Consider the following 57,671-nt stretch of genomic DNA (forward strand, 5'->3'; position numbering starts at 1 on the left):
AGGAAGTGAATGAGACCGCCTTCCGGGATTTTCAGCATATCAGGTGTTTGCATCTTGAACACACGTGTACGAATGCAGCGGATGTAGTCCGATGCAGGCGAACGCGTGTTGTGAGAGCAAGCAAACAACGATATGTGAAAACAGAGGAAGGCGGTCTCGTTCACTTCCGGACCTTTATTCGTTCCGTCCTATAATTGCAATTTACAGTCTTACGATCATTGCCTCACGGCCGGCACCGGTTCCGATAAACTTAACCGGGGTCTTGGTATACTCTTCGATGAAGTTGATATATGCCTTTGCGTTCTCCGGGAGATCCTCGAAGGTCTTGCAGCCGGACAGGTCACCGAAGTTTCCGTCGAACTCTTTGTATACCGGCTTGCAGCTCTGCAGGAACTTTAAGTTGGTTGAGAAGTCCTCGGTCTGCACGCCGTTGCAATCGTATGCTACGCAGACTTTGATCTTGTCAAATTTGCCGATGGTGTCTAAGTGGTTTACGGAAATTCCGGTCAGGCCATTCAGACGCTTTGCGTATTTCAAGGTTACGAGATCCAGCCAGCCGCAGCGTCTCGGTCTGCCGCTTACAGTACCGTACTCATGACCAAGATCACGGATGCGGTCGCCGGTCTCATCTAACAGCTCGGTTACGAACGGGCCCTCGCCGACACGGCTGGAATAAGCTTTAATAATACCGTATACATTACCGATATCAGATGCGCTTAAACCGGTACCGGTGATGATTCCGCCGATGGTCGGGTTAGAAGAGGTTACATACGGGTAGGAACCAAAGTCGATATCAAGCAGGGTTGCCTGAGCACCTTCTACAATGACTCTCTTATCCTCCTCCAGTGCCTTGTGCAGATAGGTTACGGTATCGCACACATACGGCTTTAACTGCTCTGCGTACTCACAGTAGGTCTTGTATACATCCTCAAAGTTCAGTTTTTCGTCGATGGTGGTGTCTTCCGGATCGTAGAACTTTAAGAGTGCTTTTCTGGACTCGACCAGCTCCTCGAGATGGCTCTTGAAATTATCTGCATACAGATCCTCGACTCTTAAGCCAGCACGCTCGTACTTATCACAGTAGGTAGGTCCGATACCTCTGCAGGTGGTGCCGATCTTGGATGCCTTTCTTGCTTTCTCTAATGCGCGGTCCAGCATCGGATGGTACGGCAGGATCACATGGGTCTTATCACTGATTTTTAAATGGTTGTCAATATCATAGCCGTGTGCCTTTAAGTTTTCAATTTCTCCCAACAGCACCTGCGGATTCATAACAACTCCGTTGCCGATTACGCCAATGGTATGACCGGACAGGATTCCGGACGGAATCAGACGCATTGCATATTTTACTCCGTTAGCCTCGATCGTATGACCTGCGTTATCACCGCCGGTTGCGCGGACAGCGATATCTGCATTCGCTGCAAGATAATCGATTACTTTACCCTTACCTTCGTCGCCATAAAAACATCCAATAACTACATCTACCTTTGACATAATCAGTCTCCTTCGTTATAACTGCTGCCGTAACTGTTCCTTACTTTTCCAGTTACCTGCTATCTTCAAATTCAGGCAGAGCCTTCTGCTCTGCAAACATTAACAGTATATAAGATTCCTGCACTAAAATCAATACGCAAACACAAAAAGGCAGACAGATTTTCTAATCTGCCCACCTCTTGTTATTAATGAAACTTATTGGTATTTATCAGTGCAGCGCCCTTACACATTAATTTCAGCTGTCATGCCGAGATCTTCTTTATTTGATTCCAGGATCGGATTCACTACTTCGGTCAGGAACTCGTCTACCTGCTTCGGTGCGCGGCCCACATAGCGGGACGGCTCCATACATGCCTTCAGCTCATCCAGAGAAAGTCCGAATGCCGGATCTGCGGCAATGAGCTCTAACAGATTATTGTCCAGCCCCTTCTCCTTCACGTTTCTGCCTGCCTCCATGGAAAGCTGGCGGATACGCTCATGCAGCTCCTGACGGTCACCGCCGGCCTTTACCGCATCCATCATGATGTTCTCGGTTGCCATGAACGGCAGCTCTGCCATGAAATGCTTCTCGATAACCTTCGGATATACAACCAGGCCATCTACAACATTTAAGTACAGATCCAGGATACCGTCGATTGCCAGGAAGCCCTCCGGAATGCTCAGACGCTTATTTGCGGAGTCATCCAGAGTACGCTCAAACCACTGAGTGGAAGCCACCATCATCGGGTTCATCACGTCACTCATCACATAATTGGAAAGAGATGCAATACGCTCGCTGCGCATTGGGTTTCTCTTGTAGGCCATGGCGGAGGAACCGATCTGATTTTTCTCAAACGGCTCTTCCACTTCCTTTAAGTGCTGCAGCAGACGGATATCGTTGCTGAACTTGTGAGCACTCTGGGCAATACCTGCCAGAATATTTAACACACGAGTATCTACCTTGCGGGAGTAGGTCTGTCCGGATACCGGATAGCATGCAGAAAAGCCCATCTTCTCTGCGATCATCTGGTCTGCCTTGCGGCATTTCTCATGGTCGCCCTCAAACAGCTCTAAAAAGCTTGCCTGAGTACCGGTAGTTCCCTTGGAACCAAGCAGCTTCATGCTAGAAAGCACATGATCCAGATCCTCAAGATCCAGACAGAGCTCGTTTAACCACAGGGTTGCACGTTTGCCGACTGTCGTCGGCTGAGCCGGCTGGAAATGAGTGAACGCCAGGGTCGGCTGGTTTTTGTATTTGTCAGCAAATTTTGCCAGCTCTGCCATCACGTTAATGAGTTTTTTGCGGACCAGTCTCAAGCCTTCGGTCATGATGATCAGATCGGTGTTATCACCAACATAGCAGGAGGTTGCTCCCAGATGGATGATGCCCTTTGCCTTCGGGCACTGCTGTCCATAGGCATATACGTGGGACATGACATCATGGCGCACCAGACGCTCGCGCTCCTTTGCTACTTCATAGTTGATGTCCTCCGCATGCTCCTTTAACTCGTCAATCTGCTCCTGGGTGATCGGCAGTCCAAGCTCTTTTTCGGTCTCTGCCAGTGCGATCCACAGTTTTCTCCAGGTTTTGAATTTCTTGTCCGGGGAGAAGATATACTGCATCTCCCTGCTTGCATAGCGCTCAGACAACGGACTTTGGTATCTGTCGTTCATAAGGACCCTCCAATTTCGTGATTAATGATTTATTTGGTATATTCGCCGCGGATGTCTTCCTGCGGCGGGTCTAACGGATAATCTCCGCTAAAACACGCGGTACAGATCGGAAGTCCCTCGGACAGCTCTGAAAGACGCTCCATCTTTAAATAAGATAAGGAATCTGCCCCGATGATCTGGCGGATTTCCTCTATGGTGCGTCCGCTGGCGATCAGCTGATCTTCCGATGGAATATCTGTTCCGAAATAACACGGATGCAGAAACGGCGGTGCGCTGACCTTCACATGAACCTCCTTTGCCCCGGCATCCCGCAGCATCTTCACAATGAGATGACTGGTGGTACCACGGACAATGGAGTCATCGATCATGATGACGCGTTTTCCTGCCACTGCTTCCTTTAACACATTCAGTTTAACTTTTACCGCAGACACACGGCTGCTCTGCTTCGGCTTGATGAAGGTACGCCCCACATAAGAGTTTTTCACAAATGCAGTTCCGTACGGAATGCCGGACTCCATAGAATAGCCCAGGGCTGCTGCATTGCCGGATTCCGGCACACCAACCACGATGTCGGCATCCACTGGGGAATCAATTGCCAGGCAACGGCCTGCATGAAGGCGGGAATGGTAAACACTCACACCGTCAAACACACTGTCCGGTCTTGCGAAATAAATATATTCGAACACACATCTGGCCTGCTTCTTTGCATCCGGCAGACACATACTCTTATCGGATCTGATGCCATCCTTTGTAATGGTAACGATCTCACCCGGCTCTACATCACGAACAAACTCCGCATCGATAGTAGCCAGAGCGCAGCTCTCGGATACCAGAATGTAGGCATTCTCTTTTTTACCGATACAGAGAGGCTTAAAGCCAAACGGATCTCTGGCACCGATTATTTTACGCGGGCTCATGATGACCAGGGAGTAAGCGCCCTTGATCTTTTTCATGGCATTGGCTACTGCTTCCTCAACGGAGGATGTGCGCACACGCTCACGCGCGATATGGTACGCGATCACTTCTGAGTCAATGGTAGTCTGGAAAATAGCGCCGTTGTATTCCAGCTCTCTTCTCAATTCCGGCGCATTGACCAGGTTTCCGTTGTGGGCCAGCGCCAGGGTACCTTTTACATAATTCAGTACCAGCGGCTGCGCGTTCTCACGGGTACTGCTTCCGGCAGTGGAGTAACGCACATGTCCCACACCAATGTTTCCGTGTAACCCCTCTAAGATGTCCGGTGTGAACACCTCATTACAAAGCCCCATCCCCTTATACGCATCTACCTTCCCCTTCGGTCCCTCTGTGTCACTGACCGCAATTCCGCAGCTTTCCTGCCCCCGGTGCTGCAATGCAAACAGTCCATAATAAATCTCGGATGCCACATCATTGCCGTCAAAATCGTACATTCCGAATACACCACACTCCTCGTGCAGCTCATCTGGATTCAGCAAGCGTTTTTCTTCCATCGGCTTTTGTATTCCTCTCTGTGCATTTATAAGTGTTATAAATAAAAGAAGTTAATTTCAGAAGAAATTATAATACATGGGCATTTGAATTGCAATACATTTTTTTATTCTGTATTTTGTGCACAGGCAACAGGCCTGATGCGGTCTCATGGCTTCTGTATTACATCCTTCCGGTGATAAAACTGAACCTCCAGGGCTTTCCAATCCATCCGGATACCATAAATATCCTGGTTTTTTGCAGCCTCATCCTTACCGGCAGCGCCGGATTCTCCGGTTTTCCCGGCATCGGCAACATCCTGTCTGTCCGCGACAGTCTTTGGGATCAGCTCCACCTCACAGAACTCTTCCCGGCGCATCAGGTTTAATTCCGGCCGATTCCTGTTCCAGAACATTCCTGCGCCAGTTAGAAGCTCCAAACAAAGCATTACTGCCAGACATGTCCGGAAACGCCGGATTTTCCGCACCCGCTGATACTTCCGCGCCAAACGACGAATGCATATTTTTCTCCAACGGCTGCACGCTCGATTCCATTTTCTGATCAAAATTCCTCCTATGAAAAAGCGAAGGACACCGCCTTACGCTTAGCCTAAGGCGGTGTCTTTCTGTTTGTTGCTCCACGGCATGCTTGCCTTTTTGCCGGCTGCTCAGCCGATCACATCCTGCATATCATACATTCCAGGCTCTTTTCCTGCCAGAAACAGCGCTGCCTGCAGTGCTCCTTTTCCGAAGATTGCCTTGGAGTAAGCGGTATGACTGAAGGTGATCACCTCATCGGTTCCTGCAAAGATCACATCGTGGTCACCCACAATGGTACCGCCGCGCACGGCAGAAATGCCGATTTCGTTCTCATCACGGCGTACACGCTCTGTGCTTCTGTCATATTTGTAATGATAGCGTTCATCCATAGCCTCGTTGATAGAATCAGCCAGGGCCAGTGCAGTGCCGCTCGGCGCATCCAGCTTCTTGTTGTGATGTTTCTCCACAATCTCGATGTCAAAGCCGGCATTTGCCAAAACCTTTGCAGCGTCCTGCACCAGCTTCATGAGGGTGTTGATACCCAGGGACATATTGGCAGAACGCAGAATTGCGGTCTTTTTACTGGTTTCCTTCACTTTCTCAATCTGCTCCGGAGAAAGTCCGGTGGTGCACAGTACTAACGGCATCTTATGTGCGCCGCAATAGTCTAACAGATGATCCACTGCCTTTGCGGATGCAAAATCTACGATCACATCTGCCTCTATATTGCATTCCTCTAAAGAGGCAAATACCGGATAGTCACTTAATACAACCGGATTTACATCAATTCCCGCTACAATCTCAATACCGTCCATCTCTTTGGCCAGGCCGGTGATGGTGCGTCCCATGGCGCCATTGCAGCCATGCATAATCATTTTAACCATTTGAATCATTCCTCCCGTGCAATTCTTATTCTTTACAGAATTCCATACTCCTGCATTGCTTTTTTCAGGCGTTCCTGATTCTGTGGCTCCATCTCAGTCAGCGGAAGTCTGAGCGGGCCTGCTTCCCTTCCCATCATGTTCAGCGCTGCTTTTACCGGAATCGGGTTAACCTCGCAGAACAGAGCATTGATTAACGGGATAGCGTCCAGCTGCATCTGACAGCTCTTCTGGATATCGCCCTTGAAGAAATTCTCACAGATCTCGTGAGTCTGTCTCGGTGCTACGTTGGACAGAACGGAAATAACGCCCTTTCCGCCCATAGCCAGCAGCGGAACGATCTGGTCATCGTTGCCGGAGTAGAGGTCTACGCAGCCGTTTGCCAGATGCATGATCTCAGCGATTGCGGAGAAGTTGCCGCTTGCCTCCTTTACACCGACAATGTTCGGAACCTCACGGCAGAGCTTTACGATGGTTTCCGGCTTCATGGTGAGACCGGTACGGGTCGGAACATGGTATAACAGACACGGAATACCTACCGACTCTGCGATAGCGGTATAATGTGCGATCAGGCCATTCTGGGTTGCCTTGTTGTAGTACGGAGTTACCAGCAGCAATCCGTCTGCTCCGACCTTTTCAGCCTCTTTTGAGAGATGGATGGCTTCTCTTGTGCAGTTAGAACCGGTACCTGCGATCACCGGGACACGCTTGTTTACTACCTTGCAGGTGAAACGGATGACATCCAGATGCTCCTCATGGCTCATGGTAGCAGACTCACCGGTAGTGCCGCATGCAATGATCGCGTCGGTACCGCCTGCGATCTGCTCCTCCAACAGTGTCTCAAGTTTCTCATAATTTACCTCTCCAGATTCTGTAAACGGGGTTACCAGTGCAACGCCTGCGCCCTCAAAAATAGCCATGATTTTTTCCTCCTTATGTGTTTGTAACGGCGTAAAAAAGGGACTGACAAATTTCGGTCAGCCCCTTAAAGTCGCTATGTGCTTTCTGCTTTAAGTAGCTCTCCATCCGGTCGGATGACAGTTACAGGATTGTTCACCCTGTACCCAGATAAACGACGTCCAGTCCGTCCTGTATCTTCGGCGCCCACCCTTTCAGGAATCTTCTTCTGCTTCTGGTGCATCAGATCCTTTACTCATGCTTCGCGCAACCTCTACTTGCCTGTTTATGTATAATACTAGCATCAACCTATTTAATTGTCAAGTTTACTGCGTCTTATTTGCAGCAATCCACTTTCTCAACTTTATCTGCAATTCGGCTGAGACCTTCCGGCAGTACCTTGCCGGTCACAATGACCTGAACCTGGTCACGGCAGCTTAAGATACCCGCCATCTCTTCTTCCGTCACAATATTCTGGTCCACCAGGCCAAGGGCCTCATCAAGCACCAGAAGATCGCATTCTTCTGTGGTCAGTACCTTCTTCGCATAGTTTAAACCATTGCGGATATTGATCTCTTCGTCTTTCTTTTCCGCGTCGCTCAGCTCCGCAAAATAACGGTCTGACTTTTCAAACCGGAATACTTTGAGTTCCGGCTCCATTCGCTTTAGCACTTCCAGATTTCCAGTTTTTTCACTGCCTTTCAAAAACTGGATCACGATCACGGTTTTCTGCTCTGTGAGCGCCTGAAGCGCCCTGCCAAGGGCCATCGCTGTCTTTCCTGAGCTGTCTTCGCCGCAGATGACCTCTAGTCTTCCTGTACTCATCGCTTTTGCACCTCTGTTTTTCTTAGCATTCAGGAACTTCCTGTTCACACAGACTGCTCCGTCAGAATCATTGATCTCTCTGATACAAGCGTCCTTATCCTACCACATTCCCACGCCGTTTGCAAGTAAATCCGTTACGCAGTTTCGTTTTCCGGTTCCCCCTCCTCCAGCTTGCTGATGGAAACTTCATAGGCCACACGCTTCTCACACTCTGTCTCACTGAGCTTTTTTGTGTATTCCCGGCTCTGGACACGGCCCCAGACCCTCACCCGGGTTCCAACCTCAAAGCCGGATGCAAACCGGGCATTTCTGCCCCAGGCAATACACGGAATATAATCAGATTTGCCGTAAGGACGGTTTACAGCCAGCAAAAGATCCGCGATTTCACGGCCAAGCGGCGTTTTCCGGTACACCGGCGCTTTACAGATATAACCATCCAGAAAGATCTGATTTGTCTTAGTGTAATCCGTAAACTTCTCCATGAAATGAATCTCGCGGACAAACACAGACAGCACCAGACGGTTTTTGATGCCCTCATGGCGGTTATAGGAACGGAACTGGCCAATGGCCTCCACCGTGCAGCCAATGTAATCTTCCTTTACATCTAAAAGCCGCTCGGAAATCATCAGCGGAATGATGTCAGCCTGCTCACTCAGACGGTTCACCGCCACATTCACCAGATAAAAGCCTTCTCCGAACACTTCATGACTGAAGGTAAATCCGGAAATGATTTCCCCGATCACACTGACTTTATTGTTTTCAATCACTTTTTCTGACATAGTATTTTCTCTCCTCTTCCCATTTCATTTAGCTTTCAGCTATTATCATATTTATGGGAAAATGAGAAAATTTATTCAGGGATTCGCTCGACAAATGGCGGCAAAACGTGCACAGCAAAAATGCCGCACAGCCGACTTCTCTGAAAAGAGAAGAGGCTGTGCGGCGAAAAAACAGCTTAACCGGAAACATTCGTATCAGATTTTAGGAAATCCGGCAGTATTTATTTTTTGAAGGATGCTCTCTTACGCATAGTCGGGTCCAGGATCTTCTTGCGGATACGCAGGTTCTCCGGAGTTACCTCAAGCAGCTCATCGGTATCGATGAACTCCAGGCACTGCTCCAGGCTCATGATCTTCTTCGGAACCAGCTTTAATGCCTCATCGGCACTGGAGGAACGGGTGTTGGTCAGCTTCTTGGTCTTGCAGACATTGACCTCGATATCCTCAGTCTTCGGGTTCTGGCCAATGACCATACCGGAGTAAACCTTCTCGCCCGGTCCTACAAAGAGGATGCCGCGCTCCTGTGCGTTGAACAGACCATAGGTGATGGTCTCACCGCTCTCGTAAGCGATCAGGGAACCAGTCTTGCGGTAGCTTAAGTCTCCCTTGTACGGACCGTAGCCATCGAAAATGGTATTGATGATACCATTACCCTTGGTATCGGTCATGAACTCACCGCGGTAGCCGATCAGACCTCTGGACGGGATGGAGAACTCCAGACGGGTATAACCGCCGTTTGCCGGGCTCATGCCCTGCAGCTCACCCTTTCTGGCGGTCAGTTTCTGGATAACTGCACCGGTAAACTCCTCCGGAACGTCCACGTAAGCCAGCTCCATCGGCTCTAACTTCTGATTGCGCTCGTTGTATTTGTAAAGAACCTCAGCCTTGCTGACTGCAAACTCAAAGCCCTCACGGCGCATGTTCTCAATGAGGACAGACAGATGCAGCTCACCACGGCCGGAAACCTTGAAGCAGTCCGGAGACTCGGTTTCCTCTACCCGCAGGCTGACATCGGTGTTCAGCTCGCGGAACAGACGCTCTCTGATGTGACGTGAGGTAACGAACTTACCTTCCTGTCCTGCTAACGGGCTGTCATTGACCATGAAGTTCATGGAGATAGTCGGCTCGGAAATCTTCTGGAACGGAATGGATTCCGGGTTTTCCGGGGAACAGATGGTATCACCGATATGCAGATCTGCAATGCCGGATACCGCAACGATATCACCGATGGTTGCTTCCTGGACCTCAACACGTTTTAAGCCGTCAAACTGGTACAGCTTACCGATCTTGACTCTGCGCATCTTATCCGGATCATGATGGTTTACAATGACGCAGTCCTGGTTTATCTTGAGACTGCCGTTGTCAATCTTGCCGACACCGATACGGCCAACAAACTCATTGTAATCGATGGTACTGATGAGCATCTGGGTCTCTGCATCCGGGTCTCCTTCCGGAGCCGGGATATAATTTACGATGGTCTCAAACAGCGGGCTCATATCAACTTCCGGATCATCCAGCTCTTTCTTTGCGAAGCCGGAGCGGGCAGATGCAAATACAAACGGGCAGTCTAACTGCTCATCAGAAGCGTCCAGATCCATGAACAGCTCTAAGACTTCGTCGATCACCTCAGTCGGTCTTGCCTCCGGACGGTCGATCTTGTTGATGCAGACGATAACGGACAGATCCAGTTCCAGAGCCTTCTGGAGAACGAATTTTGTCTGCGGCATCGGACCCTCGTAAGCGTCTACGACCAGGATAACGCCGTTTACCATCTTCAGAACTCGCTCAACCTCGCCACCAAAATCTGCATGTCCTGGGGTGTCGATGATATTGATCTTCTTATCTTTATAAAAAACAGCGGTATTCTTGGAAAGGATGGTGATTCCGCGCTCACGCTCGATATCATTGGAGTCCATGACACGCTCTTCCACTTCCTGATTCGCACGGAATACACCGCTCTGCTTTAACAGCTCATCCACCAGGGTCGTTTTACCGTGGTCAACGTGGGCAATGATCGCGATGTTACGGATGTCTTCTCTCTTCATTTTCATAATCGTAATCTTCCTCTTTCTTTTGGCGCAAATGTGCAGTGCACATTTGCATCAGCTTTACAAAAAAACTAAGGACTTGTTGCCAGGTCCTTAGTTCACGTCACTTATCACAATTTATAAATATAGCATTCTGTTCAACGGATTGCAAGCGTTTTTTCCGTATTGCATTGCATTTTTCTGTTTAAAATTTAAAACAGCACCAACTCGCCATCCGCAAAGCCATAATAGCACTCTTTTTCCCGTGTCATAACTGCTTTTCCGCCAGTCTTTTCGGTAATCTGGGCCACCAGGGAGCCCTCTTTTTCCAGCGGCACCATGCAGACCACATCCACCGCATCGGTATACTGGGTTTCCAGGACCGGGATCTCCATCTGGGCGGTGATGTACTGGATCTTGCCGATACCGTTGTAATCCGTATGGATCTTCAGCTCTGCACCCGGACATTTCTCCACAATGACGCTGTTTTTCAGCGCCTCCTGCACTGCGCCGGAATAGGCGCGGACCAGGCCTCCGGTGCCAAGAAGAGTTCCGCCAAAGTAACGTGTCACCACGACGCAGATATTCTTCACTTCCGCGCCAAGAAGCACATCCAGCATTGGACGGCCTGCAGTCTGTGCCGGTTCTCCGTCATCACTGCAGCGCTGCACCTGTCCCCGCTCGCCGATCACATAAGCAGAACAGTTATGTCTGGCATCCCAGTATTTCTTTTTCATTTCATCAATAAAGGCAACTGCCTCTTCCTCGCTCTCCACCGGTCTTGTGGTGGCAATGAAACGGGACTTTTTCTCGGTCAGTTCGCCCTCTCCGCCATCAAAAAGGATTTTATATCGTTCCATCATGGGTATACTTCCTATATAACACAAGTTGACTTATTCGTTGGTTTCGTTCTTTATCTTACCAATAAAAAACGGTTCTGGCAAGAAATATTACGGTTCATGTATTTCTCGGACCTGGGTGCATCGAATGCCGCAAACAGCGCTATGGTTGCATTGTAAGGGGCATTTTGATATAATGTAACGAGTACCAGAAAGCCGGAAACGTGCCTGCACGGTTACAGCAAACGGCAAAACAAGCAAGTGACTCAAATCACGTAAATTGGATTTTTATACGAAGAATTCCCACAACAAAGGAGGATTCCCATATGAATTATGGAAAAGATGCGACAGAAAAGCGTCTGCAGGCCGCAAACTCCCGAAGCGACAAATACCGCTCCCGGATTTTTCTTACCTTTATAAAGACCTGCTGCGTGCTCTGTCTGTTCTGCGTTCTGGTCATATCCAGCATCGGCATCGGTATTGTCATGGGTATCATCGACAATGCCCCGGAGCTCAATGTGGACAGCATCGTCCCCATCGGCTATGCCACAACGGTATATGACAGCACAGGCAACTTAACCGACACCCTGGTAACAGCAGGCTCAAACCGGGAAGAAGCAACCTTCGACGAGCTTCCCAGGGACCTGATCAACGCATTCGTTGCCATAGAGGACTCCCGCTTCTGGACCCACAACGGCATCGATCTACGCTCTATTTCCCGTGCAGCAGTCGGCGTACTGACCGGTGAAAACCGCGGAGGCGGAAGCACCATCACCCAGCAGCTCATCAAGAACAACATGTTCAACGGCGGAATGGAGACAAGCTTCGGAGCCAAATTAGAGAGAAAGCTGCAGGAGCAGTACCTTGCCCTGCAGCTCACCAAATCCATGGACCGCAAGCTGATCTTAACCAACTACTTAAACACCATCAACTTAGGCAATAACGCCCTGGGTGTCAAAGTCGCAGCCCGCCGCTACTTTAATAAGGATGTTTCTGACCTGACGCTCTCTGAGTGTGCAGTCATTGCAGGCATCACCCAGAACCCATCCCGTTTAAACCCGATCAGCGGTCAGGAAGCCAACGCGGAAAAGCGCAAGGTCATCCTGCAGTACATGTTTGAACAGGGCTATATCAGCAAAGATCAACAGGAAGAGGCATTGGCAGATGACGTCTATGACCGTATCCAGATGGTGGATAATGTCTCCAAAGAGAACTCTACTCCGTACAGCTACTTCACCGATGAGCTGACCCAGCAGGTAAAAGATACACTGATGGAAAAGCTTGGCTACACGGAAACCCAGGCTCATAACCTGCTCTACAGCGGAGGGCTTCAGATTTACACCACCCAGGATCCGGCTCTTCAGGCCATTGTAGATGAAGAGGTCAATGATCCTTCCAACTATTCCGCTGCCCGCTACAGCCTGGAATACCGTCTTTCCGTGACTCACGCAGACGGCACTACCGAGCATTTCTCTGAAAAGAACTTAAAATCCTGGCACGCCTCCACTCTGAACGCAGGCTGGGAGGGTCTTTACAACAGTGAAGCGGAGGCAGATACAGACATTGAGGCCTATAAGGCAGCCATTCTGCAGCAAGGCGACACCATCATCGGCGAACGCTCCAGCAAGGTGCTGCAGCCACAGGTATCTTTCGTCATCATGGACCAGAAGACCGGACAGGTCAAGGCCATAAGCGGCGGCCGTGGCACCAAGACAGCAAGTCTGACCTTAAACCGTGCGACCGATACCACCAGACAGCCTGGTTCCACCTTCAAGGTCATCACGGCATTTGCCCCGGCGCTCGATACCTGCGGTGCCACCCTGGGGAGCGTCTACTATGACGCGCCGTTCACCATCGGGAGAAAAACGTTTAAAAACTGGTACAAGCAGGGTTATCTCGGCTACTCCAGTATCCGCGATGGTATTATCTACTCCATGAACATCGTTGCAGTTCGCACCATGATGGAAACCGTAAGCCCTCAGCTGGGTGTGGAATACGCCAAAAACTTCGGCATCACCACCCTGACCGATACCGACATGAACGCGGCTACCGCGCTGGGCGGCATCACAAAAGGTGTGACCAACCTGGAGCTGACCGCGGCCTTCGCTTCCATTGCCAACGGCGGCCTTTACACCAAACCGGTATTCTTTACCAAAATCCTCGACCACGATGGAAAGCTGCTTATTGACAATGAGCCGGAAACCCACCGGGTTCTGAAGGATTCCACCGCATTCCTTCTGACCGATGCCATGGAAGATTCCATGCAGGCCAACCGTATTTTTGCAAGCTCCGGTATCAGTGTCAGCTCTACCAGCACCCGTGCAGCACTTCCAAATATGTCTGCAGCCGGCAAGAGCGGTACCACCAGCAACAATAACGATATCTGGTTTATCGGCTATACCCCTTATTACACCGCCGGCGTATGGGGCGGCTGCGATGAAAACCAGAAGCTCAGCGGCCAGAACGGCGGCACATCCTTCCACAAGGATATCTGGCGCAAGATCATGACCCGCGTTCACGAGGGCTTAAGTGATCCCGGCTTCACCGTTCCGGACAGCGTGGAGACCGCAGAGATCTGCCGCAAATCCGGTAAGCTTGCCATTCCGGGTGTCTGCTCCCACGATCCGCGCGGAAATGCGGTCTATACGGAATATTTCGCGAAAGGAACCGTCCCGACAGAAATGTGCAACACCCATGTGCTCACTACCGTATGCAGCGTCACCGGACTTCTTCCTGGTACTAACTGTCCGAAGACCTCCAGGGTACGCATTGCCCTACCTGCCGGAGAGGAAGGCGAGACTGATGATTCCAAATACGCAATGCCAACCGGTCACTGCCCCGGACACACCAGTGTGACCATTGATCCGTCTTACCTGGGGCCGGATGAAGATGATTCTGACAGTTCCAGCGGACCAGGCGTAGTTCCCGGTCTTGGACCGGGAGGCGCCAGCACCAGGCCATCTTCAGCTGTATCCAATGGGCCCGGACGGGATTAACTTAATCTGAAAAAATATTTGTCAGGAGGTATTCACATGCAAAAAAAATTTGAATCCGGCACCTTTCTCCCGGATAGTCTCATCTCCTGCCGCACCCTTTACAAGGCAAACGGCTTCTCCAACGATGACATGTCCCGTCCCATCATCGGTGTCTGCAATTCCTTCACGGACATTGTTCCCGGACACCGCCATTTGAAGGAACTGGCCGAACAGGTGAAATACGGTGTTTACCGCGCAGGCGGCACGCCGGTAGAGTTCGGCTGTATTGCCGTGTGCGACGGTGTCTGCACCACCCACAGCGGTGCCCGCTACTCTCTGCCATCCCGCGAGCTTGTGGCAGACAGCATTGAGACCATGGCACGGGCACACCGGCTGGACGGCCTCGTGCTCATCGGTTCCTGCGACAAAACCGTTCCTGGCATGCTGATGGCAGCTGCAAGGCTGGATATTCCTTGTATCTTCCTGGCCGGCGGCTGTATGCTGGGCGGTCAGGCCTTCGGCGGCAAGCGCAAATCGGACTCCACCTCCATCGAGGAGGCCTACGGTATGTATCAGGTTGGCAAGATTGACCACGATGTTCTGGAGGATATCACCGAGCTCTGCTGCCCGACCGTTGGCTCCTGCCAGCATATGGCAACCGCCAACTCCATGTGCTGCATGGCAGAGGCTCTTGGCCTAAGCCTGCCTGGCTCCGCTGCTATCCCGGCCGTTTACAATGACCGGATCCGTGCAGCACTTCTCTCCGGCGAGACGGCAGTCCACATGGTATTGAACGGCATCACCTCCCGGGATATCCTGACTCCGGAGGCCATTCGCAATGCCATCATGGTCCTTATGGCAACTGGAGGTTCCACCAACTGTGTTATCCACACCCTCGCCATTGCCCATGAGATTGGACTGGATTCCAAGACTGTCATGGGATGGTTTGAGGAATACGGAAACAATATCCCACTCATCTGCCGCATCAATCCGGCTTCCAAGGAATTCGACGCCGAGGATTTCTATAAAGCAGGCGGCATCCCGGAGGTTCAGCGTCAGATGAAGCCGCTTCTGTATAATGACTGCATGACCGTGACCGGCAAGACCATCGGTGAAAACGCTGTAGCCTGCCGCAGTCTCTACCCGAAGAATCCGGAGGTCATCACCTCCCTGGAGAAGCCATTCTCCACCCTGGCAGGACTTGCCATCATGCACGGCAACCTGGCTCCGGACACCGCTGTGGCAAAACCTGCTGCTGTTGCGGAGGAAGTGCGCCATTTCATCGGAAAAGCCATCTGCTTCGACAGCGAGGACGCCGTCAGCGATGCCATTGCCAAACAGCTCATCAAGCCAGGCCATGTAGTGGTAGTCCGCTATGAGGGCCCAAAAGGCGCTCCGGGCATGCCGGAAATGTTCAAGCCGATGAAGCTACTCTACGGCCAGGGTTTAAACAAGTGCACCGCCCTCATCACCGATGGCCGCTTCTCCGGTACCAATAACGGCTGCTTCGTGGGCCACATTTCCCCGGAAGCCGCAGCCGGCGGTCCCATTGCCCTTATTGAGGATGGCGATGAAATTGAGATCGACATCCCGAACAAAAAATTGGAGCTTCATGTATCCGATGAAGAACTTGCCCGCAGAAAAGCTGCTTTCCGCTATGAGCCAAAGCAGGTGGACGGATATCTGAAGCGGTATGCGCTGCACGCAAGAAGCGCAGATCAGGGCGGTGTGATTGTGGACTGATTTTCTGTATTATATAAAAGAGGCTGTCGCAAAATTTTGCGACAGCCTCTTTTTATTCCTTCATCTTCGGCTGAAACACCAGCGCCCCCAGATACCCGAACACCAGCGCCGCAGCGATCCCTGCAGAGGCGGCTGTCAGGCCACCTTTGAAGATCCCAACGAGGCCTTCCTCTCCCACGGCTTTTGCTACTCCTTTCCACAGAGTATTGCCAAAGCCGAGGAGCGGCACCCCGGCTCCGGCTCCGGCCCATTTCAGAAAAGGTTCATAAAGCCCAAGCCAGCCTAAGATATTGCCGGTCACAACCAGTGTTACCATGACCCGGCCCGGCATCATTTTTGTGCGGTCCAATAGAACCTGTACCAGGGCACAGATGATGCCGCCCACAAGAAATGCCCGGACCAGTTCCATAATTATTTCATTCATACTACTATCCATTTCTTTCACACCTCCATCCGTTCCAGTATCACCGCATGGGCGATTCCCGGGATGCTCTGACCTTCGTTGTAGCTGACAGTAGACAGTAGTGCGCCGGTGGGCACAAACAGCACCCGGCTCCACTCACCACGCATCAGCTTCGGCAAAATACGGGCACACAGCGTTACTGCAGAGCAGCCGCATCCGCTTCCTCCGGAGTGGACATCCTGCTCACCGCGGTCGTAAATTTCCAGTCCACAGTCCATGTGCTTTCCGGTAATGTCATACCCGCTGCTTTTCATAAAATCCAAAAGGGCTTTCTGTCCCACTGCACCCAGATCTCCGGTGATGATGCGGTCATAGTAAGAGGCATCCACGCCAAAGTCCTCAAAATTCTGCCGTATGGTGTTCCAGGCCGCCGGGGCCATGGCGGCGCCCATATTCATGGAATCTTTGGTTCCCATATCCACCAGCTTTCCGGTGGTGATACCGGTGACAGCCACTTCTCGTTTCATTTCACTTCCACGCTCCAGCACCACCGCCCCGCACCCGGTCACGGTCCAGGTGGCGCTCTGTGCCCTCTGGTTCCCGTATCCAAGCGGAAAACGGAACTGCTTCTCTGCCGTTGCGTAATGGCTGGAAGCCAGAGTCAGCACCCGGTCCGCATATCCGGCATTTACGCACATGGCCCCCAGGCCCAGCGCCTCTCCCATGGTAGAGCAGGCTCCGTAAAGGCCGAACAGCGGAATTTCCAGATCTACCGTACCGAAGGAAGTGGCAATCAGCTGTCCCAGAAGATCCCCTGCAAAGAGGTAACGCACCTCCCTCCGGTGGATATTCCCCTTCTCCAGAGCCAGATCTGCCGCCTGCTTCTGCATGGCACTCTCTGCCTGTTCCCAGTTTTCCATTCCAAACGTCTCATCCTGCTCTTTTACATCAATTTCATCTGCCAGCGGTCCCTGGCCTTCCTTCTTTCCCGCGACCGAAGCCCAGGATGCCACAAATGCGGGATGTTCAAACCGCAGACTTGCTTTTCCCACCTGCATAAAAAAACTCCTTTCCTGCGCATTCCTTCTGAACTTAGTATGCGCAAAAAAGGAGTTTTTATTTTTATGGATTTATGCGGTCAGCATTTCTTTTTCTTTCTTCGCTGCCTGATACCCCAGTACGCATACAGCGCCAACCAGAACCAGTCCGATGAGGTCCGTCAGGCTGCCCGGTACTAAAAGGGTCAGTCCGCCAACAATGCAGAGAATCCTCTCCCACCATTTCATATCACGGAATACGAAGCCACTTAAGCCCGCTGCCACGCCAAAGATACCGATGATGCTGGTGATGGTAATCATAACAACCTCCGGGATGGTGGTGTTGATGAACAGCATAGCCGGGTTCATGGCAATGATATACGGTACAATAAAGGCGGCGATGGCAAGGCGGCTTGCGTTGAATGCGGTCTTCATCGGTCCGGCCTTTGCGATGGCGGCGCCTGCGTAGGCGGCCAGTGCTACCGGCGGGGTGATATCTGCCACGATACCGAAGTAGAATACGAAGAAGTGTGCTGCCAGCATCTCAACGCCGATTTCCGGGCTCATAAGGATCGGAGCACAGGTTGCTGCCATGATGCAGTAGGTTGCGGTGGTCGGAACACCCATGCCAAGCACGATGCAGCAGACCATGGTAAGCAGTAACGCGATAATCATGACACCACCTGACGCAGATACGATAGCGCGCAGGAGCTTGGATGCAAGGCCGGTAGAGGTAATGCAGCCTGCCACGATACCGGCCATGGTACATGCGGATGCTACGGTAATGGTTCCCTTACCGCCTGCTTCCAGGGCGTCAATGATCTTACCCGGAGTGATGCGGTTATCGGCGTTGAACAGACCAACCACGATGGTAACCAGGATTGCGATGGCTGCGGAGCTCTGCATGGTACGGGTACCGTTGGATACCAGGACCACCAGGACTACCAGCGGGGCCAGCAGATAAAGCTTCTTTACTAAATAGCTGAATTTCGGAAGGCTGTCTTTATCAAGACCCTGTAAGCCCAGCTTCTTTGCCTCCAGATGTACGGCAATGTAAATGCCTGCGAAGTACAGAATAGCCGGCAGGATGGCCAGCACTGCGATACGGGAGTAGGGAACGCCGGTATACTCTGCCATCAGGAATGCTGCTGCGCCCATGATCGGCGGCATGATCTGTCCGCCGGTGGAGGCTGCTGCCTCAACAGCGCCTGCAAACTCCGGTTTATAACCGGTCCGGATCATCATCGGGATGGTCACGGAGCCGGTGGTCACGGTGTTTCCTACAGAAGAACCGGAAACCATACCGCACAGCGCAGAGGAGATGACCGCTACCTTAGCCGGACCGCCGCAGGAAGAACCTGCCACACAGTTTGCCAGATCAATGAAGAACGCCGAGATACTGGTTCTCTCCAGGAACGCGCCGAAAATGATGAATACCACAATGTACTTCTGACACACGTTGATCGGGGTGTTCATCACACCGTTGGTGGTGTAGAACAGATCATAAACGACCTTGCCAAAACGGACATTTGCAAAGGTGTAAATGAGCAGCGCGCCTACCACAAAAAGGATCGGAAGACCGACACAGCGATGGCAAAGCTCCACCAAAACCAGAATAGCCACAATTGCCAGCGCAAGCATAAACGGGTCTTTGGAAATGACGCTGTAGCTGGTCAGCAGAATCTTCTGGGCATTGGCTGCAAAGTACAGGAACGGGCCTGCGCCTGCCACCATCAGCGCCACATCATACCACGGAATGTGGTTCACACGGACATGGCCTTTTTTGATCGGATAGTTTAAAAAACCGATGACGATGATCATGGCCAGGAATAAGCTTAAGCGCACCTCCGGGAGGCTCTTGTCTACCAGGGTCAGGTAGATGCAGAACAGAGAGAATGCTGCCATCAGGAAACGGATCACGTTCTTCGGCTTTCCCTCCCATACACGGACATTGGATTCCCTGTCATATTTTTTCATCACCGCATCGACATCTTCTGCGGTTCCGGTTAAGCCGTCGCCTGCCGGTGCCGTGTTCACTGCGGCTTCTGTTTTGTGTTTGTTCAGAAAGCTCATAAATCAAATCCCCTTCCTATTCCATTTCAGGCGTACCTTTCCAGAAACACCCTGTTCGCTGTTCTGCTGCATGCTATTCACAGCTTCCCGCCGCACCTTCGTCCTTATTTGGTCGGTACGGTCAGACCTTTTTCAGCAAAATATTTCGCTGCGCCTGCATGGTACGGAACTGCGGTTACGGAAGCTGCAAAGTCAAGATCCAGCTCATTTTTCTTGTCATGTCCCAGGGTATCGATGCTGTCATAGATGCCTGCAACCACATTATAAACATCATTTTCATCTACATCATCCTGCGCGATGATAACTGCACCGACTGCAACGGTCGTAGCGTCTTTGTCAAGTCCGTATGCATCCTTTGAGATGACATTCTTTGTGTAATAGGGAGAGGTTTCCTGGAGCTTTGCAATGTGCTCATCATCCAGTTCTACCAGATATACGTCTCTGGTTGCTGCCAGGGAGGTCACCGCAGTAGTCGGTGCGCCTGCCACAATGAAGGCTGCGTCAATCTTTCCGTCCTGCATTGCCTCTACGCTGTCACCGAAGGACTGGTAGGTAGGTTTGATATCGTCAATGGTTAAATCGTATGCGCCCAGGCAATCCAGAGCGTTGAAGTAAACACCGGAACCGGAATCGCCAACGGATACGGTCTTGCCCTTTAAGTCAGCCACGGTCTTGATGTCCGGATCCAGGGTTACGATCTGTACCTGCTCCATGTAGAGCGCTGCCACAGTGGAAAAACCGTCGATCTTGGCGCCCTCGAAAAGGTTTGTGCCGTTATACGCGTATGCCATAACATCGGACTGTACAAAACCGAGCTGCGCATCGCCGGCATCCATTGCCTCAATGTTTCCTTTAGAGCCCTTTCCCACGATGGCAGTCACGGTTGTGTCAGTCAAGTCGCTGATCTGACCGGCAATGACACTTCCGAAGCCGTAGTAAGTACCCTGGTCGCCTCCGGTGGTGAAAATGAGTTCCTTGCCGCTGCCTGCCAGACCGATCTTGTCTGCCGGTGCTGCTTTGGTGTCTGCGCTGCCGGCCGCAGTGGTATCTGCAGTCTTGGTGTCAGCCGCAGCAGTGGATGCTGCGCCGGAACCGCCGCAGGCTGTGAGGGATACTGCTGCCATCATAGATGCCATAACCAGTGCCATATTCTTTTTCATAATCATGTCCTCCTCAGGTTCTCTGAAAAATACGGATACGCTTTCTTTTATTTCGTAACACTGTATTTTCTTAACTTGAGGCCCATTATAGCACAGGTTTTTCCGGATATCAAGTAAATAGTTGTATATGTCACAGTTTTTAGATTGTGGTTGTTGGTATAAACCTGCCAAACAAACTGATGTGTTAAAGACGGATCGCGGCCTGATATGCCTCAGAAGTTGCCTCAAGAGCACGTCTTGCCTGAGATGCGTCTCCGATCACATATACTTCTTTTCCAAGCTTTTCGATCTGACCGGCAAACGGATTGAAGCTTCGATATCCCATGGCCAGCACAACGCTGTCATAGCCGCGTGCTTCCTGTCTGGTACCGTCTGCACTTTCATATTCCACGCCATCCTTATAAAAACGGCACACCTTCGCTCCCGTGATCTGGCCGATCCGGTATTGTTCAAAATCCTTCATCAAATAGATTTTATGCTCCCTGATCACATCTGCTCCGATTTCCCCACGCAGCTCGATCACATCGACCTCATGCTCCTGCTCTCCGAGGAGTGCCGCGATCTCACAGCCAACCATTCCTCCGCCGACAACAAGGACCTTTTTCCCCGGTGCGCACGTTCCATCCAGCACAGCGGAACCCGAGAGGATTTCCGGCTGGTCAATTCCTTCAATTGGCAGAACCAGTGGCTTTGCGCCGGTAGCAACGATCACGGCATCCGGATTTTCTTTGCGGATCAGCTCCAGGGTAACCTCCTGACCCAAAACGATCCTGACACCATCCTTTTCACAGCGGTGAATGTATGCGCGTACCATATTGGTAATATCTCCTTTTCCAGGCGGAAAGGCAGCCAGGCGCATGTTTCCTCCGAGCACATGCCCGGCTTCATAAAGTGTAACGCTGTGACCGCGTTCTGCTGCCACAAAAGCAGCACACAGACCGCCGACACCGCCGCCGATCACCATCACCTTCTTTGATGTTTCCGCCATTTTCCACTGCTCACTCTCATGGCCGAGGAACGGGTTTGTCAGACAGCACAGCGGTTTTCCCTGATACATGCTTGGAACACAGCCCTGAAGACACGCAATGCATGGGATCATATCCTCCAGCCGTCCTTCCAGAGCTTTTTTCGGCATCTCCGGATCTGCCAGGCTCTGACGTCCAAAGGCAACCAGATCAGTCCGGCCTTCCCGCACCAGAAGTTCAGCGTACTGCGGTTCCGTAAAACGGCCTACCGTGATGACCGGAATCGTCACAGCCCGCTTGATCTCTGTGACAAGGTCCGCAGAAAAACCTCCATGAACCGCAGTCGGTGCCCACATATATTCATCACGGATATGTACTGACCGGGATACATGAAGCGCATCAACGCCGTAATCCTCCAGGCAGGCTGCGATCGCGGCACTGTCATGTACGTCATTTCCGCCTAAAATCTCGTCAGAGCTGTTGATACGGGCCAGGACCGCAATCCTGTCTCCGACCCGTTCCCGGATCTTTTCGATGATCAGCCGCGGAAAACGCATCCTGTTCTCAAAGCATCCTCCAAACTCATCTACCCGCTTGTTTGTCCGCGGAGAGAGAAATGAATTCACCAGATATCCATGTGCCATGTGAACTTCCACGGCATCCGCGCCGGCCTTCCAGGCACGCTCCGCAGCATCTGCATAGCCATCGACCAGGTGATAGATTTCCTCTGTTGTCAGTGTCTGCGGGATATCTCTTCCACACTGTGTGCAGATGGATGATGCCGCCTTGATCGGCGCCCCTGCATTCTTCGCATTTCCCTCCGGCCCTGCATTCTGAAGCTGAATGGAAACCTTCGCCCCTTCCCTGTGGCAGGCCTCGATCACCTTTTGAAAGCTTTCGATCATGCTGTCATCGTAGAGACATGGCTTTCTCAGTCCGCCCTTCGCATCCGGATGGACAACGGTTGCCTCTATCGTGATCAGGCCAAAGCCTCCTTTTGCGCGTTCTGCATAATAGGCTGCAGACTGTTCACTCATCGTGCCGTCGGTATTTGCAAAGTTGTTGCCCATCGGCGGCACCACAAATCTGTTTTTCACTGTCATATTGCCAATTTCTATCGGCTGAAACATTGCTTTAAATTTCATTGTAGCTCCATTCTGTATCTTATTTTATTTGCAGTCTTATTTTTCTCCGTTCAAAAGCTCTGGCCATGCTTCTTTAAGAACCTTTACGGTATTCTCGTATGTATAGGCGGCAGCCTTCTCCACCCCCTTCGCCAGAATGGCATCGGAGATCACCTCGACGCCGACCGCGAGCGGAGATACTCCGGCTTCGCGGACCATGCGGACAAAGCCTGCAGTATCCTTAGCTCCCGTGCCGGGCGCAAGCCGGTCATGCATGGATTCATCTCTTAAAACAGGAGCTGCATAAGGTCTTTCATAGGCATCATTGATCTGAATGCTTACCACCTTTTTGGCAATTTCTTTTGTCAGGATGTCATAGGGCTGATCGGCTCTTACCCAGTGCCAGCTGTCCAGAATGATCATCGCATTTTCGCAGCCGGAGGCCATCACCACCTGATACGCCTTTTTCAGATCCGGGATTCCGCTGTACGGCATCGGCTCTACTCCGATCATATATTCCCCGGCTCTCTGACAAAGCTCTTTTAACTTCTGAGCTGTCTGCTCCACCGGATAGTTTTCCATCAGACCACAGTTGATATGGCGGACACCAAACAGCTGGCACATATGAAAGCAGATCTGCTCTTTGTATTTCTGTTCGTAAGAGCGATGCTCCTCTGCCCACTGTACGATATACTCCACTTCCGTGACCTTCATATCGTATTTTTCCAGTATCGCGAGAATGTCACGGTCCTTCAGACCCTCATTTAAGGCATCCGCATAGGTCTCTGCCCGCAGGCCGATTCCTTCGTAGCCTGCTTTTTTTGCTGCCTGTACCCGCTCTTCAAAGCTGCACTGATCGCCCAGAGTCCAGGAACTGATTGTAATTGGATGCAAGTTTGACATGATATTTCCTCCTGATCTTTCAGATTGTATCTGATATTTTTCTATCAATTTCTTATTCTATTATACGTAATGCTGTTTTCAAAAACCAATGTATCTTTTTTGCCGCATTCATAGAAAGAATCTATCAATTATGCTATACTGGCTGCAGGAAGGAGTCGTTTTTTATGAATCTGTATCAGCTTCGTTACTTTGTCACCCTTGCAAAATTTCAGCATTACATGAAAGCCTCCGAGCAGCTGTGCATCACACAGCCAAGCCTGAGTCATGCCATCTCAGCGCTGGAAAAAGAGCTTGGAGTTAAGCTGTTTGAAAAAGACGGAAGAAATGTCATTCTCACAAAATGCGGAAAAAACTTTTTAAAAGACGCAGAGCATACCCTCCAGCTGCTCGACAGCAGTGTCGAGCGCCTGAAGTCATCCGCTCAGGGGAACGGGCGGCTTGATATCGGTCTGCTTCCCACTCTCGGAACTGATTTTGTTCCCCGCCTGACCCGCGGATTTCTGACAACCTGTCCGGATAAAACCATCGACTTTCATTTTTACAACGGCCTGACCGCAGATTTTCTGGAGGATTTAAAAAATCAGAAATACGATTTCACCTTTTGCTCCAGAATGGACCAGGAACCCCTTATCGACTTTATCCCTGTTGCCAGACAGGAGCTCGTGGTCATCGTTCCTCCGGATCATCCGCTTTCTGACCGGACAGAAATCCGGCTTTGTGAGACTCTGGATTATCCGCAGATCCTGTTTTCCAGGCGAAGCGGCCTGCGCCCCATGATCGATAAGCTGTTTCTTGCCTGCGGCAAACAGCCGGACTGCATCTTTGAGATTGATGAAGACCAGACCATTGCCGGCTTTGTGGCCAACGGATTCGGCATTGCAGTTGTTCCGAATATGCCAATCCTTGCCAGCATGCATCTGAAGGTCATCCACATTACAGAAGCAAACTGGGAACGCCGTTTCTATATAGCGTATCTGAAAAACCGCTACCGTACACCGCTTGCGGAGCAGTTTCTGAGCTATGTGAAAAGCCATGCTCTGATCTGAAAAAGGCGTGTAAAAAATGATTTCTCATTTTTTACACGCCCTTCTTTTTTTCTCTATAAGCTTGTATGGATCAGATTCAGGATCTCACTCAGATCCAATGCATTCATCTGCCCCGGTGCTGACGCTTTTCCCACTGCCCCGAAGGTCAGTGCCGAACCAAAGCACTCTCCGCAAAGACGGCTGATCAGCCCGGTTGCCGACATGGACATGGTAATGATCGGACGGTCTGCGTACTCTGATACCATCTCCTCGGTAGCTGAAAGCAGGGTCAGAACATCTTTTCTGCTCTGCGGCATCACCGCGATCTTTGGAATATCTGCGCCCAGCTCCTGCATTTTTCTCAGACGTCTTACGATCTCGTCCTTTTCCGGTGTTTTTTCAAAATCATGGTTGGAAGCTACCACCACAACGCCGCTCTCATGTGCTGACTCAACGATATCCCTTACCACCTCATCGCCGGTAAAGGCTTCCACGTCCACCAGATCGATCAGTCCCGTTGCAGCAGCCCTTTTATTTAACTCGGCATAAGCAGCCGGCTCAATTGCCTTTTCTCCGCCCTCGTTGGCGGTCCGGAAGGTAAAAAGGACCGGGGTATTTCCAAGCACCTGGCGCAGTTCTGTCATCACGGCTTCTACCTGTGCAAAATCAAAGACACCATTGAACCAGTCAGCCCGCCACTCAACGACATCCTTCTTTACGCTTTCAAAGGATTTTGCTGCTGCCAGAATCTCATCCCTTGTTGTACCGACGATCGGCACACAGATTTTCGGAATGCCCTCTCCGATCCGCACGCCGCGGACTTCTACCCAGCTATTCGTTTCCGTATTCATTCACATTCCTCCAGCTTTTTTCTTTCATGCCAAGACTGTGCGCTGCACAGTCCTCAGTCATCATAACGGATATGCAGCACCTCTTTCATATGCTCGATCGGCATATCCTTTCCGGTCCACAGCTTAAATGCCGCAGCACCCTGGAACAGCATCATGCCCATACCATTCATGGTCTTACATCCCGCTTTTTTCGCCATTGCACGCATTTTTGTCTCCAACGGAGAATACGGAATATCCACAACGATCAGCTCCGGTCTGAAATAAGACTCATCCGGCACGACAGACAGACCTTCCAGAGGCTTCATTCCAACACCGGTTCCATTTACAAACAGGTAGGAATCTGCCATCTCTGTCCGTAAACGGTCTTTGTCATCCAGATCGTAGAGAACAGCCCTGCAGGATGTTCTTTCATTGATCTTCTTTACGGTTTCCTCCGCATTAGCCCAGAATTTATCGTGCGGATTAAAAATAGAGATTTCCTTTACTCCGTCCAATGCCGCCTGGATCTCTACTGCTGTTGCGGCACCGCCGGCTCCGACAATTGTCATCTTCTTTCCGATCACATCGATATCGTTATCCTTTAACGCCTGCATAAAACCGATACCGTCTGTGATATGTCCGGTCAGTACACCATTTTCATTGACGATGGTATTCACTGCACCGCAGAGCTCTGCAGCCGGTGACAGTTTATCCAGATATTTTCCTACAACCGTTTTATTTGGCATGGAAACATTGGCTCCGACCATCTTCATTGCGCGAAAGCCCCTGATCGCATCCTCCAGCGTGCTGTTGTCCACCTCAAACGCAAGATAGGCGTAGTCGAGACCAAGGTAAGCAAACGCTTCATTGTGCATTGCCGGTGAATTGGAATGCCGGATCGGATACGCAAATAACCCGATCAGTTCTGTATGTCCTGTAATTCTTTCTGCCATAATTCATACCCCTTTCACTTAAATAACACTCTTATTTTTATATCACGCATGCAGCGCAAATACAACCATTTCCGGTTCCGGGTGCGTAACCCTGAATTTCAAGGTTACAGATAGTCGTGCCGCTCAAGAACACTTAAAATATTTCTTCCCTCTTCTGTTCCCTCTATGATCCTGCGCGCACGCCTGCTGTCACCGATGTTTATGATCTCGACATTGGTATCTGAAAAGATCTCTTCAAGCTCTTTTAATACTGGTGTGCTGGCTTTCATGCCCAGGCAGATAAAACCATAATCGAAGGGAAGCTCTTTGATTTCATCCTGCGGTGTTTTTACGATAAACCGGTCATTTCTGACCTCCTGGAGCATCGTATTCACCATCTGCTCCACCTGATATTTTTTCAGTTTTGCATGGATGTCACATCTGGAAACCGGGTCGAGTCCGTTTCCGATCATGGGAAGCATCTCAACCATGGATACCCGTGCTCCGCGCTCCGTGAAGAATTCCATGACATCCAGGCCGACTGCCCCGCCTCCGATGATCACAACCTTCCTGCCTTCCATATGCTCCGGATATTCCGGAATCCGCTCGATCATTTTTAACACAGTTGCAACATGACTGTCCTCTTTGTCAACAAGCTCGTGAAGTCCCCGGATCGGCGGCAACGTCGGTTCAGATCCGGTTGCATTCACAATGATGTCCGGATTCAGGCTTTTCACAAGCTCTGTGGTTGCCTGCGTGTTGCAGAAAACAAACAGGTTATGCAGCTTTTCCGCCCGGCGGATCAGATACTGCGGAAATTCTCCAAGTCGTTTTTTGTCCGGAATTTTTGAGATCACCGATGCAAGACCACCCAGCTCTGCTTTTTTTTCAATCAAAAATGTTGTACAGCCGACCTCCGCAGCGGTGCATGCCGCTTCCAGGCCTGCGGTACCGCCTCCGATGACAACGACATTGCAGGGCTTTTTGATTTTATGCTTCATATAGTCTTCCCCACTGTTTACCGCCGGATTGACAGTGCAGCGGATGGGCTGGTTTAAGCCGATGCGGTGTCCCGCACAGCCAATGTTGCAGGAAATACAGCTGCGAAGATCACATTCGTTTCCATATTCAACCTTGTTGACCCATTCCGGCTCCGCGATCAGGCCGCGTCCCATGCCAATAAAATCTGCATCCCCCTTCGCAAGGATTTCCTCCGCGATCTGTGGATGACGGATATTTCCGACAGCAATGCAGGGTTTCCCGAATTTTTCCTTCACAGCTCTTGCCATATAAGAACGCCAGCCGTCCGGGAGATAATTTGCATCTATCTGGTACTGGATGGAACCATTCAGGCCACAGGAAACATCAAAGACATCCACTTCTTTTTCCAGGTATTCCAGATAAGCCAGGGTGTCCTCCAGTGTATTTCCGCCCTCCATAAGCTCATCCGCGCTGATGCGCAGGAAAATCGGGAAATGCGGCCCGACCTGTTTTCGAACTGCCTCCAGGATCATATGCGCAAAGCGGGTACGGTTTTCAGCGGAACCGCCAAATTCATCTGTCCGTTTGTTGTAGATCGGAGAAAGGAACTGGCTGATCAGGTAGGAATGGCCCGCATGGATCTCGACTGCGTCAAAGCCACAAATCTGTGCACGTCTGGCAGCTTCTGCATATTTACGGACAATATGCAGGATTTCTTCCTTTGTCAGAGGCCTCGGGATTTCACCACCTTCCTTAGAAGGCACATCTGAGGCAGAAACCGGCTGCATTCCGATACGAGATGACATGGCAGACGCACCCGCGTGATTGATCTGTATGGCGATGCAGGCTCCGTGCTTATGAACATTTTCGCATAGCTTATACAGGCGTGGTATGTAATTGTCCGAATCTATGCGCAGCTGGGTCGTTCCGTTGGAGCCCTGCGGAGAATCCACACTGGCATTTTCAACGATCAGCAGTCCGGTACCGCCTTTTGCCCGCTGTTCATAGTAATTGATGTGCAGAAAGCTCATTTCTCCGTTCTGCTCTCCAAAATTGGTGCCCATCGGCATCATCACAATTCTGTTTTTTACAGTCATATGACGAATGGTCACGGGACTGAAAATATGCTGGTATTTGTTTTTCATGATCTACTCCGTTGTAATTTGATATCTACAATGTAAGCCAAATGATAAAAAAATACCAATTCGTTTTATTCAAAAAACCCATAGATTTCGTCTATGGGTTTTCATGCTCTTCGATTCTTTTCTATTCTTTTTACTCCAGCTCAAATGCTCCGGTATACAGCTGATAGTATGTTCCCTTCTGGGCGATCAGATCTTCGTGGTCACCACGCTCGATGATACGTCCGTGATCCAGAACCATGATGGCCTTACTGTTTCGGATAGTCGACAGACGGTGCGCAATGACGAGTACGGTCCTGCCCTCCATCAGATTGTCCATACCCTGCTGTACCAGTGCCTCGGTACGGGTATCGATGGAGCTGGTGGCCTCATCCAGGATCATGGCAGGCGGATCTGCCACAGCTGCGCGGGCAATGGAGATCAGCTGGCGCTGTCCCTGGGAAAGGCTTGCGCCGTTTCCGGTCAGCATGGTATTGTAGCCGTCCGGCAGGCGGGTGATGAAGCTGTCCGCATTGGCCAGCTTTGCTGCCGCGATACATTCTTCATCCGTTGCGTCCAGACGTCCGTAGCGGATATTGTCCATTACGGTTCCGGTAAACAGATTTACCTCCTGCAGCACCACACCGAGAGATCGGCGCAGGTCTGCCTTGCAGATCTTGTTGATGTTGATGCCGTCGTAGCGGATCTTGCCGTCCGGGATATCGTAAAAACGGTTGATCAGATTGGTGATGGTGGTTTTTCCTGCACCGGTTGCACCTACGAACGCGATCTTCTGTCCCGGCTTCGCGAACAGGGATACATCATGCAGCACCAGCTTCTCCGGCACATAACCGAAATCCACATGCTCCAGACGGATATCCCCCTTTAACTCGGTATAGGTGACAGTACCGTCCGGACGCGGATACTTCCATGCCCAGATGTGGGTCGGATGGTCGGCCTCCACCAGTTCACCGTTCTCATCATGCTTCGCGTTGACCAGGGTAACAAAGCCCTCATCCTCCTCCGGCTCCTCATCAATAAGCTCGAAAATACGGCCTGTACCTGCAAGACCCATAGCGATCAGCGCTACCTGGTTGGAGCTCTGGCCCACGGTCTGAGCCAGCTGCCTGGACATCCCTAAAAACGTGATGATAATTCCGACAGATACCGGACTAAAGCCCCTCCAGGTCAGGTTCGGTGCCTGAAAATAAACCATCAGGCCGCCAACAATGGCAAGAACCACATACATCAGATTGCCCATGTTGCCAAGGATCGGCATCAGGGCATTACCATACTGGTTTGCTGTCTTGCTGTCCTCAAACAGCTTTTCATTGTATTTTAAGAAATCCTGCTTTGCCTCTTCCTCGTGACAGAAAACCTGGACCACCTTCTGGCCTGCCATCATCTCTTCCACAAAGCCTTCTTCTGCTGCCAGGGAACGCTGCTGGAACATCATGTATTTGGAGCTCATGCCGCCGAATTTCTTCGTCACGGTCAGCATACCAGCCACAAACAGGCAGACTACAATGAACATTGGAATGCTGAAGCGGGTCATCATGATGATCATGACCAGAATGGTCAGGATCGACTGAACCAGCATCGGCATGCTCTGGCTGACCATCATACGGATGGCATCCGTATCGTTGGTATAGGTACTCATGATGTCGCCGTGGGCGTGGGTGTCAAAATACTTGACCGGAAGGGTCTGCATCCTGGTAAACATATCCACACGGAAATTTTTTAAAGTTCCCTGGGTTACCGTTGCCATGATGCGGGTGTAGATCAGGGATGCCAGCACGCCCACCGCGTAGATCACAGCCATGCTTGTGAAAATGGAGCGCATCTGCGGCCATACACTGTCCATGCCGCTCTCCACGCCCGGAAGAATGCACTGGTCGATCAGTATCTGGATATAAACCGTCTGTCCAACGGAAGCCACTGCAGTCACAATGATACAGATGATAACTGTGATCAGATGTACCCGGTAATGGGAAAACAGATATGCCATCAGGCGCTTAAAGGTGCCCGGACGGATGCCGGAGCCGTTTGCGTTATTCATTCGTCTCATCCCTTTACGCCTCCTTACTCTTAGTCTGGGAATCAAAGATCTCCCGGTAAATTCCATTTAATGTCACCAGTTCATCATGATTGCCCTGCTCAACAATACGTCCGCCGTCCAGAACCAGGATAAAATCCGCATCCTGCACGGAGGAAATACGCTGTGCGATGATGATCTTGGTGGTGTCCGGAAGCTCTTCGCGGAATGCCTTGCGGATGAGGGCATCGGTCTTGGTATCCACCGCAGAGGTAGAATCATCCAGGATCAGAATACGCGGTTTTTTCAGTAAAGCCCTCGCGATACAAAGACGCTGCTTCTGTCCGCCGGAAACATTGGTACCCCCACGTTCAATGTAGGTGTCGTAGCCATTCGGAAACTGACTGACAAACTCATCGGCCTGGGCCAGCCTGCAGGCATGAAGAATTTCTTCATCTGTCGCATTCTTGTTGCCCCAGCGCATATTCTCCTTAATGGTGCCAGAAAACAGCACGTTTTTCTGAAGCACAACCGCAACCGCGTCACGTAAGGATTCCAGATCGTATTCCCGGACATCCTTTCCCGCTACCCTCACGCTTCCCTCTGTCACATCGTACAGACGGGAGATCAGCTGGATCAGGGTGGTCTTGGAAGAACCGGTTCCGCCGATGATGCCTACGGTAGCACCGGACGGAATATGCAGGTCAATGTCAGCCAGCGCGAACTTCCTGCTCTTCTCGGAATATTTAAAGGAAACATGGTCGAAATCCACGCTTCCGTCTGCCACCTGCTTCTCACCATTTTCCGGGGAAGTCAGGGAGCTTTCGTGGGTCAGCACCTCCGCGATACGCTCTGCGCACTCAGATGCCATGGTGGTCATGATGAATACCATGGAGAGCATCATCACACATATCAGAATCTGCACGCCGTAGGTGATCAGGGACGACAGCTGTCCGGTGGTCAGCTCCGTTGCGCCGGTGTTGACGATGATCCGCGCGCCAAGGTAATATACCAGGAACATGGACAGATACATGCAGAACATCATGGTCGGATTGTTGAAGGCAAGGATTTTCTCAACAAAGGTAAAATCCTTGCATACATCCTCTGCTGCCCTGTCAAACTTCTCGGTTTCATAGGACTCGCGGACAAAGGACTTTACCACACGGATACCGGCTACATTCTCCTGCACGGAGTTGTTTAAGGCATCATACTTTTTAAAGATCCTCTTAAAGATCGGATGCACATGCACGGCAATGCCGAACAGCACTCCCGCCAGGATCGGCAGGATACATAAGAAAATCAGCGCCATCTTCACGTTGATGGTCATTGCCATGATCACGGAAAAGAAAATCATAAGCGGGGTACGAACGGCCAGACGGATTAACATCTGGTAAGCGTTCTGTACGTTGGTGACATCTGTTGTCATACGGGTCACCAGGGATGATGCGGAAAATTTATCGATATCCGCAAACGCAAAATCCTGAATCTTAAAATACATATCCTGCCTTAGGTTTTTTGCAAAACCACAGGATGCCTCAGCCGCATTGCGCGCGGCCAGCACACCAAAGCCCAGAGATATGGTTGCCATGACCAGAAGGATCAGGCCATATTTTAAGATTGGTGTCATAGTATCGGCAGACAGATGGTCGATCAGCTTTGACATCACCAGCGGGATTATACACTCAAGCACAACCTCGCCTGCCACAAAAAGCGGTGATAAAAGAGACTGGCGTTTGTACTGCCGTACACTTTTCAGTAAAGTTTTAATCACTACATTTCCTCCTTGTTACACTTGTAAATTAGTTTGTTGCTGCTCACGCATACGTGCCTGACAACCATTACTTCGCCAGATTTTTCAGCATCTTGTCTGTCACAGAAAAAAAGACCTGCATCTCCTCATCGGAAATCCCTGCAGTGAGCTTCTGATTCAGCTCCTCCAGGCCTTTGAGTACGCAGTCTTTGTATTGCAGTGCTTCCTCAGTCACCACGATTTTCTTTTTTCTGGCATCATAGGGCACCGGTTCCTTCCGGATCAGTCCCCGCTGCTCCAGCTCCTTTAAAAGTGCCGTAGCCGTAGGAGGCCTGAGTCCGAACTCTGCCTCGATGTCTTTTTGGAAGACATCGCTCTTCGTATGCTCTGCCAAAAGAAAATGAAGTGTGCGTCCCTGTGCTCCGCTGAACATACCGGAGCCAAAGGCCGCACACATCTCTCTGCTGATTCCGTTTGACAGACGTTTGATGCTTCGCATGGCAATTCGTTCTTCCTGCTGTTTCATTGCACCTCACGATCATTGCGTCCTTTTTATTTAGTTTCCTAAGCATTTTAGGACATAACCACCAATTTGTCAATCGGAAAATTGTGAACTTTTTATGAAACTACGGAGCGGCGCTTCTGATCCAGAAAAGAAACCGCTGACAGTGCCGCTATATTACCCTGCCCCGCGGACTTGATATACTGATAAGGCCGTCCGGCAATATCACCGCAGGCAAAGCATCCGGGCACATTCGTTTCCATCTGCAGGTTCACAGCTACATGGTTTCCATCCATCTGTAAGCCCGGCACCAGATTCTTCGGAGACACGCTCTCTCTTAAAATGAAGACACCATCCACCGGATAGCTGTTCTCCTTTGTCACCAGCATATCCGCCTTCATGCCGCCGGTAATCTCCTTTGGAATTTCCTTTACTACCGTAATCTTTTCTGAAACCTCCACCGGTTCTTTATACATCGGAAAATAATAAACCTTCTGCGCGATATCGGCCAGAAAATCCGCCTCGGTCTCCTCGGATTTCTGATAAGCGATCACCGCCACGGTGGCTCCCCGGTAAAGAGGCGCATCACAGGTGGCACAGTAGCTAACGCCTCGTCCTAAGAACTCCTCCTCGCCCGGAAGCGGCTTTCCGAAATTCACGCCGGTAGCCAGAATCACTGCATCCGCCTCACAGATGTCCTGTCCCACCTGCAGGGAAAAAGAATCTCCCATGGGATAGATCAGATTTACCCGCTCCTCCACAATGGGAACCTGCATCCGGTCAATGTGCTCCTCAAAAGCCCTGCCCAGCTCCGCCCCGCTGATATCGGGGAATCCAAGATAATTCTGGATTTCCTGGGCCTTCTGAACCTTGCTGCTTAAATCCCTGCTGCCCACTAAAAGAATCTTTTTTTTACGGATGGCTGCCGTAACTGCCGCGGAAAGCCCCGCCGGGCCAGTGCCGATGATGGCGATATCGTAACGTTCCATAGAATCGTAATCTCCTTTGTGTGTATTATAGATTTCATGTTCTTTTCTATTATATACCATCCATACCCGGTTTCAAAAGTTTAAATTTTTCCATTTTTGAAACCGGGTGTTCTGATAAACTTTTCAAATTTTTTCAAAAATTCCGAAAAAAGTGCTTGCATACTTTTCACTTTTATAGTATAGTATATTCTTGTCGGCGGGAGTGCTGGAATTGGCAGACAGGCTAGACTAAGGATCTAGTGGCAGTTATGTCGTGTGGGTTCAAGTCCCATCTCCCGCAGGTATGCAGAAGTGGCGGAATTGGCAGACGCGCACGGTTCAGGTCCGTGTGGTAGCAATACCTTGTGGGTTCGACTCCCATCTTCTGCATTGCAGAAAATGAGCCATCGCACAAAATTGTGCGGTGGCTCTTCTTTTTCTTATTTGTCTATGCCTGTTTCCATATTTCATCACGCTATCCCCAGAATTTTTCCAATTAGCAGAATTATCCCCAAAATCCAGCTGGTAAATACACCAAACAAAATCACCGGTCCTGCAATGGTGAAAATCTTACATCCAATCCCGAACACGTGTCCCTCTGCCTTATACTCAATAGCAGGCGCCACCACGGAATTCGCAAAGCCGGTGATAGGAACCAGTGCCCCGGCTCCCCCCCATTTTACTATCTTCGGGTAAATACCAAAGCCAGTCAGCAAAATACTGGTCAGGATCAGCTCCACCAGCATCCAGGTCTGAGCATCTTCTTTTTCCATTCCAAGGTAGTTCATCATCAGCATCACCGAAGCCTGTCCCAATGCGCAGATGGTTCCGCCGGTCACAAAAGCGTGCAGCATGTCACTTCCCAGTTCATTGACTGGAGTAATCTGTTTGACGTATTCGTCGTAGGCTTTTTTATTTAATTCCATGGTATATTCTATCTCCTTTGCTCTGTTTTCTCTGCCTTATTCTATCTCTGCACCCACAAAATGCGCCTGCTCTGATTCCAGCATCATTCCGCTGCCATTCCGCAAAAGAAATACGCCAGCGATCCGGCCAGTTTTCCCAGGGCAATGGACAGGATCAGATACTGCAGTCCCACCGCCAGATAAAGCCTCCGGCTGATGACCGGAAGTGCCTTTAAGGTTTCCGCCAGCGACATGACCAGACATCCCACAAAGATTCCCACAGACAGTCCGAATATGCTGAGAAACAATGTGGAAAATCCATACATGGGAATGGAAAACTCATACAGATCCGCAATATTTCCCAGCACCCCTCCGGTCATGATAACCGTTCCGTACAACAAAATATGCCTCTTTGTTCCGGTCTTTCCGATCAGCCGTGGAAACACGCCGATCATGACCAGAAATGCAAAAACGCCCGCCGCAATGATGCCCCCGGAACTAAGACCAATAAAAACGAGGAGCAGTTTACGAAACATCAATGCCCCGCTCCTTTCTGGAATCATTCTGGATCACAGTCTTGCAGATGTTATCCTCATACAGCCTCATTTCCACCTCCAGCGGCGTTGGATCTGCGCTGATCTTCCATTTCGCAAAATGGTTGAAAAATGCAAGGATCCCCACCGCCAGTCCCACAGAATAAGACACTTCCAGCATCGTGTGCCCATTCGATTCCCGGCCGGTGATCAGACGGTATACCTCACCAAACACCGATGTGACACTGACATCATTGTTAAAGGTCATAATGGCAAAGGCTGCCCCGCAAAAACAGATCATACAGACAAACATGGTCTTACACCACTGCCAGAACAGCTTCTGCTTCACGCTGGGCTGGTAATCAATGATAAATTCCACCTTTCCCACGTTATTGACTGTTACGGAAGGATCTGACGCTTCCAGAATCCGTATCACATTCAGGGCATTTTCCACATATCGTTTTCTCTTCTGTTCCCGGATCGTTTTAATTTTCAGGCTGGCACAGCGGTTTTGCACATGGGTGTCGCTGCAATAAATTTCTGCCACATCTTTCACCTGAATATCCGGCTTATGCAGTTCCGTAATTTCCCTCAGATTCAGATAGACCGTATTCTGTGCACTCATGCAGCCACCTCACGTGTAATGGAGAAGACCAGAGTTCCATCCGGTTCTTTCGCTTCATCTCCGTGAAAAAAGCAAAGCCATACGGCTGTCATGACCAGAAGCAGTACGCCCAGCACGGCTAACAGCATGGCCTTTGACTTCCAGAATTTCATTTCTGCTCATCCCTTTCCCGCCGTCTTCTTCCTGTTCCGGCTGAATGGTACTGCATTTTCACCTTGTCAGTTCCATTCAGCCGGTAGAATGATGTTTCCGGCTTTCTGTACTCAGTATGCGCAGTTATGCCCCCAGATATTCCCGCATCTTCTTCAGGATCCGTTTTTCCAGCCGTGATACCTGCACCTGTGAAATATTTAAGTCTGCTGCAATGCGTGTCTGAGTCTGGTTTTCAAAATAACGCCTCACGATAATCTCCCGGTCCTTTTCCGGCAGCTTTTCCATCAATTGCTTTAATACCAGGCGGTTCATAAGCTGTTCCTCATTCTGCGTTCCATCCGGGATCCGGTCCATGAGACGCAGGCCGCCCTCATCACCATTTCCGCTCTCCCGGTACAGGGATTCTATCTCTGCCCCCGCTCCCATGCAGGCTGCCACCTCCTCACAGCTGATATCCAGCTCCTTCGCAATTTCCGCAAGTCCAGGTTCCCGCCCGGACTTTGCCGTCAGCATTTCCCTCGCCCTGCGGACGCGAAGTCCCAGCTCCTTCATGGACCGACTTACGCGGATCATTCCGTCATCCCGCAGAAAGCGGCGGATCTCCCCAGCGATCATAGGCACGGCATACGTAGAAAACCGGACCTGAAAGCCCAGATCAAACTTGTCCACCGCCTTTAACAGGCCGATACACCCGATCTGAAACAGATCCTCCAGTTCGTGTCCCCGCCCGCTGTAATGCCGGGCCACGCTCCAGACCAGCCCCACATTTCCCATAACCAGCTGCTCCCTCGCTTCCTCATCACCGGCATGCGCACGCCGGATCAGATCCATTGTCTCATCCATGCGATCACCTGCCGATTTGTTTTCTCATGACAACCTTTGTCCCTTTGCCAGGTTCCGATTCCACATGCACCTGATCCATGAACGCCTCCATAAAGGAGAATCCCATGCCGGATCTGGTTCCGGTCTTGTCGGTGGTAAACATGGGTTCCATGGCTTTTTCCACATCCCGGATCCCAATGCCGTAATCTTCCACCACTACCGTCACCTCTCTTCCCTCAATTTCCACCTCCACGGTAATGGTGCCGCTCTCCCCACCATATCCATGAATCTCCGCGTTGGTTACCGCCTCAGAAACCGCGGTCTTCACATCATCGATTTCCTCCAGCGTCGGATCCAGACGGCTTATGAACACCGTCACAACCACCCGGGCAAATTCCTCATTCTTTGAAAGGCTCTCCAGTTCCATCCGAAAACGCTCCATATGTTTCCCATCCTCCCGTTTTTCAGCTTTTCGATTCTTTCGTCCTGCCCGTTCCAATTCCCGACAGACACATGTTTCCAGTATCAGCCGGGAGATTATCCCGCGATTGCCGCTTCCTTCGTATCAAAATATTTCATCAGCCGTCCGATACCGCCAATGGCCAATACCCGTCCCACCTGGGCATTCACGCCATAAATGGTCACCGTGCCGCCGCTTCCCGCCATCTGTTTATAGCGGTTTAACAAAATTCCGATACCGGAGGAATCCATAAACTCTGTTCTGGAAAAATCAAAGACCACCTTGCTGATATAGTTTTCTGCCAGCAAAAGGTCTGTTTCATATTTCAGGTTCCGGCAGTTATGATGATCCAGTTGTTTCGGCAGATGGATCACCAGGGTCTGCCCGTGAGCTTCATAAGAAAAAGTCTGTCCGTACATATAAAATCCCCCATTTCCTGTGAATTATAATAAAGAAAAAAGATACGGCAGAGCGCGCTTCTCACGCTTTCTCTGTCGTATCTTTTATGATCATTTTCTATTTCTTTAGTATCCTCTCTGGGTCTTTGCGTCATCCACATAATCGGAATTCGGATAATTCATGATGATATCGGTAAAATACTGGGTCGCAGTCTCCTGATCCCCGGCAGTCACATAAGCCATGCCAAGCTTGTAGATCACTTCCGGGTTGTTTCCCTTGATCTGCAGGCTCTTCTGGTAATAGTCTGCTGCTCCTGCCGTGTTCCCGGCTGCCAGCGCCTCATCTCCCAGGTTCATCAGAAGTGTATATCCATTTTCTGACATATCCTTCTGGATCCAGGCCACCGTTTCATTCAGTACACCGTCATTTAAGACAGACCAGTCCGTGTCCACATACAGGAGCGCAGCTGTCTTCTGATCCTCATCCCGGTATGCCTGCAGGATCTTAACCAGATTCTGATACTGGGCCAGAGTTCCACCGCTGGAATTCTGCAGATTCTTCAGATTCTCCTCTGCCTCATCCTGCGCACTCCTGGCTGCTTCCATCTGCTGACCCAGACTGTCGATCTCAATATTCTTCTGATTGAGTTCCTCCAGCGTATCCTTCAATTCCTGATTATGTTTTGCGTTCAATGCCTCGGTATTGGCCGGCATGACCAGGAAAAAGATCACCATGGCACCAAGCACCAGGCCAACCAGAATGTTGAGGACCGACTGCCAGCCGGTATTCTCTTTATAGCTCGGCGGCATGATGATGTCGTCATCCTGCATCTGCCGGTGGGAAAATGCATTCTGCAGCTTCCGCTTTTCTACCTCAGCCTTACCGGTATTATGCTTGGCGATATCCATATAATGAAGTACCCATGGGTTATACCGGTCAATCTTTAATGCCTGATACAGGCACCGTCCTGCCTTGATATAATCCTCCTGATGAAGATACAAAAGGGCCAGAAGCTCCTGAGCCTTGACATACTGCGGAAATTCTTCTACCATGCGCATCAAAAGCAGCGTTGCCAGATCCTCATTGTCATTCTGTGCATAAATCAGAGCCTGGTTGTACTTCTTAGCTGCCTGATCTGCCAGCTCCAGATACCCTCTGGCGGCATGGACCTTTCGCAGATACTCCTCCGCCAGATTGTCCTGCTCCTGCAGGTTTAAACTGATGACCCATTGAGTCAGCGCTGATCCCACCTCGCCGATCTCATTATAAATGAGACCTAACAGGTTTCTCGCATCGGTCTGGTATTTGTCAAACCGGAGACTCTTCTTCAGCGCAGTCACCGCGCCGGTCAGATCCCGGCTCTTTGCTTTTTCCAGGCCAATGTTGTAATAGGCATTGGCAATCTGCCGGTTTTTCGTTCCTGTTTTCATAGTTGTTTCCTGTTACTCCCTGTTTTTCAGCAGTTCCACCATCAGATCTGTCATATCCGTCAGATCCTCTTTTACAATCTGCGTTTCCACATCGCCCACTTCCAGACTCGGCTGGAACCGTGCAACCTCTTCTTCAAAATCCAGCATGCTTCTCCTCACTTTCTCAAGCTGTCACCACTGCATCGGCAAAATCTGCTGCCATCACTGTATCATACGAAATTTTCAGTTCAGAAAATCCCGGTCTGCAGGCCGCAGCAGCTTTAAATCCTCCAGAATCTCCCCGATCAGATACAAGGACCCCACCATGTACAGGCGGTCTTCCTCTTTCTTCCCGGAAAGCACATGCTCCAGTGCCTCTTTTGTGGAGTCAAAGGCTGTCACTCTGCTGCATCCGGCTTCCTCAAACTGCTTCGCCAGCGCAGCTGCCTGAAGCCCGCGCTCACTCTCCAGCTGTACCACCGTGACCGATTCCAGAACAAGCTGTGTGCAGAGCAGGCGGATCATCTCGTGGTAATCCTTGTCCGAAACCGCAGCAAAAAGAAGCTGGATATGTGATGGATTCTGTCTCTTCACTGCCTGGACAAACGCACGGATACCACCCGGATTATGCGCTCCATCCACCCAGACATCCGGTGCCACCTGCTGCATCCGTCCGGTCCAGCAAACCGACGCCAGTGCCTTTTTACAGATATCCGCTGTCACACCGGCAATGTCCAGAATTTCCAGTACCTTCACCGCCAGTGCCGCGTTCATGGCCTGGTACGGTGCCGCAAAGGAAACATCCCGGTAGGAATCATCCGCGGTAAGGCCGTATGCCGCACTGCCAAGTCTGTCCGCAGCCTCCCCAATGACAGATCCTGCAGCCCGGTCGTTATTGTCATATACCACCGGCACCCCGGGCTTGATGATGCCGGCCTTCTCTGCCGCGATCAGCTCCACCGTATCTCCAAGATACTGGGTGTGGTCTAGGCTGATGGAGGTGATCACGCAGGCCAGCGGATGCCGGATCACATTGGTAGTATCCAGCCGTCCGCCCAGTCCCGTCTCCAGAACCACAAAATCCGGCTTTCTCCTCCCGTATAAGTCCATGGCCATCAGAAACACAAACTCAAAAAAGGTTGGATGCGCATAGCCTTCTGACGTCAGCCTGTCCGTGACTGCCTTTACCCTGGCGAAGCTCTCTGAAAATCCGGCTTCTTCCACAGGAACGCCATCCACCAGAAAACGCTCTGTCACGTCGGTAAGATGCGGAGACACAAAGGTTCCCACATGATATCCGGCTTCCATGAGCATGGCGGTTAAGTCTGCGCAGACCGAACCCTTTCCATTGGTCCCGGCCACATGGATGATACGTAACTGCTCGTCCGGATTTCCCAGTTCTTTCAGGAAATGCCGGACCTCATCCAGCGTATTTTTCTTTTTTGTCCAAAGCGGGATTGCCAGCAGGTAATCCCGCGCTTTTTTGTCTATCATTGTTATATATGCCTGTCCATTCACAAATATGAACGATTACCGATTACTTTAACTGAGCCAGACGTGCTTTTACCTGCTCCATCATCTGGGTATACTTCTCAAGCTTTGCCTTCTCTTCGTTGATCTTTGCCTCCGGAGCCTTGCTTACAAACTTCTCATTGGACAGCATGCCGGTTACACGGGCAAGCTCCCTGGTGAGACGCTCTTCCTCTTTCTGCAGGCGCTCGATTTCTTTCGCAATGTCAACCAGCTCTGCAAACGGGATGTAGATGGATGCCTCCGGGATCACTACGGATACTGCGTCATCGGCAATGCCCTGCTTGTCAGACTGTAAGAATACCTCGCTTGCGTAGCCCAGGGTTGCAAAGAATACCTTGCTGTGCTCGAAGATCTGGAGCAGCTTCTGATTTTCGGAAACAACGTATACTTTTGCCTTTTTGCTCGGAGCTACGTTCATGGAGGTACGTACATTACGGATTGCGCGGACTGCTTCCTTGATGGTCTCGACTGCGTACTCCTCCTGCTCGAAGTTCCACTCTGCCTTGTACTCCGGCCAAGCAGATACCATAATAGAGGCTTCCTCATCCTGCAGGTTGCAGAAGATCTCCTCAGTGATGAACGGCATGTACGGATGTAAGAGCTTTAAGGAGTTGATCAGTACCGTCTTTAAGGTCCACAGTGCTGCTGCCTTGGTGCTGTCCTCGTCATTCCACAGACGCGGTTTTACCATCTCGATGTACCAGTCGCAGAACTCCTCCCAGATAAAGTCATAAACCTTCTGCAGACCGATGCCCAGCTCAAACTTATCCAGATTCTCGGTGACATCCTTTGCCAGGGTATTTACCTTGGACAGGATCCACTTGTCTGCCATGGTCAGGTCATCTAAGGAAACCTCGTGGACCGGAGCCTTCTCCATGTTCATCATGATGAAACGGGATGCGTTCCATACCTTGTTTGCAAAGTTACGGCTTGCCTCAACTCTCTCCCAGTAGAAACGCATGTCGTTGCCCGGTGCATTACCGGTGATCAGGGTCATACGCAGGGCATCTGCACCGTATTTGTCGATCACCTCCAGCGGATCGATACCGTTGCCCAGGGACTTACTCATCTTACGGCCCTGGCTGTCGCGCACCAGACCGTGGATCAGTACGGTATTGAACGGGCATTTTCCGGTCTGCTCATAACCGGAGAATACCATACGGATAACCCAGAAGAAGATGATATCATAGCCGGTTACCAGCACATCCGTCGGATAGAAATATTCCAGCTCTTTTGTCTTCTCCGGCCAGCCCAGGGTAGAAAACGGCCACAGGGCAGATGAGAACCAGGTATCCAGGGTGTCCTCATCCTGCTTTAAGTGGGTGCAGCCGCACTTCGGACACTTCTCCGGCATGGATTTTGCAACCGTGATCTCGCCGCACTCCTGGCAGTAGTATGCCGGGATACGATGTCCCCACCATAACTGTCTGGAGATACACCAGTCACGGATTCCCTCTAACCAGTGCAGATAGGTCTTTCCGAAGCTCTCCGGAACGAACTTTAAGTCACCGTTCTTTAAAGCTGCGATAGCCGGTTTTGCCATTTCTTCCATGCGGACGAACCACTGCTGTTTTACCATCGGCTCAACGGTGGTCTTGCAGCGGTCATGGGTTCCTACATTATGAGAATGCGGAACAACCTTCACCAGCAGTCCCTGTTTCTTTAAATCCTCTACCATAGCCTTGCGGGCCTCATAGCGGTCCATGCCATCGTACTTACTGCCCTTGCAGTCGATGGTCGCGTCATCGTGCATGATGCAGATTTCCGGCAGGTTATGGCGGCGTCCTACCTCAAAGTCATTCGGGTCATGAGCCGGAGTGATCTTCACGCAGCCGGTACCGAACTCTTTGTCAACATACTCATCCGCGATGACCGGGATTTCACGGTCAGTTAACGGCAGCTTTAACATCTTGCCGATGATATCCTTGTAACGCTCATCCTCCGGGTTCACCGCAACAGCAGTATCACCAAGCAGAGTCTCCGGACGGGTGGTTGCGATCTCAACAAAACGGCCGTCCTCGCCAACGATCGGGTAATTGATGTGCCAGAAGAAGCCGTCCTGCTCCTCATGCTCAACCTCTGCATCGGAAATGGAGGTCTGGCAGACCGGGCACCAGTTGATGATGCGGGAGCCTTTGTAGATGTAGCCTTTCTCGTACAGCTTTACAAATACCTCAAGCACTGCATCGGAGCAGCCCTTGTCCATGGTAAAACGCTCTCTGTCCCAGTCAGCGGAGGAGCCCAGCTTGTGCAGCTGCTTGATGATGCGGGTGCCATACTCCTTCTTCCAGTCCCAGCATGCTTCCAGGAATTTGTCGCGGCCCAGGTCATGCTTGTCCACGCCCTCTTTTCTCAGCTTATCAATGACCTTAACCTCCGTTGCGATGGCTGCATGGTCCGTACCCGGCTGCCACAGAGCCTCGTAGCCCTGCATTCTCTTATAACGAGTCAGGATATCCTGCATGGTATTGTCCAGTGCATGGCCCATATGCAGCTGACCGGTAATGTTTGGCGGAGGCATAACAATAGTGAAAGGCTTCTTGCCCTCTCTCTTTCCGCGCTCAGCGTCTGCGTGGAAATACTTGTTGTCCAGCCATTTCTGATACAGTTTTTCCTCAATGGCAGAAGGGTTGTAATTCTTTTCCAGTTCTTTCATGATCATTTCCTTTCCTTATGTGTAAAAATAAAAATACCCTTCATGCAGAATCTGCGTTCTGCATAAAGGGCGAAAAGTTCCGCGGTACCACCTTTGTTTCTCACTTTGTCACTGCTGCCGCTTAAGGCAACAGCTGTCTCCTTAACGCGGATCAGACGGGAATCCTTACTTTATGTTGGTCCGGCTCGCAGGTTTCGTTTCGAAACACTCTGCGTTCCAGACATGATTCAGGATTCCGGCTCTGAAGCTACCTTCCGTGCGTGCCCTCTGAAACCATCTTCCAGCCATGGATAGTTCTCTCTGACAGAAGCTTACGACATACTCCTCTTCTTCCCAGCCTGTTTGCATATCGTGAATATTTTAAAGCAAAGAGCGCCAAGTTGCAAGGGGTTTCAGGAAAATTTATGATTCTTTTCATTTTTGCAGCGGACAACACACTCCTTTTTATAGCAGGCAATACCATTAATTCTAAATTAATTTTGAAAAATTGTATAAAAAGTGTTGACAATTAGAACAATACGAGTTATACTACGTAAGCACTGTTGAGTGAGACATCACTCAGACAGAAAATATGGGGTCTTAGCTCAGCTGGGAGAGCATCTGCCTTACAAGCAGAGGGTCATAGGTTCGAGCCCTATAGGCCCCATACCAATGAAATATGGCGGAATAGCTCAGTTGGCTAGAGCACACGGTTCATACCCGTGGTGTCGAGAGTTCAAATCTCCCTTCCGCTACTAAATCAGGCAGTCTGTGTAAAACAGATTGCCTTTTTCTTTTTTAATCGCATGCTGAAGCAAAAACAGGCAAAAGCAGCCACTTATATGACTGCCCCATCTTTCACTCCAGCACAAACTCTACAATCCGCTCTCTCGCATCGTTTCCATCAAACAGCTCCCGGCAGTCAATTTCATCCGCAAACACCAGCTCGTCCACGGTCATCAGATACGCCAGATATTCATCCGATGGATAATAGAAAAACAGCCGGATCTCCCGGGGTACTTCGTACCAGGAATCCAGAATCCGCCGGATCACTTTCTGCAGCAGTTCCACCGAAAACGGATTGAAAAAATATGCCCGGTTCACTGCGTCCGGCACCGGGAACTCACCTGCGTCCGCCAGAACAAACTCTGTCCTGCCGCCGGATACGGCTGTCTTTTGATTCTCTGCAGCTGTCTCATAAATCCGCGGATCATACTCCACACCGATGCTGTGACAGCGTGTCTGATAGGAAAGATAACAGTCCACCCGTCCTTTGCCGCAGCCATAGTCTAACAGCGTATCCCCTTTCCGTATCCGGCCACTGTTTGCAAGACGTTCTAACACGGCATACGGAGTTGGCTCATAGGGATAACGGTACTGGTCTGCATTGGAATCATCCCGGCCCAGGGTCTTAATTTTCAGGAGACGGTCCCACTGTTTCTCTTCCTGTTCCATGTTTCTTCCGCGCATGATGTTTATGACCAGCCCTTCCACACTTCCGGCTGATAGCCAAGCGTTGACTGCTTTCCGTTTCGTACTACCGGAGTTTTGATCACCTGGGGATTTTCCAGAATTTTCTCCAGTTTATCCTCCGGCGCCAGATAACGGATCAGAGCCAGAGTATCCTGATCTTTCGCGTCCGGGTTCAGCATAGCCTCCACACCGCCGTTTACCTGTGCCACAGAATTGAATTCTCCCTTGCTCATTCCCTTTTCCTTCATATCAATAAACTGGTATTTAATACCGCGCTCCTTGAAAAAACGCTCCGCCTTGCGGGTGTCACTGCACTTTTTTGTGCCAAAAATCTGTATGTTCATTCGTATATCCTCTCCGTTTCTCCAGTTCACATGGCCAGTAATCGCCCACATCCAGGCCCTGTTCCGTCAGCCACGCATCTTCCGCCGAAATATAACGCTCATTTCCTTTTTCGTCCGTCAGGGTAACCGAAACCTGCAGCCGCTGTCCTGGCAGCCTTCCCTCACAGCCATACTCTCCATCAAAAATATGCTTGATTTTCCACATGATATCACTTGTACCTCTTTTCCTTCCAATCACTTCACTCTTTCACAGTATAGCGAATTATCTGTCTCCTATCAAGAATATTTCAATTTGACATCCCATCTTTCCACCGCTATAATCGAGTTGCAGTTTCCGCTTCAGGAACACCGAATGCGGCTCCTGCCAATACTTCCAGAGATAAGGAGTTCCCACATTGATCACGATAGAAAAAAAGCTCCAGCTTCCCGACACCTACCCATTAGAGCGGATCGGGAAACTGGATGAGCTTCTCTTTTTTGATATTGAAACCACCGGTTTTTCCGGTGACCGGTGCCAGCTGTATCTGATTGGCTGCACCTATTATAAGGATAATACCTGGAATCTGATCCAGTGGTTTGCCGATACCAAGGCGGCTGAAAAAGATCTGCTGGATCACTTTTTTGATTTTCTGAAGCAGTATAAAACCGTAGTCCACTTTAATGGCGACGGCTTTGATATTCCGTTTTTACAGAAACGCTGCAAACATTTTGACCTGCCCTGCGGATTTTCCGGAGTTTCCAGCTTCGATATTTATAAAAAGATAAAACCGTACCGGAATCTTCTTGGTCTGGACAATTTGAAGCAGAAATCCATTGAACAGTTTCTTGGTATCGCCCGGACAGACAAATATAACGGTGGACAACTCATAGAAGTTTACAAGGATTATCTGATGACCCACGAGCAGAACTTATATGATCTTCTCATTCTGCACAACGAGGATGATTTAAAAGGCATGCCTTCCATTCTTCCTATTCTGAATTATCCGGATTTCCTGGAACATCCGTTCACACTGTCCGACCAGGAAATTGTAGATGAACCAGACGCAAACGGACACTTCCGTCATCTTTTAAAGCTGACCTGCAAAAGCTTTTGTTCCATTCCGGTCCCGGTAAAAGCGTCCATGGCTCCGGCACGCTGCACGATGGAAAAGGATCAGATCACCTTCTTCGTGGAACTGACAGAAGGAACGTTAAAGCATTTCTATCCCGACTATAAAGACTACTACTACCTGCCGTTTGAGGACCGGGCCGTTCACAAAAGCATCGGCTTCTGCGTGGATAAGGATGCCCGGGTAAAGGCCACCGCAGCCAGCTGCTACACTAAGACCACCGGCTTTTTCCTGCCCCAGTTTGAGGATATCTGGGAGCCGGTCATGAAGCAGGAGTACAAAGACAAAATGCGCTATGCGGCGCTAGGCGATGTATATCTGGCCGATCAGGCTGCCCTGCAAAAATACACAAACGCCATTCTGGCGTATTTAAAATATAATATTTACTGAATCTCCAACATTTTCTGTTTGATTTTCGGCTCTATCTCCATAAAGCATTCGATGAGGATCGGGTTAAAGATTCCGCATTCACCGCCGAGGATCATCTCAATGGCGCGCTCATGTGTAAATCCTTTTTTATAAGCGCGCTCACTGATGAGAGCATCATAAACATCGGCAAGGGATACAATCTGGGCGGAAATCGGGATCTCGTCTCCAACCAGTCCGTCCGGGTACCCTCTGCCATCGTACCGCTCATGATGCCAACGGCAGATCTGATAGGCAATATCGATCAGCGGTTCCTCTTTATATCGCTCCATCTTGCTCAGCATAGAGGCACCGATCAGCGTATGTTTTTTCATCTCATTAAACTCTTCTACGGTCAGTCTTCCCAGCTTGTTCAGGATTTTTTCGTCAATCCCAATCTTTCCGATATCATGAAACGCTGATGCAATGGAGATTCTCTGACACAGCTCCGGCGTCAGGCGGTACCTGTCCGTCTTTTTCAGGATTTCCTCCAGAAGCATCTCCGTCAGCACTTTGATATGAAGCACATGCAGACCGCTCTCGCCGTTTCTGAATTCCACAATCTGGCTTAAGACTTCTACCATCATCTGGTTATTCTTTTCCTTCTCATGGATCTGGTCAGACACCAGTGCAGTCAGACGGCGCTGCTTTGCGTACAGCTTTATGGTGTTAAATACCCGCTGGCGGACCACGTGATTGTCAAATGGTCTGCTGATATAGTCCGCTACTCCAAGCCGGAAGGCCCGGCGGATGCAGGCGTCAGACTCCTCACTGGAAATCATGATAACCGGAATGTCTTCAATCCACCGGTTCCGATTCATGTACGTCAGTACCTCAAAGCCATCCATGACCGGCATGACAATATCAAGAAGAACCGCTGAAATTGCCTTTCCGTACTGCATTAAAAGCTCCAGACACACCCTTCCATTCTCAGCTACAATGATGTCAAAATTATCCTCCAGCATGGTGATCAGGATTTCCCGATTCATCTCAGAATCATCTACTACCAGAATTTTCTGTTTATGGACATCTCCGCCGTTCTGATTCATCCCGTTCTCTCTCTGTCCCACCACAACCATATTCTTGTTGTTCTTTGCCTGATACATGAAATGATCCGCTCTGGCAACTGCGGCTTCAATTTTCTCATTCTGGCAAAGGGTACCGCCTATGCTGATGGAAATCTGCAGCTTTGTATATCCTGGGATATTGGCCTCATGTACCCGCCGCTTAATCGTCTGAAGCTTTTTATGAAAAACTTCCTCCGTGACATCCGGCATCACGAGCAGAAATTCATCACCGCCAAACCGGACCAGGCAGTCTGATCTGCGTGTATTCTTCCGAATCACATCTGCAACCGTATGCAGAGCCATATCGCCTGCGTTATGCCCGTATGTATCATTATAGAGCTTAAAGTCGTCCAGATCGATCAGGGCAATTCCGGCAGTCCACTCAAGCACTTTCATCTCATCCTCATAATAGCGGCGGTTATAGGCGTCCGTAATGACATCCTTATAAAGTTTATCATCATAATGAACAAACAGATCCACAAGCTTTTCATGGTTCATCTGACCAAACGACCATTCATGGTCCAGACGGCGGATAAGCTCCATCACATATTCTTTTCCGCCAATCTTAACATAACGGGCAATCAGCTGGTAAAGGCTGCTGTCAAAGACCTCCAGTTTTCCGCGTTCCGTTCTGCTGATGGCTGCATTTGCAACTACGCAGTTCTGACACTGCTGTTCCATCTCCGGGAAATTACAGCCCCCGCACGTATCCAGATATTCTCTGCAGGACTCCCGGATATGGTCTGAATCTTCAGCCGGGAACAACCGTACTGTATGAAACACCTTTTTGAAATTTTCTATTTCTTTTTCGGCCTGTCTGACCGTCATCTTTTCGTCTGCTGCCATATATGCTTCTCTTTCCTGTTTGCCGGATCTGTTTCCGTTATTTTCCTAATCTGCATTTCATAGTATATCTATGATATCATTTTGTTTGAAAAATAACAACTCGATAATCCATCATGTTCCGACACGATCCGACAAATTGTAACTGTCGCTTACACATTGCGCATAACGCTTATCCCCGGTGAACCGCCTCGCACATATCCTTCACATAAGCCTTGACCTAATCCGGCGCATCCGCCTCATACTCCTTTTTTTCCTCGAACGGCACATCCGGCAGGATCAGACCATCCATACCTGTCACTGCCGGATAATGCACGGATGTTTGCCTCCTGGATCACCGGTCCTTCCGCAGTCGGATCAGAAAACGGAATGCCAAGCTCAATTAAGTCTGCACCAGCCTCTTCCATGGCATATACAATCTTTTCCGTTACCTCTAAGGACGGATCTCCGCAGGTGATGAACGGGATAAATGCTTTTCCTTTTTCAAAGGCCTCCACAGCCTCTTCATCGGTAATGGCTACTACATACCGGGCACACCATGCTGTCCGGCTCCGGTCTCGGCAATCACTCTGGTCTTCCCCATTTTCTTTGCCAGAAGCATCTGGCCGATGACGTTGTTGATCTTGTGGGCACCGGTGTGGTTCAGATCCTCACGCTTTAAGTAGATTTTTGCTCCACCCAGGTCCTTTGTCATGCGCTCCGCATAGTAAAGGCGGGACGGTCTGCCTGCATATTCATTGAGCATCGTCGTCAGTTCCCGGTTAAATTCCGGATCGTCCTTATAACGGTTGTATGCTTCTTCCAGTTCGATTACTGCATTCATCAGAGTTTCCGGAATGTACTGACCGCCATGAATTCCAAATCTGCCTTTGCTCATCGTGTTTCCTCCTCATAGTTGAATTTTCTCGAAAGAAAATGAAAAATCCCGGCATAACGTTTTCACGCCATGCCGGGACGAATGTGATCGTGGTGCCACCCGATTTTTACAGCCAGTGCCATCTTCCCTCGTGTCTGCTCTTTGCTCTCCGAAATCTGTCGGTTAAACAAAAAGCAGATACTCCACATCGGAATATCTGCCACCAATCTGTCTCATATCCAGGTACGGAAAACGGTAACTCCTGTTTTCGATACCCGTATCCATTAACGCTGGAACACGGCCTCAGCTACTTGCAAAGCGTTCGCCTGGCGTCTCACAAACCCATTCCAAAAAAAGCTTCATACTGCCTTCCACCAACCGGCAGCTCTCTGTGATGTCACCTCAGATGTACTCTCTTTGATCATCGACTTTCGAATGTTTTTTGACTGATTTTAAATTAGTACAGAGCAAAGAATCTGTCAACTGCTAATTTTATCTTTTTTTGTTTCAAACTTTGCTCCGGTCAAAAGCAAAACCGGAAAAATCAAAGCTGCCAGAATTCCTGCCTTTAAATTTCCCTTGCACATTCCAGATACCATTCCAACCAGAGTCGGGCCTCCCGAGCAGCCGATATCTCCGCCTAAAGCCAGAAGCGCAAATAAAGCAGTTCCTCCTGCCGGCAGCGCCTTTGATGCTCTGGAAAAGGTTCCAGGCCACAAGATTCCAACAGACAGACCGCACAGAGCGCATCCAGCCAGACTTAAAACCGGAACCAGCATAAATACCAGGCACAGATAGGATAAGATACACAGAACGCTGCTAACAGCCATGAAACGATCCAGATTTATTTTTTCTCCATAGTTTCCATAAAAAGCGCGGGAAGCTCCCATCAGGAAAGCAAATGCCATGGGGCCCGCCAGGTCTCCTGCTGTTTTGGATATTCCAAGTCCTTTTTCCGCAAACAGAGAAGCCCACTGGCTGACAGACTGCTCACTGGCACCCGCGCAGATCATCATCACAAATAAAAGCCAGAAGGTACGGTTTTGAAAAAGCGTTACTATGGTCATTCCCTCTTCTCCTTCCGGAAGTACCGGCGCAATGGGAACTCTGGTAAAGATCAGGGCGTTCAGAATGGGGATCACAGCCCATAAAACCGCCAGAAGTTTCCAGTTTTCAATCCCGGCAAGTTTGAAAAAAATGCTTGAGAAAAGTACCACACCAACATGTCCCCAGCAATAAAAGGAATGCAGCATACTCATGGTCTTTTCTTTGTGTGTGGAGGGACAGGCCTCCACAACAGGGCTTACCAGCACCTCCAGAAGTCCGCCTCCCACAGCGTAAACAATGACCGAAATTAGGATTCCGGCAAATGGGTGTCCCATCCGCTCTGGCAATACCGTCAGGCAGATCAGGCCCAGGGCTGACAAAATATGGGCCAGGACCATGGAGGCCCGATACCCCATCCGGTCTACAAAAGCAACAGAAAGCAGATCTGTCAGAAGCTGAATTCCAAAATTAAACGTCACCAGCAGAGTAATCTGCTGCAGCGGAATGTGATACGTACGCTGAAAGGTCAGAAATAAAAGCGGCGCAAAGTTATTTACAATGGCCTGGACAATATAGCCGGTAAAGCAGGCCCGCATGGTGCTGTCATAAGAATATTTCATATTCCGTTTCTCCTTTTCCTGTTCTATATTGGATTATATCGTAATATTAAAAATATTCATTGGATAAAATCATATATTTATTGTATAATATCACATAACAAATGTATGTAAGCCAGTAAGTTAATGAACACATCCATAATCAATGCCCTATGGAAGGAGCCATTTATGATATCTTCATGTAAAACAGTAATCCAGACAGACGAATCCTTCCGTGAAACCAGCCTGCACGGAAATCCAAGGTATCCTTTTGCCTTCTATCTCGAAGATATTTGGGATTTTGACTTTCACCGGATGGACTGGCACTGGCATCAGGAACTTGAGTTTCTTGTGGTTCAGGAAGGCACCGTTCACTGTTCAGTCGGAATCCGACAATTTGATCTGGAACAGGGATATGGCCTGTTTATCAATCGCAGTATTCTTCACCGGTTTGAAGCAGACAATCATGCCATTATCCCCAACATTGTGTTTTCTCCTGTTTTTCTCGCCGCCGAGCAGACTGGGATTTATCAGGATTTCATTCACCCTCTTGTAAATGCCGCAATTCCTTTTCAGGTATTTTCTCCGGAAGTTTCATGGCAAAAGAATATACTGGACAATCTGGATTCTGTTTTTGAACTTCAGAAACAGCCGTCTTCATCCAGGCTTCTGACCATTAGCCTTCTTTTTCATTTATGGAATACTCTGTTTGAACATTTACAGGATATATCCGGAACTTCTGTCAGACGCACAGACATGGCCCAGACAAAACTGCAGCTTATGATGCAGTACATACAGGATCGCTTTCGTGACCCCCTCTCCCTGGACGAGATAGCCGCGTCAGCTTCCGTAAGCAAAAGCAGAGCACTTCAGATTTTTCAGGACCATATTCAGTTTTCTCCCATTGCCTATCTGATCTCCTACCGGCTGCAGCGCGCGGCTTTTCTGCTCTCAGAAACAGAAAAACCCATTTCCTCCATTGCGGAAGAAACAGGTTTTTCTGATTCCGGTTATTTTTGCCGGACATGGAAAAAGCATTACGGCATGACGCCGAAGGAATATCGGAATACACACCGGTAAACTTTACTCTCCAAATACAGCCTTGTAGTCTGCCTGGAATTTTGCAATACCCTGATCGGTCAGCGGGTGCTTGGTCATCTGCTCTAATACCTTGTACGGTACGGTTGCGATGTCAGCGCCAGCCTTTGCGCAGTCGATGACATGGATCGGGTTGCGGATGCTTGCTGCGATGATCTCGGTCTCAATATCGTGCATCATGAAGATCTCGGTGATCTCGTTGATCAAGTCGATACCCGGCATGGAGATGTCATCCAGTCTTCCCAGGAACGGGGACACGTAGGTTGCGCCTGCTCTTGCAGCCAGCAGAGCCTGTGCTGCGGAGAAGATCAGGGTTACGTTGGTCTTGATGCCTTCTGCGTGGAGAACCTTAACAGCCTTTAAGCCCTCTACGGTCATCGGGATCTTTACAACCATATTCGGATGGATGGCTGCGATCTCGCGGCCTTCTTTGATCATGCCCTCTGCGTCGGTGGTGGTAGCCTTTACCTCACCGCTGATCGGTCCATCTACGATGGAAGCGATCTCTGCGATCACCTGGTTGAAATCACGGCCCTCTTTTGCGATCAGGGACGGGTTGGTGGTCACACCGCAGATAATGCCCATATCGTTTGCTTTACGGATCTCGTCTACATTTGCGGTATCTACGAAAAATTTCATGATTTAAAATTCCCCCTTGGATTAATTATTCTATGGAAATTGTAAGCCCTGTCCACATATTTTGCAAACAGATTTTACTTTTTCGTACAATTTTGTCACAGTTCATACGAACTGCAACGGATTTTGTTACTTCTTCTGTCCGTAATACGCGTTCGGACCATGCTTTCTTAAGAAATGCTTGTCCTGCATGCACTGCGGTGTGCGGTTGTCCGCATTCGGATTGATGAGCTCGGTCATGAAATTCATCTTGGCGATTTCTTCCAGCACAACTGCGTTGTGTACGGCTTCTGCGGCGCTCTTGCCCCAGGTGAACGGGCCATGGTTCTTGCAGAGAACAGCAGGAACATACATCGGGTTTTTACCCTGGAAAGTCTCTACGATGACAAGACCGGTGTTCTTCTCATAGCCTTCCTCGATCTCCTCTGCGGTTAAGTTTCTTGCGCATGGAATCTCGCCGTAGAAATAGTCAGCGTGTGTAGTTCCGTAACATGGAAGCCCTCTGCCTGCCTGTGCCCATGCGGTTGCATGTGGGGAATGGGTATGAACGATACCGCCAATCTCCGGGAATGCTTTATAAAGCTCTACATGAGTCGGAGTATCGGAGGACGGGTTCATGGTTCCCTCTACACGGTTTCCGTTTAAATCCATGACAACCATATCTTCCGGTTTCAGCAGATCATAATCTACACCGCTCGGTTTGATCACGAATAAACCGCTCTCCCTGTCGATTCCGCTGACATTTCCCCAGGTGTAGGTAATAAGACCGCGCTTCGGCAGCTCCATATTTGCTTCATATACCTGCTGTTTTAATGCTTCCAGCATAACTGTTTCCTCCCTGATCTGATTTTATTTTTCCGGCATGGTCTCCACTGCTGACCGCTCAATCGGAAGACCTGCGTGATAGCGTACCATAAACTCGTCAAAGCCCTTCACATCCTCTGCATCCGGCTCCATAACTGTTCCGTGCTGACCGCCGAATACCTTCTTCTCCAGGTAAGCATCCAGGCTCTCACCTTCCGCCTTCCATACGCGGTAAGCGGCAAGAAGTGCTGCGCCCCATGCACCGCCCTCGCCTGCGGTCTCCATAACCTCCACCGGAACTCCGGCTGCGGCTGCCATAATCTTCTGGCCTACGCCTTTGGTCTTAAACAGACCGCCATGACCAAGCAGGACATCCAGCTTTACCTGTTCATCGCGGAACAGGATATCCAGACCAGTCTTTAACGCGCCAAGGGAGGTATACAAATGGGTTCTCATAAAGTTAGCCAGGTTGAATTTGTCGTCCGGACGGCGTACGAACAGCGGGCGTCCCTCTTCAAAACCGGTGATGTGTTCGCCGGAGAAGTAGTTGTATGCCAGCAGGCCGCCACAGTCCTTGTCTCCCTCCAATGCCTTATTGTAAAGGACACCGAACAGGCGGTTCATGTCAACCTCCATGCCCATGCTCTCCATAAACTCTCTGAACAGACCGACCCATGCGTTTAAGTCGGAGGTACAGTTGTTGCAGTGTACCATGCCCACCAGATCTCCTGCCGGGGTAGTCACCAGATCGATCTCCGGATGTACCTTCTTTAACTCTTTCTCCAGGACTACCATGGCAAATACGCTGGTACCTGCGGATACGTTGCCGGTGCGGACCTTTACGCTGTTGGTGGCAGTCATACCGGTTCCTGCATCGCCCTCCGGCGGACACATCGGGATGCCTGCTTCCAGGTTGCCGCTCACATCCAGGAGTTTTGCGCCCTCTGCTGTTAAGCTGCCTGCGTCCTCTCCTGCTACCAGAGCCTTCGGCAGGATGTCGCGCAGCTTCCAGGAGTAACCCTTGTCTGCAACCAGCGCATCGAACTTCTCTACCATCTTCTGATCGAAGTCATGAGCATGGATGTCTACCGGGAACATACCTGCCACATCACCAATGCCAAGCACCTTCTGGCCGGTGAGTTTCCAGTGTACATAACCCTCCAGAGTGATCATGTAATCAATATCCGGTACATGAGCTTCCCCATTTAAAATTGCCTGATACAGATGCGCAATGCTCCAGCGCTGCGGGATCGGGTACGCAAACAGCTCCGTCAGTTTTTCGGATGCCTCTGCGGTGATGGTATTTCTCCAGGTGCGGAACGGAACCAGAAGTTCTCCTGCCTTGTCAAATACCATGTAACCGTGCATCATGGCACTGATGCCAATACCGCCAACTGCATGTAAGGTCTCACCGTACTGGTTTTTCACATCCGCTGCCAGCTTTGCATATGCGTCCTGGATACCAGTCCAGATATCTTCCAATGTATAAGTCCATATGCCATCCGTCAGGCGGTTTTCCCAGTCATGGTCACCGGATGCGATCGGTGTATGGTCCTCTCCCACTAAAACAGCTTTGATACGGGTGGAGCCGAACTCGATACCGAGGGCAGTCTTCTTTTCCCGGATCCACTGTGCGATGGTTTCTTTGTTTGCACTCATGCGTATGATCCTCCTTGCAATTCTGTTATTCTATGTTCAGTTTACTACATTATCACAAAACTGTCTCGTATTTTTCCTCTGTTTTTTGTATTCCTCTCACAATGTTGTATTTTATTTCCGTAATAAGCAAAATCCTGTCATCTTTTTCTGACAGGATTTTGTCTGTTTTTGCTAATTTTAACCTGGAATCCCGCCGATTATCTCAGTCATATTTCCGAAATCCAAGTACAAGTTTTGGGAGTTATTTTTTCTTTTTCATCATAGCCAGTACAGACTGGAGTACGATAAAGAAGCAAAGCAATGCTGCGATCGTGATTCTGGTCCACCAGGATGACAGAGTTCCCTGGAATGTAATAAATGCCTCGATCGTTGCTTTGATCAGAACACCAAACAGCGTTCCGAAGACATTGCCGACACCTCCGGTCAGCAGTGTTCCACCGATGACAGAAGAGGCAATTGCATCCATCTCAAAGCCTTTCGCCTGTTCTACGAATCCTCCCAGCGTATTTAAACAGAACAGAATGCTTCCGATTCCGCAGAGGAAGCCATCCAGCACGTATGCTTTCAGTTTCACACGGCGTACATTCAGTCCCATCATAAGCGCAGACTGCTCATTACCGCCGATAGCGTAGATGCTGCGGCCGAACTTTGTAAATTTCAGCATGATAAAGGCTAAAACAAGAAGGATCAGCGCGATCACAACCGTCGGATAGATATACGGATAAATCATGACACCCTTTTTATTCAGATATCCGCCAAATGGAAAATAGAGCTTCAGCTTTGCCCAAGCCATGAAGGTCTCATTGGTGATGCTGATCATGTCCTTGGAGATGATTGCCGTCATACCTCTGGCAAAGAACATACCGGCCAGCGTTACGATAAACGGCTGGATATCCATATAGGCAACCAGAAAACCCTGTACCAGGCCAAACACAATTCCGGTCACCAGAACGATCAGAACTGCCGGAACTGCACCGATGCCGCCTTTTTCCATCATCCATGCCAACATCATACAGCCCATTGCCACAAACGAACCAACACTGATATCAATACCGCCGGTGATCATAACGATCGTCATGCCGATACCGATCACGATCAGGCCGGCATTGGAAATAAACAGATTTAAAAAGTTCTGCGTCTTAGCAAAGCCCTGTGCATTAAAAACAACACAGCCGATTGCGTACATGACAAAGAACAGCACGATCGTGACCAGAAGCAGAAATGAATTCTGATTTAATTTCTTCTTTTCTTTCATGATTTATGCCGCCTCCTTTCCAGCCGTGCTCTGTTCTTTTTTCTGAACAAATGCTTTTCTCCATCTCGCAAAGCCCGGAGACTGCAGTGCTACGATGATGACTACAACAATTGCCTTATATACCGGAACCTGATCCGATGAGACATGCATCGCATAAAGGGTGGTCGTCAGTGCCTGGATCGTAAATGCACCGATGACTGAACCGGCCAGAGAGAATTTTCCGCCGCCGAGAGAGTTTCCGCCGATCGCTACCGCCAGGATCGCATCCAGCTCCATATTCAGACCGATATTGTTTGCATCTGCGGAATAGATACGGCTTGAAGCAATCAGTCCGGAAAGACCGGAACAAAGGCCTAAATACGCATAGGTCAGGAAAATGATCATCACCGATTTGATACCGACCAGCTGAGATGCCCGCTTATTGATACCAACCGACTGGATATACATGCCCAGTGCTGTCTTTTTCAGCAGGAGGGAGGTCAGCGCCACCACGATGACCGCCACAATAAACGGCGTCGGTACCGGGAAGCCCGGAAGGGAAGCGCCAAGCGTACGATAGCTGTCTACACGCACGTAGGTGATCTGTCCATCTGTGATCAGCTGCGCGATGCCTCGTCCGGCTGTAAACATGATCAGCGTTGCTACCATGGGCTGGATATTTAATTTTGCCACCAGAAAGCCGTTAAAGCAGCCGATTGCCGCACCGACTAACAAAGCCGCCAGAAAGCCGAGGAGCAGAGGATTTGCATAAGCCGTTGCCGCACGCTCCCCGCCGGTTAAGATATTGCAGCAGACCGCTGCACTGACCGCCATGATCGCTCCGACAGAAATATCGGTTCCTGCTGAGGAAGATACGACCAGCGTCATGCCGACTGCCAGGATCACCAGCTCTGATGCACGGTTGATGATATCGATCAGATATCCGTAAAGAACGCCATTTCGGATTTCAATCGCAAAAAAGTTCGGTGTCGTGATGATATTTACCAACAATACCAGCGCAAGGCAGAAGATCGGAAGAAAGAGCCGCTGCGATGTAATTTTCTTAAACGTCATATTTTTCATAGTTACTGTCCTCCTGCAATGGTTGACATGATGGTG

50 protein-coding genes, 4 tRNA genes, 2 pseudogenes, 1 riboswitch and 1 other annotated feature (1 of these 58 running past the window's edge) are annotated in these 57,671 nt (G+C 50.1%); of the genes and pseudogenes, 9 read left to right on the forward strand and 47 right to left on the reverse strand.

Features of this window, described 5'->3' with window-relative positions:
- Window positions 1–201: 201 nt before the first annotated feature.
- The 10 genes from ACMP1L_RS03415 to ACMP1L_RS03460 all read right to left on the reverse strand — a co-directional run bounded on the left by ACMP1L_RS03415 (window position 202) and on the right by ACMP1L_RS03460 (window position 11,404).
- Window positions 202–1,494 carry an adenylosuccinate synthase gene (locus ACMP1L_RS03415; RefSeq protein WP_118732475.1) on the reverse strand — a complete coding sequence of 431 codons (1,293 nt, stop codon included), beginning with the start codon at window positions 1,492–1,494 and terminating at the stop codon, window positions 202–204.
- 222 nt (window positions 1,495–1,716) lie between these two features.
- Window positions 1,717–3,147, reverse strand: coding sequence for an adenylosuccinate lyase (gene purB / locus ACMP1L_RS03420; protein ID WP_177304517.1), 1,431 nt, complete (start codon window positions 3,145–3,147; stop codon window positions 1,717–1,719).
- Between the two features lie 29 nt (window positions 3,148–3,176).
- Entirely contained in the window at window positions 3,177–4,616 is a 1,440-nt protein-coding gene (purF, locus tag ACMP1L_RS03425; RefSeq protein WP_418452013.1) for an amidophosphoribosyltransferase, read from the reverse strand.
- Between the two features lie 146 nt (window positions 4,617–4,762).
- Complete coding sequence (locus ACMP1L_RS03430; RefSeq protein ID WP_177304516.1) at window positions 4,763–5,032, reverse strand: hypothetical protein; 270 nt, start codon at window positions 5,030–5,032, stop codon at window positions 4,763–4,765.
- Between the two features lie 228 nt (window positions 5,033–5,260).
- Entirely contained in the window at window positions 5,261–6,016 is a 756-nt protein-coding gene (gene dapB, locus ACMP1L_RS03435) for a 4-hydroxy-tetrahydrodipicolinate reductase (RefSeq protein ID WP_177304515.1), read from the reverse strand.
- A gap of 32 nt (window positions 6,017–6,048) precedes the next feature.
- Window positions 6,049–6,933: a 4-hydroxy-tetrahydrodipicolinate synthase gene (gene dapA / locus ACMP1L_RS03440; protein WP_418452014.1), complete on the reverse strand. Its 885-nt coding sequence runs from the start codon at window positions 6,931–6,933 to the stop codon at window positions 6,049–6,051.
- Between the two features lie 87 nt (window positions 6,934–7,020).
- Window positions 7,021–7,195: riboswitch (Lysine riboswitch) on the reverse strand.
- A gap of 51 nt (window positions 7,196–7,246) precedes the next feature.
- Window positions 7,247–7,735 (reverse strand): cob(I)yrinic acid a,c-diamide adenosyltransferase, encoded by a 489-nt coding sequence (locus ACMP1L_RS03445; protein WP_177304513.1) that lies wholly within the window; start codon window positions 7,733–7,735, stop codon window positions 7,247–7,249.
- A 134-nt stretch (window positions 7,736–7,869) separates the two neighbouring features.
- On the reverse strand, window positions 7,870–8,514 hold the full coding sequence (locus ACMP1L_RS03450; RefSeq protein ID WP_118732468.1) for a single-stranded DNA-binding protein: 645 nt from the start codon (window positions 8,512–8,514) through the stop codon (window positions 7,870–7,872).
- Window positions 8,515–8,735: 221 nt separating this feature from the next.
- Complete coding sequence (gene typA, locus ACMP1L_RS03455) at window positions 8,736–10,565, reverse strand: translational GTPase TypA (RefSeq protein WP_418452015.1); 1,830 nt, start codon at window positions 10,563–10,565, stop codon at window positions 8,736–8,738.
- Between the two features lie 188 nt (window positions 10,566–10,753).
- Window positions 10,754–11,404 (reverse strand): YigZ family protein, encoded by a 651-nt coding sequence (locus tag ACMP1L_RS03460; RefSeq protein WP_177304511.1) that lies wholly within the window; start codon window positions 11,402–11,404, stop codon window positions 10,754–10,756.
- 302 nt (window positions 11,405–11,706) lie between these two features.
- On the opposite strand from ACMP1L_RS03460, the gene ACMP1L_RS03465 reads away from it, so the two are divergent.
- Together ACMP1L_RS03465 and ilvD are read left to right on the forward strand one after the other, a co-directional pair.
- On the forward strand, window positions 11,707–14,376 hold the full coding sequence (locus tag ACMP1L_RS03465) for a transglycosylase domain-containing protein (RefSeq protein WP_418452016.1): 2,670 nt from the start codon (window positions 11,707–11,709) through the stop codon (window positions 14,374–14,376).
- A 36-nt stretch (window positions 14,377–14,412) separates the two neighbouring features.
- Window positions 14,413–16,098 carry a dihydroxy-acid dehydratase gene (gene ilvD / locus ACMP1L_RS03470; RefSeq protein WP_418452017.1) on the forward strand — a complete coding sequence of 562 codons (1,686 nt, stop codon included), beginning with the start codon at window positions 14,413–14,415 and terminating at the stop codon, window positions 16,096–16,098.
- Window positions 16,099–16,150: 52 nt separating this feature from the next.
- Here ilvD and ACMP1L_RS03475 read toward each other — a convergent pair whose 3' ends face one another.
- The 6 genes from ACMP1L_RS03475 to ACMP1L_RS03500 form a co-directional block, all read right to left on the reverse strand.
- Window positions 16,151–16,507 (reverse strand): SpoVA/SpoVAEb family sporulation membrane protein, encoded by a 357-nt coding sequence (locus tag ACMP1L_RS03475; RefSeq protein WP_118732553.1) that lies wholly within the window; start codon window positions 16,505–16,507, stop codon window positions 16,151–16,153.
- A gap of 32 nt (window positions 16,508–16,539) precedes the next feature.
- Window positions 16,540–17,559: a stage V sporulation protein AD gene (locus ACMP1L_RS03480; RefSeq protein WP_418452018.1), complete on the reverse strand. Its 1,020-nt coding sequence runs from the start codon at window positions 17,557–17,559 to the stop codon at window positions 16,540–16,542.
- A 72-nt stretch (window positions 17,560–17,631) separates the two neighbouring features.
- The gene (locus ACMP1L_RS03485; protein ID WP_418452019.1) at window positions 17,632–19,611 is read right to left on the reverse strand and encodes a TRAP transporter permease; all 1,980 of its coding nucleotides are present in this window, start codon (window positions 19,609–19,611) and stop codon (window positions 17,632–17,634) included.
- Between the two features lie 104 nt (window positions 19,612–19,715).
- The gene (locus tag ACMP1L_RS03490) at window positions 19,716–20,771 is read right to left on the reverse strand and encodes a TAXI family TRAP transporter solute-binding subunit (RefSeq protein ID WP_418452020.1); all 1,056 of its coding nucleotides are present in this window, start codon (window positions 20,769–20,771) and stop codon (window positions 19,716–19,718) included.
- A 184-nt stretch (window positions 20,772–20,955) separates the two neighbouring features.
- Window positions 20,956–22,881 carry an oxidoreductase gene (locus ACMP1L_RS03495; protein ID WP_418452021.1) on the reverse strand — a complete coding sequence of 642 codons (1,926 nt, stop codon included), beginning with the start codon at window positions 22,879–22,881 and terminating at the stop codon, window positions 20,956–20,958.
- 36 nt (window positions 22,882–22,917) lie between these two features.
- Entirely contained in the window at window positions 22,918–23,763 is an 846-nt protein-coding gene (locus ACMP1L_RS03500) for a sugar phosphate isomerase/epimerase family protein (RefSeq protein ID WP_418452022.1), read from the reverse strand.
- A 164-nt stretch (window positions 23,764–23,927) separates the two neighbouring features.
- Between ACMP1L_RS03500 and ACMP1L_RS03505 the strand changes: the two genes are divergently transcribed.
- Window positions 23,928–24,809, forward strand: coding sequence for a LysR family transcriptional regulator (locus ACMP1L_RS03505; RefSeq protein WP_118732455.1), 882 nt, complete (start codon window positions 23,928–23,930; stop codon window positions 24,807–24,809).
- A gap of 53 nt (window positions 24,810–24,862) precedes the next feature.
- On the opposite strand, the gene aroD is transcribed toward ACMP1L_RS03505, so the two are convergent.
- The 7 genes from aroD to ACMP1L_RS03540 form a co-directional block, all read right to left on the reverse strand.
- Window positions 24,863–25,639, reverse strand: coding sequence for a type I 3-dehydroquinate dehydratase (aroD, locus tag ACMP1L_RS03510; RefSeq protein ID WP_418452023.1), 777 nt, complete (start codon window positions 25,637–25,639; stop codon window positions 24,863–24,865).
- 53 nt (window positions 25,640–25,692) lie between these two features.
- A complete protein-coding gene (locus ACMP1L_RS03515) occupies window positions 25,693–26,571 on the reverse strand; it encodes a shikimate dehydrogenase (RefSeq protein WP_418452024.1) in 879 nt (292 codons plus the stop codon).
- Between the two features lie 104 nt (window positions 26,572–26,675).
- Window positions 26,676–28,676 carry an oxidoreductase gene (locus ACMP1L_RS03520; protein WP_418452025.1) on the reverse strand — a complete coding sequence of 667 codons (2,001 nt, stop codon included), beginning with the start codon at window positions 28,674–28,676 and terminating at the stop codon, window positions 26,676–26,678.
- Window positions 28,677–28,806: 130 nt separating this feature from the next.
- Window positions 28,807–30,720, reverse strand: a complete 1,914-nt coding sequence (locus ACMP1L_RS03525; RefSeq protein WP_418452026.1) for an ABC transporter ATP-binding protein — start codon at window positions 30,718–30,720, stop codon at window positions 28,807–28,809.
- Window positions 30,721–30,724: 4 nt separating this feature from the next.
- Window positions 30,725–32,458, reverse strand: coding sequence for an ABC transporter ATP-binding protein (locus ACMP1L_RS03530; RefSeq protein WP_118732450.1), 1,734 nt, complete (start codon window positions 32,456–32,458; stop codon window positions 30,725–30,727).
- Between the two features lie 67 nt (window positions 32,459–32,525).
- Window positions 32,526–32,963, reverse strand: a complete 438-nt coding sequence (locus ACMP1L_RS03535) for a MarR family winged helix-turn-helix transcriptional regulator (protein ID WP_177304499.1) — start codon at window positions 32,961–32,963, stop codon at window positions 32,526–32,528.
- Between the two features lie 92 nt (window positions 32,964–33,055).
- Window positions 33,056–33,928, reverse strand: coding sequence for an NAD(P)/FAD-dependent oxidoreductase (locus ACMP1L_RS03540; RefSeq protein WP_177304498.1), 873 nt, complete (start codon window positions 33,926–33,928; stop codon window positions 33,056–33,058).
- Between the two features lie 196 nt (window positions 33,929–34,124).
- Between ACMP1L_RS03540 and ACMP1L_RS03545 the strand changes: the two genes are divergently transcribed.
- Together ACMP1L_RS03545 and ACMP1L_RS03550 are read left to right on the forward strand one after the other, a co-directional pair.
- Window positions 34,125–34,208, forward strand: a tRNA-Leu gene (locus tag ACMP1L_RS03545).
- 5 nt (window positions 34,209–34,213) lie between these two features.
- Window positions 34,214–34,297 (forward strand) — tRNA-Leu (locus ACMP1L_RS03550).
- Window positions 34,298–34,377: 80 nt separating this feature from the next.
- On the opposite strand, the gene ACMP1L_RS03555 is transcribed toward ACMP1L_RS03550, so the two are convergent.
- The 11 genes from ACMP1L_RS03555 to ACMP1L_RS03605 all read right to left on the reverse strand — a co-directional run bounded on the left by ACMP1L_RS03555 (window position 34,378) and on the right by ACMP1L_RS03605 (window position 43,402).
- Window positions 34,378–34,833 carry a SpoVA/SpoVAEb family sporulation membrane protein gene (locus tag ACMP1L_RS03555; protein ID WP_177304497.1) on the reverse strand — a complete coding sequence of 152 codons (456 nt, stop codon included), beginning with the start codon at window positions 34,831–34,833 and terminating at the stop codon, window positions 34,378–34,380.
- Window positions 34,834–34,916: 83 nt separating this feature from the next.
- Complete coding sequence (locus ACMP1L_RS03560) at window positions 34,917–35,348, reverse strand: stage V sporulation protein AB (RefSeq protein WP_418452027.1); 432 nt, start codon at window positions 35,346–35,348, stop codon at window positions 34,917–34,919.
- Window positions 35,338–35,970, reverse strand: coding sequence for a stage V sporulation protein AA (locus ACMP1L_RS03565; protein WP_177304495.1), 633 nt, complete (start codon window positions 35,968–35,970; stop codon window positions 35,338–35,340). The genes ACMP1L_RS03560 and ACMP1L_RS03565 overlap by 11 nt, the downstream gene beginning before the upstream one ends.
- Window positions 35,967–36,122 (reverse strand): hypothetical protein, encoded by a 156-nt coding sequence (locus ACMP1L_RS03570; protein ID WP_177304494.1) that lies wholly within the window; start codon window positions 36,120–36,122, stop codon window positions 35,967–35,969. Before ACMP1L_RS03570 ends, ACMP1L_RS03565 begins: the two co-directional genes overlap by 4 nt.
- 124 nt (window positions 36,123–36,246) lie before the next feature.
- Window positions 36,247–36,966 (reverse strand): SigB/SigF/SigG family RNA polymerase sigma factor, encoded by a 720-nt coding sequence (locus tag ACMP1L_RS03575; RefSeq protein WP_118732434.1) that lies wholly within the window; start codon window positions 36,964–36,966, stop codon window positions 36,247–36,249.
- 4 nt (window positions 36,967–36,970) lie between these two features.
- Entirely contained in the window at window positions 36,971–37,387 is a 417-nt protein-coding gene (spoIIAB, locus tag ACMP1L_RS03580) for an anti-sigma F factor (RefSeq protein ID WP_118732433.1), read from the reverse strand.
- A 95-nt stretch (window positions 37,388–37,482) separates the two neighbouring features.
- On the reverse strand, window positions 37,483–37,824 hold the full coding sequence (locus ACMP1L_RS03585) for an STAS domain-containing protein (protein ID WP_118732432.1): 342 nt from the start codon (window positions 37,822–37,824) through the stop codon (window positions 37,483–37,485).
- Window positions 37,825–37,929: 105 nt separating this feature from the next.
- On the reverse strand, window positions 37,930–39,234 hold the full coding sequence (locus ACMP1L_RS03590) for a tetratricopeptide repeat protein (RefSeq protein ID WP_177304492.1): 1,305 nt from the start codon (window positions 39,232–39,234) through the stop codon (window positions 37,930–37,932).
- 12 nt (window positions 39,235–39,246) lie between these two features.
- Entirely contained in the window at window positions 39,247–39,381 is a 135-nt protein-coding gene (locus ACMP1L_RS03595; protein WP_279220941.1) for a hypothetical protein, read from the reverse strand.
- A 75-nt stretch (window positions 39,382–39,456) separates the two neighbouring features.
- On the reverse strand, window positions 39,457–40,707 hold the full coding sequence (locus ACMP1L_RS03600; RefSeq protein ID WP_418452028.1) for a bifunctional folylpolyglutamate synthase/dihydrofolate synthase: 1,251 nt from the start codon (window positions 40,705–40,707) through the stop codon (window positions 39,457–39,459).
- A 43-nt stretch (window positions 40,708–40,750) separates the two neighbouring features.
- Window positions 40,751–43,402 carry a valine--tRNA ligase gene (locus tag ACMP1L_RS03605; protein ID WP_418452029.1) on the reverse strand — a complete coding sequence of 884 codons (2,652 nt, stop codon included), beginning with the start codon at window positions 43,400–43,402 and terminating at the stop codon, window positions 40,751–40,753.
- A gap of 573 nt (window positions 43,403–43,975) precedes the next feature.
- On the opposite strand from ACMP1L_RS03605, the gene ACMP1L_RS03610 reads away from it, so the two are divergent.
- A tRNA-Val gene (locus ACMP1L_RS03610) sits at window positions 43,976–44,048 on the forward strand.
- Window positions 44,049–44,062: 14 nt separating this feature from the next.
- Window positions 44,063–44,136: transfer RNA gene (locus tag ACMP1L_RS03615), tRNA-Met, on the forward strand.
- Window positions 44,137–44,239: 103 nt separating this feature from the next.
- On the opposite strand, the gene ACMP1L_RS03620 is transcribed toward ACMP1L_RS03615, so the two are convergent.
- From ACMP1L_RS03620 to ACMP1L_RS03630, 3 genes are read right to left on the reverse strand one after another with little or no spacing between them, the layout of a single operon-like run.
- Window positions 44,240–44,836 carry an SAM-dependent methyltransferase gene (locus ACMP1L_RS03620; RefSeq protein ID WP_178276258.1) on the reverse strand — a complete coding sequence of 199 codons (597 nt, stop codon included), beginning with the start codon at window positions 44,834–44,836 and terminating at the stop codon, window positions 44,240–44,242.
- Between the two features lie 20 nt (window positions 44,837–44,856).
- Window positions 44,857–45,198 (reverse strand): arsenate reductase family protein, encoded by a 342-nt coding sequence (locus tag ACMP1L_RS03625; RefSeq protein WP_418452030.1) that lies wholly within the window; start codon window positions 45,196–45,198, stop codon window positions 44,857–44,859.
- A complete protein-coding gene (locus ACMP1L_RS03630; RefSeq protein WP_418452031.1) occupies window positions 45,161–45,403 on the reverse strand; it encodes a hypothetical protein in 243 nt (80 codons plus the stop codon). The genes ACMP1L_RS03625 and ACMP1L_RS03630 overlap by 38 nt, the downstream gene beginning before the upstream one ends.
- A 190-nt stretch (window positions 45,404–45,593) precedes the next feature.
- On the opposite strand from ACMP1L_RS03630, the gene ACMP1L_RS03635 reads away from it, so the two are divergent.
- The gene (locus ACMP1L_RS03635; protein WP_418452032.1) at window positions 45,594–46,697 is read left to right on the forward strand and encodes a ribonuclease H-like domain-containing protein; all 1,104 of its coding nucleotides are present in this window, start codon (window positions 45,594–45,596) and stop codon (window positions 46,695–46,697) included.
- Here ACMP1L_RS03635 and ACMP1L_RS03640 read toward each other — a convergent pair.
- The 4 genes and pseudogenes from ACMP1L_RS03640 to ACMP1L_RS03655 form a co-directional block, all read right to left on the reverse strand.
- On the reverse strand, window positions 46,691–48,625 hold the full coding sequence (locus ACMP1L_RS03640; RefSeq protein ID WP_418452033.1) for a diguanylate cyclase domain-containing protein: 1,935 nt from the start codon (window positions 48,623–48,625) through the stop codon (window positions 46,691–46,693). The two genes, ACMP1L_RS03635 and ACMP1L_RS03640, sit on opposite strands and share 7 nt — an antisense overlap.
- A 235-nt stretch (window positions 48,626–48,860) precedes the next feature.
- A pseudogene (locus ACMP1L_RS03645) lies at window positions 48,861–49,137 on the reverse strand (tryptophan synthase subunit alpha); the annotation flags it as partial.
- Between the two features lie 17 nt (window positions 49,138–49,154).
- Window positions 49,155–49,499, reverse strand: a pseudogene (locus ACMP1L_RS03650) (pyridoxal-phosphate dependent enzyme); the annotation flags it as partial.
- 70 nt (window positions 49,500–49,569) lie between these two features.
- Window positions 49,570–49,912 (reverse strand) — a binding site (T-box leader).
- Window positions 49,913–49,957: 45 nt separating this feature from the next.
- Window positions 49,958–51,145 (reverse strand): MFS transporter, encoded by a 1,188-nt coding sequence (locus ACMP1L_RS03655; protein WP_418452034.1) that lies wholly within the window; start codon window positions 51,143–51,145, stop codon window positions 49,958–49,960.
- A 165-nt stretch (window positions 51,146–51,310) separates the two neighbouring features.
- Here ACMP1L_RS03655 and ACMP1L_RS03660 point away from each other — a divergent pair, with 165 nt between their 5' ends.
- The gene (locus tag ACMP1L_RS03660; RefSeq protein ID WP_418452035.1) at window positions 51,311–52,201 is read left to right on the forward strand and encodes a helix-turn-helix domain-containing protein; all 891 of its coding nucleotides are present in this window, start codon (window positions 51,311–51,313) and stop codon (window positions 52,199–52,201) included.
- A 3-nt stretch (window positions 52,202–52,204) separates the two neighbouring features.
- Here the strand turns inward: ACMP1L_RS03660 and fsa are convergent, their stop codons facing one another.
- The 6 genes from fsa to ACMP1L_RS03690 all read right to left on the reverse strand — a co-directional run.
- Window positions 52,205–52,858 carry a fructose-6-phosphate aldolase gene (fsa, locus tag ACMP1L_RS03665; protein WP_118733913.1) on the reverse strand — a complete coding sequence of 218 codons (654 nt, stop codon included), beginning with the start codon at window positions 52,856–52,858 and terminating at the stop codon, window positions 52,205–52,207.
- A 126-nt stretch (window positions 52,859–52,984) separates the two neighbouring features.
- The gene (locus ACMP1L_RS03670; protein ID WP_177304482.1) at window positions 52,985–53,680 is read right to left on the reverse strand and encodes an L-ribulose-5-phosphate 4-epimerase; all 696 of its coding nucleotides are present in this window, start codon (window positions 53,678–53,680) and stop codon (window positions 52,985–52,987) included.
- Window positions 53,681–53,704: 24 nt separating this feature from the next.
- A complete protein-coding gene (locus tag ACMP1L_RS03675) occupies window positions 53,705–55,318 on the reverse strand; it encodes a xylulokinase (protein WP_177304481.1) in 1,614 nt (537 codons plus the stop codon).
- 241 nt (window positions 55,319–55,559) lie between these two features.
- Window positions 55,560–56,573, reverse strand: a complete 1,014-nt coding sequence (locus tag ACMP1L_RS03680; protein WP_118733916.1) for an ABC transporter permease subunit — start codon at window positions 56,571–56,573, stop codon at window positions 55,560–55,562.
- Between the two features lie 3 nt (window positions 56,574–56,576).
- Window positions 56,577–57,635: an ABC transporter permease gene (locus ACMP1L_RS03685; RefSeq protein ID WP_118733917.1), complete on the reverse strand. Its 1,059-nt coding sequence runs from the start codon at window positions 57,633–57,635 to the stop codon at window positions 56,577–56,579.
- Between the two features lie 2 nt (window positions 57,636–57,637).
- A protein-coding gene (locus ACMP1L_RS03690; protein ID WP_177304480.1) for a sugar ABC transporter ATP-binding protein crosses the window boundary here: on the reverse strand, window positions 57,638–57,671 show its end. It continues 1,481 nt past the right edge of the window; 34 of the gene's 1,515 nt are visible here — the last part of the coding sequence; its start codon lies beyond the right edge, outside the window; it ends in the stop codon at window positions 57,638–57,640.

Origin of the sequence: Ventrimonas sp., assembly GCF_048380235.1 — a bacterium.
Taxonomy (GTDB): domain Bacteria; phylum Bacillota; class Clostridia; order Lachnospirales; family Lachnospiraceae; genus Brotaphodocola.

Excerpts from the sequence above, each read along its gene's own strand:
- ACMP1L_RS03415 (WP_118732475.1), bottom strand. The coding sequence starts at position 1,494 with ATGTCAAAGGTAGATGTAGTTATTGGATGTTTTTATGGCGACGAAGGT.
- purB (WP_177304517.1), bottom strand. The coding sequence starts at position 3,147 with ATGAACGACAGATACCAAAGTCCGTTGTCTGAGCGCTATGCAAGCAGG.
- purF (WP_418452013.1), bottom strand. The coding sequence starts at position 4,616 with ATGGAAGAAAAACGCTTGCTGAATCCAGATGAGCTGCACGAGGAGTGT.
- dapB (WP_177304515.1), bottom strand. The coding sequence starts at position 6,016 with ATGGTTAAAATGATTATGCATGGCTGCAATGGCGCCATGGGACGCACC.
- dapA (WP_418452014.1), bottom strand. The coding sequence starts at position 6,933 with ATGGCTATTTTTGAGGGCGCAGGCGTTGCACTGGTAACCCCGTTTACA.
- ACMP1L_RS03445 (WP_177304513.1), bottom strand. The coding sequence starts at position 7,735 with ATGAGTACAGGAAGACTAGAGGTCATCTGCGGCGAAGACAGCTCAGGA.
- ACMP1L_RS03450 (WP_118732468.1), bottom strand. The coding sequence starts at position 8,514 with ATGTCAGAAAAAGTGATTGAAAACAATAAAGTCAGTGTGATCGGGGAA.
- typA (WP_418452015.1), bottom strand. The coding sequence starts at position 10,565 with ATGAAAATGAAGAGAGAAGACATCCGTAACATCGCGATCATTGCCCAC.
- ACMP1L_RS03460 (WP_177304511.1), bottom strand. The coding sequence starts at position 11,404 with ATGATGGAACGATATAAAATCCTTTTTGATGGCGGAGAGGGCGAACTG.
- ACMP1L_RS03465 (WP_418452016.1), top strand. The coding sequence starts at position 11,707 with ATGAATTATGGAAAAGATGCGACAGAAAAGCGTCTGCAGGCCGCAAAC.
- ilvD (WP_418452017.1), top strand. The coding sequence starts at position 14,413 with ATGCAAAAAAAATTTGAATCCGGCACCTTTCTCCCGGATAGTCTCATC.
- ACMP1L_RS03475 (WP_118732553.1), bottom strand. The coding sequence starts at position 16,507 with ATGGAACTGGTCCGGGCATTTCTTGTGGGCGGCATCATCTGTGCCCTG.
- ACMP1L_RS03480 (WP_418452018.1), bottom strand. The coding sequence starts at position 17,559 with ATGCAGGTGGGAAAAGCAAGTCTGCGGTTTGAACATCCCGCATTTGTG.
- ACMP1L_RS03485 (WP_418452019.1), bottom strand. The coding sequence starts at position 19,611 with ATGAGCTTTCTGAACAAACACAAAACAGAAGCCGCAGTGAACACGGCA.
- ACMP1L_RS03490 (WP_418452020.1), bottom strand. The coding sequence starts at position 20,771 with ATGAAAAAGAATATGGCACTGGTTATGGCATCTATGATGGCAGCAGTA.
- ACMP1L_RS03495 (WP_418452021.1), bottom strand. The coding sequence starts at position 22,881 with ATGAAATTTAAAGCAATGTTTCAGCCGATAGAAATTGGCAATATGACA.
- ACMP1L_RS03500 (WP_418452022.1), bottom strand. The coding sequence starts at position 23,763 with ATGTCAAACTTGCATCCAATTACAATCAGTTCCTGGACTCTGGGCGAT.
- ACMP1L_RS03505 (WP_118732455.1), top strand. The coding sequence starts at position 23,928 with ATGAATCTGTATCAGCTTCGTTACTTTGTCACCCTTGCAAAATTTCAG.
- aroD (WP_418452023.1), bottom strand. The coding sequence starts at position 25,639 with ATGAATACGGAAACGAATAGCTGGGTAGAAGTCCGCGGCGTGCGGATC.
- ACMP1L_RS03515 (WP_418452024.1), bottom strand. The coding sequence starts at position 26,571 with ATGGCAGAAAGAATTACAGGACATACAGAACTGATCGGGTTATTTGCG.
- ACMP1L_RS03520 (WP_418452025.1), bottom strand. The coding sequence starts at position 28,676 with ATGAAAAACAAATACCAGCATATTTTCAGTCCCGTGACCATTCGTCAT.
- ACMP1L_RS03525 (WP_418452026.1), bottom strand. The coding sequence starts at position 30,720 with ATGAGACGAATGAATAACGCAAACGGCTCCGGCATCCGTCCGGGCACC.
- ACMP1L_RS03535 (WP_177304499.1), bottom strand. The coding sequence starts at position 32,963 with ATGAAACAGCAGGAAGAACGAATTGCCATGCGAAGCATCAAACGTCTG.
- ACMP1L_RS03540 (WP_177304498.1), bottom strand. The coding sequence starts at position 33,928 with ATGGAACGTTACGATATCGCCATCATCGGCACTGGCCCGGCGGGGCTT.
- ACMP1L_RS03555 (WP_177304497.1), bottom strand. The coding sequence starts at position 34,833 with ATGGAATTAAATAAAAAAGCCTACGACGAATACGTCAAACAGATTACT.
- ACMP1L_RS03560 (WP_418452027.1), bottom strand. The coding sequence starts at position 35,348 with ATGTTTCGTAAACTGCTCCTCGTTTTTATTGGTCTTAGTTCCGGGGGC.
- ACMP1L_RS03565 (WP_177304495.1), bottom strand. The coding sequence starts at position 35,970 with ATGAGTGCACAGAATACGGTCTATCTGAATCTGAGGGAAATTACGGAA.
- ACMP1L_RS03570 (WP_177304494.1), bottom strand. The coding sequence starts at position 36,122 with ATGAAATTCTGGAAGTCAAAGGCCATGCTGTTAGCCGTGCTGGGCGTA.
- ACMP1L_RS03575 (WP_118732434.1), bottom strand. The coding sequence starts at position 36,966 with ATGGATGAGACAATGGATCTGATCCGGCGTGCGCATGCCGGTGATGAG.
- spoIIAB (WP_118732433.1), bottom strand. The coding sequence starts at position 37,387 with ATGGAGCGTTTTCGGATGGAACTGGAGAGCCTTTCAAAGAATGAGGAA.
- ACMP1L_RS03585 (WP_118732432.1), bottom strand. The coding sequence starts at position 37,824 with ATGTACGGACAGACTTTTTCTTATGAAGCTCACGGGCAGACCCTGGTG.
- ACMP1L_RS03590 (WP_177304492.1), bottom strand. The coding sequence starts at position 39,234 with ATGAAAACAGGAACGAAAAACCGGCAGATTGCCAATGCCTATTACAAC.
- ACMP1L_RS03595 (WP_279220941.1), bottom strand. The coding sequence starts at position 39,381 with ATGCTGGATTTTGAAGAAGAGGTTGCACGGTTCCAGCCGAGTCTGGAA.
- ACMP1L_RS03600 (WP_418452028.1), bottom strand. The coding sequence starts at position 40,707 with ATGATAGACAAAAAAGCGCGGGATTACCTGCTGGCAATCCCGCTTTGG.
- ACMP1L_RS03605 (WP_418452029.1), bottom strand. The coding sequence starts at position 43,402 with ATGAAAGAACTGGAAAAGAATTACAACCCTTCTGCCATTGAGGAAAAA.
- ACMP1L_RS03620 (WP_178276258.1), bottom strand. The coding sequence starts at position 44,836 with ATGGAACAGGAAGAGAAACAGTGGGACCGTCTCCTGAAAATTAAGACC.
- ACMP1L_RS03625 (WP_418452030.1), bottom strand. The coding sequence starts at position 45,198 with ATGAACATACAGATTTTTGGCACAAAAAAGTGCAGTGACACCCGCAAG.
- ACMP1L_RS03630 (WP_418452031.1), bottom strand. The coding sequence starts at position 45,403 with ATGTGGAAAATCAAGCATATTTTTGATGGAGAGTATGGCTGTGAGGGA.
- ACMP1L_RS03640 (WP_418452033.1), bottom strand. The coding sequence starts at position 48,625 with ATGGCAGCAGACGAAAAGATGACGGTCAGACAGGCCGAAAAAGAAATA.
- ACMP1L_RS03655 (WP_418452034.1), bottom strand. The coding sequence starts at position 51,145 with ATGAAATATTCTTATGACAGCACCATGCGGGCCTGCTTTACCGGCTAT.
- ACMP1L_RS03660 (WP_418452035.1), top strand. The coding sequence starts at position 51,311 with ATGATATCTTCATGTAAAACAGTAATCCAGACAGACGAATCCTTCCGT.
- fsa (WP_118733913.1), bottom strand. The coding sequence starts at position 52,858 with ATGAAATTTTTCGTAGATACCGCAAATGTAGACGAGATCCGTAAAGCA.
- ACMP1L_RS03670 (WP_177304482.1), bottom strand. The coding sequence starts at position 53,680 with ATGCTGGAAGCATTAAAACAGCAGGTATATGAAGCAAATATGGAGCTG.
- ACMP1L_RS03675 (WP_177304481.1), bottom strand. The coding sequence starts at position 55,318 with ATGAGTGCAAACAAAGAAACCATCGCACAGTGGATCCGGGAAAAGAAG.
- ACMP1L_RS03680 (WP_118733916.1), bottom strand. The coding sequence starts at position 56,573 with ATGAAAGAAAAGAAGAAATTAAATCAGAATTCATTTCTGCTTCTGGTC.
- ACMP1L_RS03685 (WP_118733917.1), bottom strand. The coding sequence starts at position 57,635 with ATGAAAAATATGACGTTTAAGAAAATTACATCGCAGCGGCTCTTTCTT.